The following is a 57,671-nucleotide window of genomic DNA, read 5'->3' on the forward strand; positions in this document are numbered from 1 at the left end:
TTATAGTCTACTTTATAGTATGTTAGATAGAGGAGGGAGGCATGTAATCCTATGATAGATGCAAAGATGAAGGAACGATTGTTTGCCACTTTATATGGTGGGATAGTTGGTGATTTGATGGGCGTACCTGTCGAGTTTAAAAAGCGGGGGACTTTTCATGTAGAGGATGTGATGGGTTATGGTACTTACAATCAACCACCGGGAACATGGTCAGATGATACTTCTTTAACGCTATGTTTAGTCGAAAACATAATTGAAAAAGGCGATACACGAAGCTTAATGGATAAGTTTGTACGATATATGGAGCAAGGCTATCTGACACCTTTTGGGGAAATGTTTGATATTGGCATCACTACTGCTGAAGCTGTGTCAAGTTATAAAAAGGGAGTTGTGCCTGAGCAATGTGGAAAAACGGGCGAGTTTGATAATGGTAACGGAACGCTGATGAGGATTGCACCTTTAGTGTTTGTATTAATTAATGAAGATGATTTTAAGAAAAGAAAAGCGTTGATCCAGCAATATACCATGATCACGCATAGTCATCCACGTTCAATAGTTGGGTCTATCATTTATATTGAGTTATTGTTAAGTTTATATAAAAGTAATTCACTTGAGCTTGCATTAAATGAGGTATATACCTTGTTGCAAAATAATTTACAGGATGAATTACATACAGAGTTAAATGCCTACAGTAGAATTTTTGAAGAGAACTTTTTACGTATCTCTGAAGACGAAATTAATTCAAGCGGTTATATTGTTCATTCACTGGAGGCAGCCATATGGAGTGTTGGTCATGCATCTACCTTCAAAGAAGCTATTTTAAAGGCAGTCAATTTAGGAGAAGATACTGATACAATAGCGGCAATAACGGGAGCTTTAGCAGGTATGTGTTATCAAATGGAGGGAATTCCAACTGATTGGTTGAACGCAATTGTAAAAAAACAAGAGATTGATGATTTAATCGAAGCTTTTTATAAGTTTTGTTTTGCATAGATATGAAAAATCTTCAAAGAGGAGGTGACAAAATGTCTCCTTTACATAATATTTTTACTGCCAATCCTCCCGCTAGTGAGCATGATATCCTGCTAATAGAACAGACCATGGCTATTCATCTTCCACAGGAATATAAAAATGTCCTGAAAGAGTCCAATGGTTTTTCACTTATGAATGGTGTTTTAATATATGGTACCGAGGAAATAATGGAGAGAAATGAGACTTGGGAAGTGAATGAATATGCAAAAGGCTATGTTGCCATAGGGGATGATGGAGGCGGAATGGTTTTTTTAATGGCGTTAGAGAAAGAAGCTTGTCAGGTTTTTGTTGTAGACGTTGGCGATATGAATCCGCAACATGCTATATTGGTCTCTTCCCATTTAAACAGGTGGCTACAAGAGGGTTAAAATTGATTGAAAAAGTAAAAAGTGTAGAAGCTTGTTCCTACTATTAGGAGCAAGCTTTTTCTATGTCAATCTATGGAAAAATAAGCAATTTCATTACATATTCTATTATATTATTGTATTTTTTAGAAAATTATGTTGAATTATAGGTGAATGGTGGTATAATCAATTTATAGTTACAAATATGGTTAATAATTCCTTTGCACAGAGGTTTTATTGGATAATAATAGTAACTAAAAAACTAATGAAATGGAGCGATTTTATGATTAACATGGTTCAATATTTAGAGCAAAATCCGTCGTTGGTAACATTGTTAAAAGAAAAGAAAGCTTCTCTTGTTGGTGTAACAGAACTTGAACAAAAGGCAATTTTGGATTCGTTTGATGAAGATGTACGATTAGAAAATGGTCTGTGGTACTAAGTTAATAAAAAATAAGTGGCTATGGCTTGCTATAAGTATATATTTAACATTAGGAGTTTACCTACTATATGTTACTTATAGCACGCCTTTTTTGGGTATCAAATTACAAGAAAAAAATGATCAGTGGTTCATAACAGATCCATACTATAAGGACTGGGCAGAAAAGCAAAAAATTTCTAATGGTGATATTATTCTATCGATTGATGATAAGAATATTAATGAATTGAATAATATTGCTTATAATCCTGTCATTAGGGTTGCGAAGAAATTAACCCTGTTGAAAAGTAATGGGGAGATCTTTCAAATCGATATTGCACCCTTTGACATTCCAGAACAACTATTTTATGTTTTAGTGCTGCCCGGCTGTTTTTATTTATTAAGTTTAATAATCTCAATTTACTTATATTACAAACAAATGAACTCAAAGTTAATTAATTTACTTATTTTATTTATACTCACTGTTTCATTAGCTTACGTAAGTATTGGGGCTTCTGGAAGATTAAATATAGTTGGTACGATTGTAAATCGAAGTAGTATGTTACTTTGTCTTGTAATACTAATACATTTTTTAAAAAATTACTTTTTATTTTTGAATTTAAAATGGAGTTATATTAAAAATATAAAAATAGTATATTTAATACCTTTGATTATTATTTTTCTTAGTATACTTAGTATTGTCTATCCATCTACAAATCCTTTATTTTCTAAAATTACTTTATGGTTATTTTTTATTTTATTAATTGTAATTCTTTATATTCTTGGGAGAGGTTATTTAATTTATAAAACCCCTCAATTTAAAATTTTTTTATTAAGCATTATTATTCCGTTCTTGCCATTTCTTTTTTTGTTTGCTGTTCCAGAAATATTCTTTCAAAAACATATACTCTCTGGTGATGTGTGTTCACTTTTCTTAATGCTCATTCCTTTAAGTTTCTTATTCACACAACTCACAGAACGTATATTTGATATGGAGTACTTTATATCGCGAATACGCTATTACTTTAATTTCTCATTTGCTTTTACCATTTGGCTTTTGGGAGGTTTGTATTTATTGACGGATTTATCGATTACACGTATGACGGAGCTATTCTTTTTTACGTTTCTCTCCTTAATGGCATTGTTTTACATTAAGGAGCGGGTTGATTATCGTAAGCGAAAGATTTTGTTTTCTACAAAAGGTGACTATATCCATCGCTTATATACTACCGTCGATAGTATAGGGAGAGTTGTGAAGATTGAGGATTTATTGGAGAAGTTTGTCCAGGAAGTTGTGCTCCAGCTTGAGATGGAGAGCGTTTATGTTCTCACCTATGATTTTCAAACACACCAAGTTACGTTAACGAACAAATCCAAAGAATACAATCAACATCAAATTGATGAAGTTTTGCTTGAGCGATTAGTATTAGGGGATATTAAAAAAACAGATCATTTCTATATAGCCTTTATTCATCAAGATGCAAATTATAAACGAATCCTTGTGGTGGATCATAATAAATCTATTTATTTGAAGGATGAGGAATTACTATGGCTGGAATTGTTGCTGTTATATTTAAATAACTTTATTGAAAATACTAAAATGGTCGAGGAACTCTTAGATCAGTTAAAGCATATGAAAGAGGCAGATAATCGTCAGCTGCCCTGGCTCAATAAATTACTTTGGCTTCGTTTTGAGGAGGAGAAGTATCAGTTAGCCCAAGAGCTTCATGATACGATTTTACAAGAGCAGCTTCATATTGCAAGAGAAATGGATGTCCTGATGCACATGAAGGATTCAAAAAATATACCAACTAAACTTGGAAAGCTCCATGAGCATATGATTACCTCCTTGAATGATTTACGAGGATACTGTGAAAATTTAAAGCCTCCTTTATTAGATACATTAGGCTTAAATGCTGCACTGGAGAAGCTGATTCAAAAAATTCAAAAACGGGCAAATTTTATATTGTTATATACTATTGATCGACTTTACTTAGAGGACGAGCGTTTAAATTTAATGATTTATCGATTGTTTCAAGAATTATTAAACAATGCATTAAAACATTCCTATGCCAATACAGTTACCATCTATTTACTAAGCACGGAAGAAGGCTTTGAAGTTTTGTATAGCGATGATGGGGTAGGGTGTAATTTAGATGACATTATACTGGCCGAATCCATGGGCATTCAAGGTATGCAAGAGAGGGTTCAGGCGTTTAATGGGAAATTCACATTAAACAGCAAAGTAGGGGAAGGGATGATGATTCGTATATGCGTAAGTGAAACTCAATATCCGTATCCTTATGCGTATAGTACGCTGAACCGACCCACTTATATGATTAGAGGATAATCAGATGAAGCAGAAAGCGCTATATGCATACATTTTTACCTTTTAATCTCTTCATAATTTTTATGAGTGTGGATTAGAAGGCTTTTGTTTTTTTCTACAACATGGGAGTCTAAATAATATCAAAATATTGTTATTGTAGAGATAAGAATACAGGAGAATATACACTTTTTTGAATTCTTTCCCCTGAATAAAGGAAATCAGGGAGATGTGGCCGATATAATTCAATAGAAGGATTGAGGAGGTCAACTGATTTGAATAAAAAATTATTTTTAACAGCAGCAGCAATACCCGTAGCACTTATTGTACCAACTGTTGCAAGTGCAGAGGAAATGGTAACGGTCACAGGGCAGAATATTGTGAATGAAACATTAACCGTTCATCAATTACCCAATAATGCCATAGTCAATGCCTACCAATGGTATTATCTAGAAAAGGTAGCTAGTGAAGATGGTTCAAAAACGTCCACGAATAAACCCATTGCAGGTGCTACTTCTGCTTCGTTAAAGGTGCCAGTAGAAGCAGCGGGTAAAACCATTTTTGTGGAAGCCACTACAACCGAGGGAAAAAAATATCAAAGTGAGCAAAGAACCATTAATCAATTGGATCTTGCGATTACAACGCCAACGTTAGAGGGCTTTTCGACTTCAGATTTTGTTGCACCTGGTGAAACGGTGAAAATAGCGGGTGTTACTGTAACGGATAAGGCAGGAGCGAAATTAACAAGTGGTCAAATTACATATAGTTATCAATGGTTTTATCACCTAGGCGAGGGTGAAAATTCCTTCACTATTATTGAGGGAGCTTCAGGTAGCACATATACCATACCGAAAGATGCGATAGATAAGGGAATCAAAGATATTATTGTAAAAGTCAAAGCTCAGGTAGGCGCTTCTTTTGTGGAATCTCCACGTTCTGAAGTGATCTCTATATCAAAAGAACCAACAGATACATTAACAAAGGACATTAGTAATCTATTAGTAAATGATAACAAATATAATGTTTCAGATTTAAAGTCGTTTGAGGAGAAAGTAAAGGCTTTAGAAAGTAAGTATCAAGCTTTGTCAGCCCCGGCTAAAGGGAATGTATCGAATTATGCTGTCCTTAAACGAGCACTTGAAGATGTGGACCTTATCAATAAATTAAATGAAAAAGTGGACAAGGTAGAGGGAGTTAACGACAAAGATTTGCCTAAATATATTAAAGAGATTGAAACGGCATACGATAAGTTCGACTTATTACAACGTAGCTTAGATGTCAATGATGTTTTATATACTAGCATTAAAAACCTTTTAAATGAGCCAAATGATCTTGAGGAAATAAAAGAAGTTAGAAGACTTAATCAGGCAATCGTTAATTTACTCTCTTATTCGAATGGCATTCCACAGTATGTTCCTTCTGATAAGGATTCCTTACAAGGGGTCGTGAATACGATTGAGGCAGATATTGCAAAATTATCCCAAAATTATCGTGGGGCTGTTCAAAACCTAACGATTCTAAATGAGGCCAAAGCTGATATTAAAAAGGTGGAGCAATTTATTAAATCATTTGATAAATTATCAACCAATAATACGCCAAATAAGCAGGTAACGGTTGCAAAGTCTATTCGTTCTACCTATGAAAAATTAACGTATAAACAATTAAAATTAGTACCAGACAAGTATGTACAGCTTTTAACGACAGCTGAAAGTGCGGAAGAAAGTCAAATTGCTACATTAAACAATGATATCGATAGCTATATTGGGGATGATATTTATCCAATAAATCCATCTGCTAGTTCTTGGCAAAGTCATGTCAACAATGTGGCACGTATGGTAAAAGAATATAAGAGTTTAACAAAAGCATCGGCAGCCAAAATAGAGGGGTATGACAGCCTTGTTACATTACAAAAGGATTTAAAAACGGCTGAAAAAGTGATTAAAGATATGGATGCTTATCAAAAGCTATCTGGCACAACCGGTGTAACTGAAAGCAAATTGAATTCTAGCTATACGAATACTTTAAAAGCTTTTAACAAGCTTACGACTTTACAGCAATCGCTTGTTTACAATGCAGACGATTTTTTACTGAATACCCCAAAAGGTTCTGTTGATGGGAAAGTACCTGATGATAAGGCTGCGGCTGAGGCACTGAAGGGTGATATTGCTAAATATGCGGATGTCACTAAATTTACATTTGATCAATTAGAAAAGGCTGTTGATGCTTCAGCACAATCCTATAAAAAATTGTCTTCGGCGGCAAGAAAATACGTAACTAATTACTATTTACTAACAGCTGCACAGAAGGACATTTCAGGTGTCAAATCCTTCTATAAAAAAATTCAAACTGCTAAAGAAGAAACGGATGCTGCTAAACAAGCTAAAAAAATAGAGTCTGTGCAAAAAGCGTATGCTAAATTACCTGCTAATCAACAACAATTAGCAAAAGAGCAATACGATGCACTGTTAAAGAATCAAATTATTGATGGAAATGCACCGAATATAAAGCAATTGAATGATGAAATAGCTACCATTGTGTCAAATGATCAATATTTAGTGTCTATTGATAAGATTAATACACTTTCTAAGCAATACAGTAGTCTAAGCTCAAGTGATAAAAAGCTGATAACGAATTATGATATTTTAAAAGCGGCAATCGCGGATGTAAAAAAAGTAGAATCCTTTATGAAGACATATGAAAAATCATTTAGTACTAATCCAAGCACTGTCATCAAGGCATTTGAAAAACTTACATCTAAGCAAGTGAGCCTTATCCATTCTGATATACGAAAATTGATTAGCGAAAAGCAACAAGGTCAACAACAAACGAATGAACATGCTTTGACTTTAATTGAATCGATTAATTCTCTCCTCGTCAATGGTGAGTATATAGCTGATCTAGAGGGTAAAGTAAAAGATATTCGTACTAAGTATGATGCCTTGAGCGCTAACGATAAAAAGATTGTCAAAAACTACTCGAAGCTTACACAAGCCGAAAGTGATTTGAAGAAGGTTGCTGACGTCCATGCATTATACAAAGCAGATGGCGATGAGGCGGCTATCAAAGCCTGGCAATCCGCTTATGGGAAACTTTCCAAAAAATTGGAATTACTTTATAAAAACATGTATCCACAGGATATAAAATGAGATAAGCCCCGAGAAATTCGGGGTTTTTCTGTATTGATTTTTTTATTTGTCTAGTAAATTGGTTGTCCGCTATACTATGAACAGAAGAGAAAAGAAATTTTTTACATAACTATTGTAGTTTCACAAAGAAGGTAGGAACAAAAGATGTATAAAATAGGTGTTGTAGGTCCCGTTAAATCCGTCAAAAGAATTATTGCTTTAGCCAGAGAGATTGAACAGGATATGGAATTTATTCCGTATATTTATGCGATAGCGACAGAGACAAAGCTTCTTGTGGAGACCTATGATCAAGATGTGGATTTCTGGCTGTTTTCTGGCTATATCCCCTATAAGATAGCGAGCCAAACAAAGGTTTCGCAGGATAAATTGGCTCATATCATTTTTTCGGAGGCGGCTATTTATAGAGGATTTTTAGAGCAATCCTATCGGCAAAAGAAGTTTATTGAAAATGTTAGCATCGATATTATACCTTCTCCCTCACAAATGGCTTCAGAGGGTCTAGCGGAGATCCAAAAAAATGTGAATAACATGTATTTAAAGGAATTTGATGTGGCGATTGATCCAAAAGAGTTGTTTGATTTCCACTATTCTCTTTGGCAGGAGGGAAAGATCGATTTTGCTATCACTTGCTATCCTTCCGTTGATGAGGAGCTGAAAGATCGAGGGGTTCCCTCCTATTGGGTATCTCCTACAAAAACAGAAATTTACCATACGGTTCAGCTGTTTACCGAAAAAATTAAAACGTCCTACTATAAAGAAACTCAAATTGGTGCAGTAATGCTTGAAATCAAGGATTTTGATTCCTTAAAGGAGCGCATGAAGCAAGGGTATCGCATCCAATATTTAGAGCTACGGACTAAGGAAAATCTACTTCAACTTTGTGAACAAATTGACGGTTCCCTCATTGAGGAGGGGAATGGAAAATATACGATTTTTAGTACAAGAGGAGCCATTGAAGGACAAATTAAATTTCTACAGGAAAAAATGATTCAATTATCAATAGAAATGGAAGCAAAAGTAACTGCAGGTATTGGGTTTGCACAGACAGTATTCAATGCAGAGCTACATGCTCATCGTGGGCTAAGGCAGACGAAGGAAAATGAGGCCATCGATATCGTTATGATTCAGGATGATGGTACGATTATTGAGTCGGTCGGAAATATGGAAGAGCTGTCTTATTCTTACCGAGCGGAAGATCCTGATATTTTAGAAAAGCTAAAAAAAGGTAATATTAGTATTAAAACATATATGAAAATCCATGCGCTTGTGCAGAAAATGCGCTGGAAGCATTTTACGACAAAGGATTTAGCGACACAGCTTCAAATGAGTGAGAGAAATGCACAGCGTATTGTTGCTGATTTATGTAGTGTAGATTTAGCAAGAATTTGTGGCGAAGAATTACAGCATACGCGTGGTAGACCAATAAAAATGTATCAGCTTGTCTAGAATCTAACAAAATGTTCCAAACCAATGTATGGTTTGGGACATTTTTTTTTTCTAAAATTTTTGGATCGATAAAACAAAGGTGAGTCCACAAGTTATGAGCTTTTTGAGGGAAGTCATTCTAGCTAGAAAAGCGATTATCTATTAGAAATTTTCAAAAAAATATTGTTTTTTTTGAGTACTTTGATTATTATACGAATATATAACGAAAATGTCGGTATATAAAAGGGGTTTTTAATTTTACTAGATTTGCAAGGGGGCAAGGATCTTAACGAACGATTGTAGCGGTGATGCAGTCACTGCCATAAAGAGAAGGTTTTTGATCATGGGAGGGATATAAATGACAACAAATGACGTAACGAAAAAATCTAGAAATGTTATCCTTGCACTATTATTTTTAGGCTGGTCTTTAGGAAATTTAGATCGCTATATTATGAACTACGCGGTCGTCTCCATTACAGGAGATTTGCAATTGGATGCATCTTCGACGGGTATCATTTTAAGCGCTTTCTTTTTAGGCTATGCCATTATGCAAATACCAGGAGGCTGGTTAGCTGATAAATTTGGCGCAAAACAAATCTTGCTGATGGCTGTCATCATGTGGTCCATTTTTACCGGATTAACGGCTATTGCCTGGTCTTTAACAGCGATGATTGTTATTCGTTTCTTATTCGGCATTGGAGAGGGTGGATTCCAGCCATCAAGCTCTAAGATTATTGCCACGATTTTCCCAAAAGAAGAAAGAGGAAGAGCGATGTCGATCATGCTGACTTCTGGTGGGATTGTTTCACTAATTGTACCGCTGTTAGCCGCTTATCTATTAGGAACGATTGGCTGGCGTATGATGTTTATCATTATCGGGGCTATTGGAGCGATTATTGCTTATTTATATTGGAAATACATTCAGCTCCCGAAAGCTGAAACAGCAGATGCTGCTGAGACAGGTAGTCCGGCAGTTAAGGTAAGCTTTAAAGAGCTATTGAAAACACCCCTCATGTGGAATTTGATTATTGCTTATTTCTGTATTTATGCGGTGAACTGGGGATTAGTATCGTGGATTCCAACATACCTTCAAAAAAATCGCGGACTAGATTTAATGTCCATAGGTTGGGCACAAACGATCCCTGCCATTACAACGATTATTGGGGTGTATGGTAGTGGATATATCATCGATAAGCTTCCAAAAGGAATGGAAAAGGTGTTAGGCTCTATTTCCTGTGCAGTCATCGGTCTTTTATTGTATTTAATGTTTACTGCGAAAACGGTGACATTATTTATTGGCTATCAAACAGTTGTTTCTATCTTTATTGCATTTGTCATTACGCTACTACCGGTAATTGTTCTAAAGAAATTGCCTTCGTCTATTACAGGCTCAGCTATGGGGATTGCAAATACAGGCGGACAGCTAGCGGGATTTGTTACGCCTATGGCTATTGGTTTTATGGTAGATGCCTTTAATGGTTCCTTTGATGCAGCCTTTTGGATGTTAATTGGATTCGCGCTCATTTGTATTGTGTCGCTTGTAACGCTAAACGACCAAAAAGGAGCATTATTGAAAGCAGAATGAATAAATTGGAGGGACAATAATGAGTTTTCAAGAAAAAATTTCTACTTTAATTGAGGCAAAGAAGAGAGAAAGTGTGGCCTTAAGCGATGCGATTTGGGCTGTACCGGAGCTTCATTTTCAAGAAAGACAATCGATGCAATATATGAAAGAGGCACTCGAAAAAGAGGGTTTTCAAACTGAGGTTGGCGTAGCGGGTCTTGATACTGCACTTGTTGGAACTTTTGGCTCAGGAAAGCCAGTCATTGCCTTTTTAGGGGAATATGATGCACTACCAGGCTTGAGCCAAAAAGGTGGTGTTACTACTCATGAGCCTCTAGAAAATGGGGGAAGTGGTCATGGCTGTGGCCATAATTTATTAGGAACTGGCGCATTTGCAGCAGCTGTTGCAGTAAAAGATTATTTAGAGCAACATCCACAATCTGCAACCATCCGTTTTTACGGTTGCCCTGCAGAAGAAAATGGATCTGGTAAAGCTTATATAGCGAAAGCTGGCTTATTCGATGATGTAGATATCGCCATTTCTTGGCATCCTGGTACTTTTTCAACTGTGATGACTTGTAGTTCTCTAGCAAACTATGCTGTTACATTTAAGTTTACAGGTAAAAGTGCACATGCTGCAGCTGCTCCTCATCTTGGAAGAAGTGCATTAGATGCCGTTGAGCTTATGAACGTTGGGGTAAACTATTTACGAGAGCATATCATTCCAGAAGCACGAGTGCATTACGCTATTACAAACTCTGGTGGAACATCTCCGAATGTTGTTCAACCATATGCTGAGGTTACCTATTTAGTGCGAGCACCTAAAAAGCAACAAGTGCAAGAAATCTATCAGCGCGTTGAAAATATTGCGAAGGGTGCAACGCTCATGACAGGCACTTCCCTAGAAATCGATTTTGAAGGTGCAGCTTCAAATTTAATAACGAATAAGACGCTTTATGATGTCATGTATCAACAAATACTTGAAATTGGCATGCCAGACTATACAATAGAAGATGAACAGTATGCTCAGGCTATTTTCAATACGTTTTCTCCTGACGTACAAGCTTCTTCATTAATTGGTCTACATAAAGGCGATGTTCACCAATTACAAGGAAAAGTTATTGCTGATCATATTCCTCGTATGCTCCCTGAATTTACCATGGGTGGCTCTACTGATGTGGGAGATGTTAGCTGGAATGTGCCAACTGTTCAATGTACGACAGTATGTATGGCATTAGGAACGCCACTGCATACATGGCAAGTTGTTTCTCAAGGCGTCATGCCAATCGCCCATAAAGGTATGCTACAAGCTGCTAAAATTATGGCGTGTACAGCGATTGAGTTATTGGCTAATCCAGTACTGATTGAGGAAGCTAAAAAGGAATGGCAAGAACGTCTTGATGGGGAGACGTATGAATCGTTAATTCCGGAGGGGACATTGCCTCCAAAGCTATAAAAGGATAGCAAAAATATGGATAGAGTCTTCATAGGAGAACTATGAAGACTCTGTTTTTGCACATTTTGAAAGGAGTCCACAGTAATGTCTACACAACCAAGTCACGATCAGCTTGTGGCACAATGGGTAACGCAGTTTCGCTCTGCCGCCAATGAAGGACAGTGCGCAAACTATATCCCTGCATTAGCTAAAAAAGACCCGAATCAATTAGCTATAGCTATTATTGGCACTGAAGGGCATGAAATTAAAGCCGGTGATACGACGGAACTATTTACGCTTCAAAGTGTTTCCAAAGTAATCACCTTTATATTGGCCTGTATGGATCGAGGATTGCCATATGTATTAGAACGGGTGGATGTGGAGCCGACAGGGGATACATTCAACTCCATTATTCGCTTAGAAAGTCATCAACCAGGAAAGCCTTTTAATCCAATGATTAATGCTGGGGCGATTACTGTATCCTCTATGATGATTGGCCATTCACCACAAGAGAAGATTGACAAAATCCTGCAATTTTTAGAGCAAATCATAGGTAAGCAATTAAGTATCAATGAGGAAGTGTTTCAATCAGAGTGGCAAACAGCTAACCGTAATCGAGCACTAGCCTACTATTTAATGGATTCTGGTTTCTTGGACTGCCCAGTAGAGGCGGCTCTTGAGGTGTACCTAAAGCAATGTGCGATTGAAGTTAATGTATCCGATTTAGCGATGATTGGTTTAGTTATCGCTAATGATGGCTATCATCCACTATTAAAGAAACAATTATTTCCTAAACAAGTGGCAAAATTAGCAAAGGCTTTAATGGTAACATGCGGTATGTACAATGCTTCAGGAAAATTTGCGGCATTTATTGGACTTCCTGCTAAAAGTGGTGTTTCTGGTGCCATTCTTACTGCTGTCCCAGGCCATGCAGGATTAGATTCACCATTCCCTGCTGGCTGTGGAATAGGTATTTATGGACCAGCCATCGATCCTATCGGGAATAGTGTCGCAGGTGTCCAATTACTGAAACATTTAGCGACAGAATGGGATATGACCATTTTTTAACGAGTAGAAGATGACTTCAGAGTGAGCTCTGAAGTCATCTTTTTTTCATTTTATATAGAATGAATAAGGCAATAAACCAAATAGGTGTAAGTAGAAGTGCTGTACGTGTTGCCTCAGAAATAAACATCACAATTAATAGAAAAGCAAAAAAAGCAAGCACTACGTAGTTGATAAAAGGTGTCAATGGTGCTTTGAAGCTTGAGGCCTCATGTAGGGCACGATTTTTCCGTTTATAGATGATGTGAGAAATGATGATAATACTCCACACCCATATGAAGCAAATCGCACTAATAGTTGTCACGATACTAAAGGCATTCTCTGGCATTAGCTTACTTAACAGTGCCCCTGCAGATACAACAATTGCAGAAATGACTAGTGCGTTACTTGGAACACTATTTTTATTGAGCTTAGCAAAAGCCGGTGATGCTTGTTTATTTTTACCAAGATTAAAGAGCATACGACTTGTTGAGAATAAACCACTATTACCAGCAGAAGCGGCTGAAGTTAGCACGACAAAATTAATAATACCTGCAGCAATTGGAATACCCGCTAACGTAAATACTTGGACAAATGGACTGCTTGCGGCAGACATTTCATACCATGGATTGATACATAGGATGACAAACAGTGCCCCTACATAAAAGAGTAAAATTCGAAATGGTATTTTATTAATAGCAGAAGGGATGTTTTTTTGTGGGTCTGCAGTCTCGGCTGCAGATACTCCTACTAATTCCACACCGACGAAAGCAAAAACAACCATCTGGAAGGCCATTAAAAAGCCATATACTCCATTTGGAAACAGGCCTCCGTGGACCCAAAGATTATCTACTGAAACCGTCCCAGAGCTTGTTTGAAAGCCTGTCACTAACATAATAAGACCCAGGATAATGAGCGCCACAATGGTAATCACTTTAATGATAGCAAACCAAAATTCTAACTCCCCAAATAGTTTGACCGTCAATAAATTCAGCAGTAGTAATAATACTAAACAACCAATAGCTGGAACCCATTGAGGGATATCAAACCAATATTGTGTATAAACCCCCACAGCGATAATATCTGCCATCGCCGTCATGATCCAACAGAACCAGTAGGTCCAGCCTGTTACATATCCTGCCCATGGCCCTATGTATTCGGAGGCAAAATCTGTAAATGATGTATATCCTGAATTCGATAATAATAGTTCGCCCAATGCACGCATAACAAAAAAGAGTGCCGTTCCGACAATTAAATAGGCAAGGATGATCGAAGGCCCTGCTAACGCAATAGCTTTCCCAGAGCCTAGAAATAAACCAGTTCCTATTGTCCCACCAATGGCAATAAGCTGCACATGGCGATTTTTTAATTCACGTTTTAATTGTTGCTGTTCCACGTTAATCCCCCCAAAGATGCTTAAAAAATGATGACTGGAAAAATAAAAAAGAGACTAGTTGTGACACTAGTCTCGGAAAAACGTCAGAATAACAAATACCATTTGATCACGGATGTTTCATCAAATCATCTTAACCTTCGTATGGCATCGCTTAAAAAAGCTGTTATTACTCCTCTGTCCTTTTGCCTGAGATAGTGAACCCTTCGGCGACGCAAATTGCGCTCTCTCCAGAACTGCTCCTGCTATAGTTTGATCCATAGCATTCATAGCTTATTAATTTTATAATTATATATTATTTTAAGATATTATATATCCTAGCAGTGCTTTTACAATTATTCAACTATAAATTTATATTATTTTCAGAAAAATAGAAGAATGTAGTGCATAAATAAAAATTACTAACGAAAATTAGTATTTTTGGACATACAAAGATTTCACTAGTTTGAGGAAACGGGTAAATACGAAAGGCTTATGTGAAGAATGGTGAAGGCCATTAAAGTAATCTCTAAATGATGATGGGACGATTGTTGGGAAGAGGAAGCGGATCATTTATTTTATGTAAAATGCAATAAATAGCCACTTAAAATTTTGCAATAGATATAATATAGTAGAAACTCTGAATTTTTTGTATAAAAAGAAGCCGTCTCCTAGTTCTTTGAGACGACTTTTTTAGGGAAATATTAATATTTTTTGGCTTTTATTTTACCTGTCCAAGTTTTGAATCCACCTTGAAGTTGGTAAATTTGGTTGTACCCACGTTTTTTAAGAAATAGTGCAGCACGTGAGCTACGGCCTGTATTTTGACAGTATAAATATACTGGTAAATCTGGGCGAATTTCTTTATAACGTTGACGTAATGTTGTGGAAGGAACGTTTCGTGCTCCAAGAATGTGACCAGCATCAAATTCTTTTTGTTCACGAACATCGATTAGTTGTGCTTTACGATAGCCTTCAATAAATTGTTCTTGTGTTAAGTTGGTTACAGCTTTTTTGAGTCTTAGTGCATTAATACCGATGTATGCAATTATGACTACTAAAACGACACCGATTGTGATAAGTATGTCCAAGATTTTCTTACCCCTTTCTATCTTCTTTATTATTATAAAAGATGCGCTAGCGATAGTCCAATGAGTTTGATAAAATTAACTAGATTGTGGCGAATTCGTCGATATCGTTTCAAAAGCAACAACTTGAACTGTAACGTAATCTTCGTTAAGGTTGAACCGCAGGTGGGGCCTGAGGTATTTTTATAAATTGTAGGAGATGAACATATGACAACTTGGTATTTTTTAAATTCAGGGAAATGTAGTCCTTCTTTTAATATGGCACTAGATGAAGCATTACTTGATTGGCATAGTGAGGGGTTAATTCCACCAGTCATTCGTTTTTATGAGTGGGAACCAGCAACATTATCAATCGGTTATTTTCAGCAGGCTAAAAAAGATATAAATTTAGATGCTGTACGTGAGCAAGGCTTAGGTTTTGTACGTCGACCAACTGGTGGACGAGCTGTGTTGCATGAGCATGAGCTTACATATAGTGTCATCGTAACAGAAAGCTATCCAAATATGCCAGAGTCAGTGACAGAGGCGTACCGTGTGCTAAGTGAGGGAATCTTGCAAGGTTTCCATAACCTAGGGATGGATGCCTATTTTAGTGTCCCTGATACAGAGGAGAAAAGAGCAGACTTAAAGAGTCCGAAAAGTGCTGTATGCTTTGATGCTCCAAGCTGGTATGAGCTAGTAGTCGAAGGGAAAAAAATAGCGGGAAGTGCGCAAACACGTCAAAAAGGTGTTATATTGCAGCATGGTGCCATTTTATTAGATTTAGATCAGGAGAAGTTATTATCGGTCTTTAATTTTTCGAGTGAAGAAGCGAAGGATCGTATGCGCAGAAAATTACCAGAAAAAGCAGTAGCGATTAACAGTCTTGTGGAAGAACCTGTGACAGTTGAACAATGTGTCACTGCTTTTCGAGATGGTTTTGCAAAATCGTTGCAAATTGAATTAAAACCATTTACACTTTCTGAGGAGCAGTTAGATTATGTCCGTGCATTAGAAGAAAAAAAATATGCATCTGATGAGTGGAACTTCAAAAAGTAAAAAATGGTATAAAAAAAATATTTTTTAGCGTTCAATCCTTGCTATTACAAGTAGTTCTGATTCTATTGAAAAAAGCAAGAGTTGAATTGAAAATCTATATATAGTATCTTTTTTAAAGACATATACACAATATGTAGTGTTTAACAACACATGATATTGTGTATTTATTTTGTAAGGGAGGCAAAACGATGGTACTCACAAATCATCAACCCGATGTAAACAATCAATTTGAACAGTTAAACAAAGATATCGAACAATTCCCGCAGGTACACCCTGTAACGCCTGATATGCATATCACGCACAAAGGTGTATCAAGACTTGTCATGATCGATCGCTACTCGTTTAAAGACACAGAAAAGAAAACACTGAAAGCCGGTGACTTTGTTGTTTTAACGGTAAAAGCTGATCCAAAATTCCCTGCACGTGGTTTAGGGACAATTCAAAAGCTGGACATGACTACAAAAACAGCAGATATTTTGATTGAGGAAGATTATCGTAGTGCTTTAGACGATCCAAAAGAGCAAGAAACGGGTGTGATTACGCGTTCAATTGACGTGCTAGAGAAGCCTCTTGAGATTTTTTATGAACAAATCGCTAAACGAAATGCAACAGGACTGGCGATTGTTGAAAAAACGCCAGAAAAACGCCAAGAATGGTTTGAAAAATTTTATGAGCAATTAGTGTCCTTAAAGTTCATTCCAGCAGGACGAGTAATATACGGAGCAGGATCTGAAACAGATGTAACATTCTTTAACTGTTACGTAATGCCTTTTGTCGCTGATTCACGTGAAGGTATTAGTGATCACCGTAAGCAAGTAATGGAAATTATGAGCCGTGGTGGTGGAGTAGGAACAAATGGTTCCACATTACGTCCACGCAACACACTGGCACGTGGTGTAAACGGTAAATCATCTGGTTCTGTTTCTTGGTTAGATGATATTGCTAAATTAACACATCTTGTAGAGCAAGGTGGCTCACGTCGTGGAGCACAAATGATTATGCTTGCCGATTGGCATCCAGATATTGTGGAGTTTATTATTTCGAAAATGCAAAACCCACGTATTCTGCGTTACCTAATTGAAAATACAACGGATGAAACAATCATTCGTCTAGCTAAAGAAAAATTAAACTTCAAGCCACTTTCTATGCAGGAAGAAGCTATGTATCAAGGCATTGTAAACTATAAAAGCATTGAAGGTTTAGGTGGATTTGATACAGCAATTATTCGTGAGGCTGAAAATAAATTACGTGATGGTGGCACATATACTGTTCATAACTCAGAGTTCTTAACGGGTGCAAACATCTCCGTAACATTAACAAAAGAATTTATGGAAGCTGTTGAAAACGATGCTGATTTCGAACTGCGTTTCCCAGCGGTTGAAGAATACTCGAAAGAAGAAATGCACGCTTACAACACAGAATGGCATAATGTAGGTGACGTTCGCGAATGGGAGAAAATGGGTTATAAAATCCGCACATATCGCACGATCAAAGCGAAAGAATTGTGGAATTTAATTAACGTATGTGCAACATACTCTGCAGAGCCAGGAATTTTCTTTATCGACAATGCGAATGATATGACGAATGCAAAGGCATATGGTCAAAGCGTTGTAGCAACTAATCCATGTGGGGAACAGCCACTTGCGCCATACTCAGTGTGTAACTTGGCAGCAGTAAACCTTGCACAATTTGCAAATAAAGACAACCAAACTGTAGATTACGAAGCACTACGTGAAACGGTTCGTGTAGGCGTTCGTATGCAGGATAATGTTATTGATGCAACACCATATTTCTTAGAAGAAAACCGTGTACAAGCACTAGGTGAGCGTCGTGTTGGTTTAGGCGTAATGGGCTTAGCTGATTTACTCATTTATTGTGAGAAAGAATACGGTTCTGAAGCAGGTAATGCTTTAGTCGATGAAATCTTTAAAACAATTGCTGAAACAGCGTATGAGGCGTCTACAGAGCTTGCTAAAGAGCGTGGAAGCTTCCCATTCTTAGTAGGTGCTACGGACGAAGAAACAGCTCGTTTACGTAAAGCTTTTACAGAAACAGGCTTTATGCAAAAAATGCCTGCTCACATCAAGGAGCAAATTTTAGAAACAGGTATCCGTAACTCGCATTTATTAACGGTTGCCCCAACTGGTTCAACAGGAACAATGGTAGGCGTAGCAACAGGTCTTGAGCCATACTTCTCCTTCACTTACTACCGTTCTGGTCGTCTAGGTAAGTTTATTGAAGTAAAAGCTGAAATTGTAAAAGAATATTTAGATCGTCATCCAGAGGCTAATGAGCAAGAGCTTCCAGAATGGTTTGTAACGGCAATGGAGCTAAAACCAGAGGCACATGCTGATGTACAATGTATTATTCAAAAGTGGATTGATTCATCGATCTCTAAAACAGTAAATGCACCAAAAGGCTATACTGTACAACAAGTTGAAAAAGTATACGAGCGACTATATAAAGGTGGCGCTAAAGGTGGTACGGTCTATGTGGATGGTAGCCGTGATTCACAGGTACTTACGCTAAAAGCTGAAGAAAATGATATGGATCAATTATCATTTGAAGAAGAATTAGTAGAAGAACATACAAAACGTCCAGTCGTATTAGTTGATACGATTCAAGCACTAGAGTCCACGACGGTAATTGGCTCGGACGTAGGAAATACATGTCCAGTATGTCGTAAAGGAACAGTCGAAGAAATGGGCGGCTGTAATACATGTACAAACTGTGGCGCACAGTTAAAATGCGGCCTGTAAAATCGTAGAAAATGCTATCTTGTAGCTTTAAATAAAGCCATGATGAAACACCCCTTAGATTATTTTAATCCAAAGGGGTGTTTTTATGTCTTAACGAACTTTGGTTGTAATGCTGGCATTGGCAAATCAATAAAGTTTGTAGTCCGATATTGAATATCAATAGTAAAAGGAAATTTTTTATTTCAAATAGAATATATATATTGAATTAGTAGATGGGGGATAAAAAATGAATAACTATCTTAACAGAATTTCTCAAGACTTAATAAATTAAAATTTGAATCACTATTGGTCAGGATTTCAATCGGTTGCTTACGCACTATATGATAAAAATTATGTTTATTTATTTAACCATCCTAGAATGAAAAGAAGTGAACAAAATCATTATCAGATTTTTAATTGGGATGAGCGATTTATAGGTTGTACACTTATTCTCTATAATGATTATCCAACAGCAATTGTAAATATGGATTTGTGTGAGAATTATGAAAGTTTATATTCTCTTCTTGTCCATGAACTGTTCCATGGTTTTCAGTATGTGAAAGGTGAAACGCGATTTGCAGATGAAATTTTAGGAATTACATATCCGTTATCAAAAGAAAATGTGGAATTACGAAATCAGGAAAGAATCAACCTTTTTAGTGCTGTGCTAGAAAACAATATTATTAAAAAGAAACTATATCTTAATACGTTCATTGCTCTTAGAGAAAAAAGGGCTAATAAGTTCCCTAATAATTTATTATATGAAAGCTTAATTGAAACAATTGAAGGACCCGCGTGGTATGTTGAACTCAAGGCTTTCGCAGAAAAAACTCCGATAGCTTACGAATCCGTTTTAAAAAAATATGGGCAAAACCTAAAGGACAAATATGAGTCCACATCTAATATACGGAAGAGTTGTTATAGTTCAGGTTTGTTTATGTGTTTGTTACTAGATGAGTTTTCACCAGGTTGGAAAGAAAGTTTTTGGGGGGAAGAGGAAACATTATACGATATAATTAAACAACTTTCGGATAATTTAGTAAAAATAAATCAGGTAGAAATAAGTTCTGAAACAGAAGAAGTAATTAATTTTGCTATAGAATGTAGAAAAACTACATTTGAAAGCTTTGAACAACAAAAAGGAATTCATTTATTTATTGAAGGTAAAATAGATGCTAAATCTTTTGACCCGATGAATATCGTCTCATTCGAATATAAATTTTTACATAAAAATTTTCTAAAAGTAAGAATTAACAATGAAGAATATCTTGTACAGCAACCTGTAATTGCCTATTGTAAAAATCGGCTTCAAAATATCATTAAATTACATCTGATCCTAAAGAATAATCCTATTGAAAATGCCGATTCACTTACAATTGATGGAATAGGAGTAATCAAGGGAATGTATCAGAAACACGAAAATGTTTTGTATCTATATGTAAATTAGGACCATTTCTTTGTTAACTAATAAAATAATCAATCTATCGTTAATACAGTTAGTAAAAATAGAAAAAAGCTGTCATTTTGATCAATCTTCTTCAAAATGACAGACTTTTAAATACGTATAATCAAGGGATATTAATAATCAACATTCATTGTAACTCAGCATTATTTCTTCAAAGAAGCGGATAGATATTTAATTTAACATGCAAATTTGAAGGAGTATACGCCAATATGTGGAATTAAAATAATGTCCGATCTATTGTAATAAAGTTTGACGACAAGACCTATTTTGTAAAGTACTTGCTAATGACTTGTTCATTTTAAGTCTTGTTTGTTAAGGGTTCTCAGACATCCACCTAGGGGAAAAAATGTTGAAAGGGGAGAAAGAAATGAGTGTAGTAATTTTTAATGGAGAGCGTTCTGAAGAAAGTGTTCAATTTGAAAAGTTGTTATTTTCCCAGAGTAATAAAATGAGTTTTTCTAGTGTTGAAAATGCTAAACAGTTCATCGAACAAAGAGCAACTGTGAATAATCAGCCCTATGTCATTGGAGAAGATGTTCAATTTTTAAGTGTTAAGGACGAACAAACTTTTGAGGATATGCAAGTTTTTACATTAAATGATCAAAAGTCCTCGAAACAAAAAGTGATTCTCTATATTCATGGTGGCGCTTGGACGAATCAACCGTTAAATTTACACTGGCTGTTCATGGATAAAATGGCGCAAGCATTACAGGCAAAAGTTATTGCTCCGATTTATCCAAAAGTACCTCATTTTAACCATAAGGATACGTACCAAAAAATGCTTCATCTATATAATAGAATTTTAGAGACGGTTGAAAGCTCCAGTCAATTAACTATTATAGGAGATTCTGCAGGAGGCAATATAGCACTTGGTTTGGCCCAGCTTTTAAAGCAAAACCATTTGCCGCAGCCGCAAGATATTATTTTACTCTCAGCTTGTGTTGACCTAAGTCTAGAAAATCCTCTTATCCCTGAATATGAAGAAAAGGACCCTATGCTTGCTAGTGAAGGAATGGGAGTCATCACAAACATATGGGCAGCTGATAAGGATTTAAAAGACCCATTGATTAGTCCAATTTATGGTGATTTTCAGGGTCTAGCGAGTATTACTCATTTTATTGGTACCCATGAAAGTTTATATCCAGATGCAGTAAAGTTTGATGAACAACTAAGCGAGCAAGGGATTGATATTACAACCTTTGTTTATCCTAAAATGAACCATGTGTTTGTTGTCATGCCCATCCCCGAAGCACTAGACGCTCAACAGAAAATTATAAACATTATTCATAGTAAAGTGTTGAGATAGAGTGTGGAGATTCCAAGTGTGTTTTGATTTTTCAAAACACGCTTTTTTTATTTACTGTTATAATAGACTGATTTTTACTCTAAACCCCTCACATCTCCATTGTTTAAACGAAAATTAAATTGTAAAGCTAGCTTGACATACCAAAAGATGTAAAGTAAACTTTACTTATTACTAAATGTACAGTTTGCTTTACATTTAATGAGGAGGCATTATGAAAAATAGAATTCGTGAATTGCGGAAATCGAAAAAGATTACGCAAGAGGATTTGTCTAAGGTAGTGGGTGTCTCACGACAATCCATTATTGCAATTGAATCGGGAAAATTCAATCCATCATTAGAGCTTGCTTACAATATTTCAAAAGCGTTCAACTGCACGATTGAGGAAGTTTTTATTTTCGAAGAGGAGGGAATGGCATAATGGAATTTTCTATAGGGGGAATTTTCGGACTATATGGCGGGATGATTTTTGGCATCCTTGGCTGGTGGTTCGGAAGGAAAAAAGCGAAGAAAAATAGAGGCTTAGATGAAGTACACGACCATATTTGGCAAAAGGCGAAATCTTATTCATGGTATTTGACGTTAGCAGCAATTTATATTTTCTTTTCTTTAATAGTGTTTGGGATTAAATTAAGCACTGCCATGGTTTTAGCTGTACTTTTATTCGTACACTTAGGGAGCTGGGCGATCATTGGGCTCATTTTGACTATTAACATGTACAGTCCAATACCTTTTAAGCCTTCTTATGTGAAGTTAGGTATAAGCATCAATGTCGCATCTATACTTATTTTTACCATTATCTCGATCATAACAAATAATTGGCTGTTTTTATTATTCAGTATTTTACCTAGTATGATGGGTATATTTACTGCACTTACAGTCAATAGGAAAGATTTTAAGTAAGTTTAGTTGTCCGTTTCATCCCTTTGGATAGGTTTATCTAGCTACGATTATAACATTTAAAAGAAAAATGCAAGGCTAGCATCTATATAAAAAAAGGCAGGTCCAACAACATACGTTGGGACTGCCTTTTACTTAATCATGATTTAATGTTGCTGCAATTTCTGGTTGTTGCTCTACTTGAAGTAGCATATTAAAGGATGCAATGGCAACTTCCACCTGATCATCCTTTGGTTCGCGAGTCGTTAGCAATTGAAGCCATAGACCAGGATAGCCAAGGAATCGTAATACAGGGATATTACGGCAAGCATTTGTCGCCTGTAATACTTCAAATGATATTCCTAGTACTACTGGAATTAATAAAATACGATCTAAAATACGTAGCCACAGCGGGTCAGTTGGCACAAAGAAATATAAGAACATGCCGACAAAGACTGTGAAAAGAATAAAGCTACTACCACAACGATAGTGTAGACGTGATTGTGCTTGGACGTTCTCAACTGTAATGTCTAAACCAGCTTCATAGCAGTTGATGACTTTATGCTCCGCTCCATGGTACTGAAATACTCGTTTGATTAGAGGCGTTAACGAGATAAAATATAAATATGTGAGCAGTAATAGTAGTTTAATACCGCTTTCTAGTAAAATTTGGCCTGTTTTTCCTTCAATCCATTTAGAGAAAAAATCAGCTATAAAAACTGGAATTAGTGTAAAGGCAAATTTTCCAAATAAAAAGGAAAGAATACCTACTACAGCAACGCCAAGTATCATTTGAAGTTTGGATCCTTCTTCTTTATTATCTTCTTCTTCACCAGGTACTACGTCATAACGATCCCCTGCAAATTGCATATGACGAGAACCTAAGCCTGCTGATTCAATCAGCGCGACAACGCCACGAACAAATGGGATTTTTTTAAGCTTTTGTAAAATAGGCTTTTGTACTTTTTTAAAATGATAATAATCAATGGAATCATCGTTACGACGAATGGCTGTAACTGTATGATCCTTTCCTCCGAACATCACACCTTCTAATTGTGCTTGTCCCCCGTATACAGGTGAATTGCTCAAGGCTAACACCACTCTCTTTATATATTTCAACTGTACCATTGTACTAAATTTAGTCAAAAACCTCTACAGTTACGCATAGTAAATTTTCTATATGGCTACACTAATCGTACATTTTAGGAAATGATTAGTGGGCAAAGGAGGAAATATTGTGAAAATAGGGACAATAACATCACTTGTAAATGCTCTTATTTTAGCCTTGTGCTTAAAAGGTTTGCATTATTTTAATCTTATTAAATGGCATCCAATTGGGTTTTATAAAAAATGGGGATGGTTTGAAGAAAGCTCTAAGTTATTTCACTGGACCTTCTTTATATTTCTTCTATTCATCATCGGATTGTTTGTATATATGACTATGCGCTATGTCTATGTCATTCCAGCAGTCTTTTCTTCGCTACTGCTAGGGCTTTTTGTGACGATTTTATTAGAGTGGATTGCATTAGATTTACCATTACAACTTTCTTCCTTTAAAAAGCTTTCGATTCCATTCATAGTTGTCGTGGTTTGCCTTTTACGCTTCTTGTTAGAAACAGCCAATTTTCATCAAAGGGAGCATACAGCGCAAAAAGGAAATTAGTTGCTGTATGCGCCGTGTATGATAAAATAAATGGCAAGTACATAGAAAGAGGCGAATAGAAGCGTGAAGTTATTATGTTTGAATGGACCTAACTTAAATCGACTTGGAAAAAGAGAGCCACATATTTATGGACATGAAACATTGGATGATGTTAAAGAAAATGTTCAAAATCTTGCGGCTTCTTTAGGTGCCACAGTTGAATTTCGTCAATCCAATCACGAAGGGGTACTTGTGGACTGGGTGCATGAAGCAGAAGACGAAAAGTATGATGGCATTATCTTTAATCCTGGTGCATATACCCATACAAGCATCGCGTTACATGATGCCATTGCAGGGATTACGGTGCCAGTAATCGAAGTACATATTTCCAATATCCATAAACGTGAGGCTTTCCGTCATCATTCCTATCTTGCTCCGGCCTGCCTTGGTCAAATTTGTGGACTAGGTACGAAAGGCTATGAACTGGCACTACGTACATTTATCGAGAGGGAGAATTGATTATGTTGAAATTACAAAAGCTACGTAAAGCACTTCAAGAACAAAACATCGATGGCATTTTAGTTACGAATGGGTATAACCGCCGCTATATGACTGGTTTTACAGGGACAGCGGGCGTAGCAATTGTGTCCCAAAATGATGCTGTGTTTATTACAGATTTCCGATATACAGAACAAGCTGCCGCACAAATTCAGGACTTCCGAATTGTTAAGCATGAAGCAACGATTATTGAAGAAATTGCTACACAAGTAAAGAATATGGGCATCAAATTACTGGGCTTTGAGAGAGATACTGTAAGCTATGGCACATATGAACTGTATAAATCGAACATTCAAGCTGATTTAGTGCCGATTTCTGGGCTAATTGAAAAAATTCGCTTGATTAAGACGGAACAAGAGATTAATATTATTAAGGCTGCGTGTGAAATTGCAGATCACGCATTTACACATATTTTAGGCTTCATCAAGCCTGGTAAAACAGAGCTTGAGGTTTCGAATGAATTAGAATTTTTCATGCGTAAACAAGGAGCGACTCAGTCTTCGTTTGACATAATTGTTGCGTCTGGTCTTCGTTCAGCATTACCACACGGCGTTGCAACGGATAAAGTGATTGAAAAAGGCGACTTTGTTACATTAGACTTTGGTGCGCTATACAATGGCTATATTTCGGATATTACACGTACTGTTGCTGTTGGAGAACCATCTGAAAAATTAGTAGATATGTACAATGCAGTCCTTGCTTCTCAGCTGTTAGCACTTGAAAAAGTGGGTCCTGGATTAACAGGTATTCAAGCGGATGCTATTGCACGTGACTACTTAAAAGAAAAAGGATATGGCGAAGCATTCGGTCATTCTTTAGGACATGGTATCGGTCTTGAAGTACATGAAGGCCCTGGCTTATCGATGCGTTCTGATGCAGTGCTAGAGCCAGGTATGGCCGTGACGATTGAACCAGGTGTTTATTTACCAGGTATCGGTGGTGTCCGTATTGAGGATGATATTTTAATCACTGAGACAGGGAATGAATTACTCACACATTCGTCAAAAGAACTCATTATTTTATAAACTTTGGAGGAACACAAATGATTTCAGTAAACGATTTCCGTACAGGTCTAACAATTGTTGTTGATGGCCAATTATATCGCGTGTTAGATTTCCAACACGTTAAACCAGGTAAAGGTGCTGCTTTCGTACGTTCTAAATTACGTAACCTACGTAACGGCTCAGTAAATGAAAAAACATTCCGTGCTGGTGAAAAAGTAGAAAAAGCACAAATCGATAATCGTAAAATGCAATATCTATATGCACAAGGTGACGACCATGTATTCATGGACCTAGAATCATACGAGCAAACTGAACTAGCTTCAGCAGCAATCGAGTATGAATTAAAATTCCTAAAAGAAAACATGGAAGTTCATATTCAATCTTACCAAGGTGAAATGCTAGGTGTTGAATTACCAAACACTGTTCAATTAGAAGTAACTGAAACAGAACCAGGCATTAAAGGCGACACAGCTTCAGGTGGTACTAAACCTGCTACTCTTCAAACAGGTCTTATTGTACAAGTACCATTCTTCGTAAACCAAGGTGATGTACTAATCATTAACACTGAAGAAGGCTCTTACGTTTCTCGTGCTTAATTATTAATGATAATCAACCTACTCTTTTTTATTGAAAGAGTAGGTTTTTATTTTTTTCTTATACATTTCTTGTGAAACAATCGGGACATTGTGATAATGGATAGAGAAACAGTCTCTTTTTTTCTTGTCTCCCTCCAAGTTTCTATCATCAGATAGATGGTCATTATTGGGAGAAATGTCTACAATAATCGTAAGGAGTGAGAGTTATGCTACAAACAATACTAGATAGTCAACATCCAATCATTCAAGCACCCATGGCAGGTGTAACATCACCTAAATTCGTGGCAGCTTGTACAGAGGCAGGATTATTAGGCTCTATAGGTGCAGGTTACTTAGATGGTGAACAGACAAAGCAATTTATTCAGGAAGTGAAGAAGCTAACGACAAAACCTTTTGCGGTCAATCTTTTCGTACAAGAGGAGCCGCAAATTGATATCGAGGTTTTACAAAAGGCCCGCATGGCACTCCAACCTTTTTATGATGAGCTTGGACTATCGCCTGTACAAAGCGTTGTATCCAAGGAAGTTTTTGCAGGACAAGTACAAGCGGTTATTGAGGAGAATGTGAAGATCTGCTCCTTTACATTCGGTATTCCTTCAGCGGAGGTGCTCCAACAGTTAAAGGAACACGGGGTATATACAATTGGTACAGCTACTACATTAGAGGAAGCTCAGCTAGTTGAGCAGGCTGGCATGGACGCGGTGGTCCTACAAGGTGGAGAAGCTGGTGGTCATCGAGGTTCCTTTACAGCACCACTCCAATTAATCCCTTTATATGACCTACTGCAGCAGGTAGCGGGGAACATAGCTATTCCTATTATCGCAGCGGGTGGCCTCGTAACGAAGGAGGATATTCAGAAGGCTTTAGAGAGCGGTGCACAGGCAGTGCAAGTGGGGACGGTTTTACTGGTGGCAGAAGAATGCGAAATTTCTCCGCTTTATAAAAATGCGGTATTGGCATCAAAAGAACAGGAAACGACCATTACGCTCGCATTTACGGGTAAACCTGCTAGGGGCTTAGCAAATGATTTTACTAACCGTATGAAGGATGCGACAGTTGCACCTTATCCGTTGCAAAATTATTTAACGACAACCATTCGTAAGGAAAGTGCTGAACAGGGCAATGCGGAGTATTTATCGATGTGGATGGGTGAAAATAGCCATCTTGTACAGCACACTGGTACGGTCAAAAGTATTGTAGATAAATGGCTATAAAATTTTTAGATAGAAGATCTCTATACAGCTGTATAGAGGTCTTTTTTTTTGTAGAGCGACATATATTGCTGTACACGAGGGGGCGTAGGAATGGAATTACAAGACGTATTAAGAGTTGCTGGAGTGGGACTAGTAGTTGCGCTTCTTCATGTTTTCTTCGATCAAACAGGGAAGAAGGAATTTTCATTTTTCCTATTTTTCATTGCCTACTTATATATGACAGCAGAATTACTCCGATTTTTACGTCTATTTTTTAACGAAATACTCACATTCTTTCAATGGCTGACATCATCCGGGTAGGGTAAATGGAAATTGTTATCGTTGCTGTTGTCATGCTGCTTTTATTATTGCTGATAAAAGAAGTCATACAGCCACTCCACGCGCTAATAAGTGTGATGTTTTCGTTTTTGCTTTTTGGCATGCTGTTCTCGACACTTTTATTGCCCTTCGTCAAGCAACTTTTAGAAACGCTTGCGTTTTTGCCTTATGCAAAGGCTATTTTAATTAGTGCAAGTATGTTCTATGTTGGGCAATGGGTGTCATTGCTGCTTGTAGAACATAACTATAAAGTGCTCGGGAACATTGTTTTTGCAGCAGTAAAGATTGTTATTTTATTGTATTGGTTCAAAGAATTTTTGGCTGTTTTACAGGAGGTGTCGGCCATTTTACAAAGGCTAAACTAAGGAGCGAAGCCATTGCAGGAGCAAATACTATCGTTTTTAATCGACCCATTCTTTCTCTTGCTCAAGATGACACTGTTGCTTTGTAGTTATGTCATCATTATTTTAATCATCAACATGATATTACCAGAATTTGAAAAAGGGACAAGAATCCTTTTTTTTCTAATTGTGTTAGCTACGATAGGACCAGTTGTTGTTAAATCTTTTACATTAATTGATGAAATTGCACAAGGACTAGCCCATTTATTTACGGCGTTTTATCCTATTTTGACTTCAAGCTTTATGTTATCTAGTAGTATTACAGCCATTGCATCCTGGCAACCTTTTTTACTGTTTTTTGTACAAGTTCTCACAATTATTAGTAGTAAGTGGCTTATTCCAGGTGTTTTGTTAGCCATTGTTTTTGATGTATGTAGTGTGATTGTCAAGGAAATATCTTTTACACGGATCGCGGATTTGATTCGCTTTACCATTATGAGTATCGTTTCTGCCTCTGTTATTTGCTACGTCCTATTGATGACTGCAGGAGGAGTGGCAGCGTTTAGCGTTAATGCAGCTGTAGCTGAGCCAGTCAAAAAATTAATTGAAGAAAATATTCCGGTGGTTGGTTCGTTTATAGTTGATAGCTTTTCGATGTTTCAGCATATGACACAATTCACATCCTCCCTTACTAGTATTAGTGCCTTCATTGCTGTTATTACCGTATCGTTTATTCCAACAGTTCAACTTGTTGTCAGTGCCTATTCTTTAAAAATGCTTGCTGCTATTTTAGAACCAATTGCCTTTGATGATATTTGTAGACTACTAGATCAAATAAGTAAATCCCTATTTACCTTATGTGCTGTATCATTTTTGATTGCCTTTTCATTTATGTTCTCTTGTTTTTTCCTCATTGTGTTCGTACAAGTTATGGCAGGGGGGAGATAGATTGATTCTTTTATTGGCATTGCTCTTTGTTTGTCAGATATTTGTGTTTCTAACGGATGATAAGGAAATAATTTCACTTACAAAATTGGTCATCACGTTAGTATTTTTGCAATTGCTATTAAAGATTCCATTTATCAATTCATAGGAAGAAACAAGCGTACATACACTTGAAAAAGAGAAGATGAAAGGAGGCAATGTACAAGTGATGTGGAAAAGACACGAAAAAAAACAACGTCATTAATGGTTTTAATACTGGTAGCTGCCTCCGTTGGTATTTTCATCATTTTGCCTATGTATCAAACGAATTCACCGAACGACAAAGGTTCACCGCTCACTAATGAAGAAAAACTTGAGCAAACACTGAAAGCAATGCAAGGTGTTGGGGAGGTTAAAGTCTATTTTTATTATGGAGAGATGACAGATGATCAAGATGCCAATAAACTATTCAGCCAATATTTTCGAGGGACTGAGCAAGGCGCGAAAAACGTAACAGGAATGCTAGTTGTTTCAGAAGGTGCATCCGATATCTTTGTGAAAAATGAAATTCGTGCAGTCGTCAGTCAAGTGATGCAGTTGCCGATTCATCGAATTATTATTGTTCCAATGGAAAATAAGGAGGAAAAGTAAATGCGCGTACGTAGAAGAACAGTTTGGTTTATGACATTATTAAGTTTAGTAGCAGTCATTTCAGTGTATTATTTGGTTGATCCAGCAAAACAGTTCAATGGACTTACTATTTTTACGGATGATACATTACAACAAACAGCTGTAAGTGGCGTTACAGATCAAAAAGCAACGAATGATGTGACACAAGAAGTTTCTTCGCCGAGTCATTTATTTGAAGAAATGCGTATGCAAGTTAGTGATGAGAGAAGTCAACTTCGTGAGCAGTTAACACAAAAAATTGCTTCAGAAGAATCTTCCGCTGACGAAAAAAATGAGGCATTCAATGAAATGGATGGTCTTATTAAACGAGAATCAGCAGAAGCGATGCTTGAAATGCTCATTAAATCATTAGGTTATTCTGATGCATTTGTTCGTGCTGAAGGAGAAAAAGTGTCTGTTACAGTCATGGCTGAAGAATTATCAAAGTCCCAAGCAAATGAAATTATATACTTAGTAAGAACAGAAATGGAAGGCGCAAATGATGTACAAGTAAAGTTCAGCGCGAATAATTATTAAAAGTATAGAAAATAATAAATTTTTAGTTTATTTATAGAGCGTTGTTATATATCAGCGTTATGAAAAGGCTTTCGCTTAGTAAAGGAAAGCCTTTTATTTTGTTCATATTTACTTAATTTTCATTTAACTGTTTCAAATTGATTCGAAAAAATATAAAATAGTTATTGTAGTAGATTTTATTTCATAAGGAGAGTTAGAAATGTTCAAAATTCAAGAAATTCGCGAAATTATTAAATTAGTAGATTCTTCTTCAATTGACGAGTTTGTGTATGAGGTAGATGGCGCAAAAGTTAAGTTAAAAAAGAATAATATTGTTGTTACAGAAACTGTAGCACCTAAAAAAGAAGTAGTAGCACCTGTTGTACAACAGTCTGCACCAGCAGAAGCTCCAGTAGCAGCGTCAGCTAAAGTGGAAGAAGCACCAGCTACAGCGGCACCAGCGATTAACGACCCATCGCTACATAAAATTGTATCTCCAATGGTCGGTACTTTCTATCAATCACCAAACCCAGATTCACCAGCTTACGTAAAAGCAGGCGACAAAGTAGGGAACGAAACAATTGTATGTATCGTAGAAGCAATGAAATTATTCAACGAAATTGAAGCAGAAGTGCAAGGGGAAATCGTTGAAGTACTTGTGAAAGATGGCGAATTAGTAGAATACGGCCAACCATTATTCCTTGTAAAAGCTGAGTAAGGAGTGCAAATCCATGAAAAAAGTTTTAATTGCAAACCGCGGCGAAATCGCTGTGCGTATCATTCGTGCTTGTAAAGAGTTAGGCATTCAGTCAGTTGCTGTGTACTCTGAAGCAGATGCAGACGCATTACATGTGAAATTAGCAGACGAAGCCTACTGTATTGGACCGAAGCTATCGAAAGATTCTTATCTTAGCTTCCCAGCTCTACTTAGTGTAGCTGAAAAAACAGGTGCTGACGGTATTCACCCAGGCTATGGCTTTGTGTCGGAAAACGCTGATTTTGCAGAAGCTTGTGAAAACGCTGGCATTAAATTTATCGGTCCATCATCTGATTCCATTAAAATTATGGGTATCAAGGACGTAGCACGTACAACAATGGAAGCAGCAGGAGTTCCGCTTGTTCCTGGTACTGGTATTGTGCCAGATATCGAAACAGGTAAAGAATGGGCTGCTAAAATTGGCTATCCTGTGATCATCAAAGCAACTGCTGGTGGTGGCGGTAAAGGCATTCGTGTAGCACGTACAGAAGAAGATCTTGTCAAAGGTATTGATATTACGCAAAAAGAGGCTGCTGCTGCATTCGGTAACCCTGGCGTGTATTTAGAGAAATTCATCGAGTACTTCCGTCACTGTGAAATCCAAATTTTAGCGGATGGCTATGGTAACGTCGTGCATTTAGGCGAGCGTGACTGTACTGTTCAACGTCGTATGCAGAAGTTAGTAGAGGAAGCTCCATCTCCAGCTCTTTCTTCTGAACGCCGTGCTGAAATGGGTGCAGCTGCCGTAAAAGCAGCCCAAGCCTGTGACTATGAAGGTGCTGGAACAATTGAGTTCATTTATGACTATCAAGAGGACAAGTTCTACTTTATGGAAATGAATACTCGTATTCAAGTAGAGCACCCAGTAACAGAAATGATTTCTGGTGTAGATCTTGTACAACAACAATTAAAAATTGCATCTGGTGAAAAACTACCTTTCACTCAAGATGATATTCAATTAAATGGATGGGCTATTGAATGCCGTATAAATGCAGAAAATGCCTATAAAAACTTCATGCCTTCAGCAGGAACTGTTGATACGTATGTAACGCCAGGTGGCTATGGTGTACGTATTGATTCTGCTGTTTATGCGGGTTATACAATTCCACCATACTATGATTCAATGGTGGCAAAACTGATTGTTCATGCTAATACACGTGAAGAGGCGATTGCGAAAATGAATCGCGCGCTAAGTGAATTTGAAGTATCTGGTCCTGGAATCAATACAACCATTCCATTCCACCAAGCACTCATGAACAATGACGTGTTCAAATCAGCACAATTCAATACGAAGTTCCTTGAAGAGAATGATGTATTGGGGACAAGCAAGTAATTGATTTGTGGGTTTAGGGAATCGAATAGGGAATAGAACACCTATCAAAGTTCGCAATTTTATTACCTTCTAACTTTTATTAGTTAGGAGGTTTTTTATGTCCAAAAATAAACAGAGAACAGGGATATATGATTTGAATTACATTACAGGGAGTATACAGCTTTCAAACTTTAATGGGGCATTTCAACAGGATGACATAGAGCTAATTGCACCTCCGAAAATGCTAGTGGACGTAACTGAGGTGAAAAAGGGCATCAAAGTCGTTAATGCACTACTAATCGTAAAAGAACAAATGCGGTTATGGAAGGGTAAGTAATGTGAAAAAAGCGGGTACATTAAAACCAAATTGATCAAGTTAGCTATTTGGAAATGTAGTAGCACTGCGATCCCTGCAAACCGTAATGAATTGTGTAAATCCTTAATTCTTAACTATCTTTAATAAAATAGATTATAATTATTCATACCTGAAGGGGCTACTAAAGATTACGTCATTTACACTCAAATATAGAACAGATCAAGATAGAGGGATAATTAGATGAATTATTATATTGTAATGCAAGGGCACACCTATTTAGAAGAGAAAGAAGCGGGCATTATTTGGTCACCGCAAAAAGATAAATCTGGTAAAGTACCACACTCATGGAATCGGATGAAAGAGATATTAAAAGGGGATTGTATATTTCATTATGTACGTGGAGAGTTAGTTGCTATTAGTATCGCACAGTCAAATTATTATGAAGCTTCAAAACCAGGAGAGATGCAAAGTTATTCACAATGGGAAGATGCAGGTTATTTAGTAGATTTAAAATATCATGAGTTAGATATACCGCTAAATATAAAGGCATGTTTTGATGTGATTTTACCGCTTCTACCCATAAAGTATTCTCCTTTCCAGCAAGATGGAAATGGCAATCAAGGTTATTTATACCCATGTAATGAAACGCTCGCAATTAAATTATTAGAATTGACTAGTGACTTAAATATCTATGAAGAAAATCAGGAGCAATTAGAGTTTGCAATTGGTTCTGTTGTAAGTAGAGAAAGTAATAAACTTGTACCAATCCTAGCTGAGACAGAAGCGGAAGCAAAAGTGAAAATTCGTAAAGGTCAGCAGAGATATAAAGAGGCGTTAGCTCCTTTATGGAATCATCAATGTGCATTGTGTGGCATAGATTTACCTGCAATGCTAAGAGCAAGTCATTCAAAGCCTTGGAAGGATAGCGCACATGAAGAAAGATTGGATGCTTATAACGGTTTATTGTTATGCTGTAATCATGATGCATTATATGACAAAGGCTATATTGCATTTGATGGGACAGGTAAGATTCATATCTCTGAACGGATTGATGAGGAGGATTATGTGAAGTACGGTATTCATCCTAAAATGCGCGTGAATCGCCATGAAGAAAATAAAAAGTATTTTAAATGGCATAAGAAGCATGTATTTGTATAGTAGTAATCATCAGAGAAGCTGGATTAATATGCTTCTCTTTTTGTATGTTACTAGACTAGATTTTACAAGCCTTTTTAAAAGTAATTTAAAGTAAAATTATGAAAAAAGATTGTAATAGAAGAGCGTTCTGAAATTGTTCTATTCTTAGATATATCGTTAAAGCTTGAGGGAGTAGGCATTGACAGGATTTTTAACGTTACTAGTCTTTTGTAAAACAACCATTCCACCAAGCACTCATGAACTTGATAAAATTTTAATTATTAAATAGGCCGAAAAAATCAGTTGTTATCGTAAAAGTTATTATAAAAGCAATTAAGATAATCCATGTTTCAAAATTTCGATAAACGACAAATGAATCGTTGTTATTCATATAAACTGTACTAATAAAAAATAGACTTATAAAAAATATTCGTACTGACCAATCAAGTTTTTTATGTCTTTCATTAAGATGATTATAGAAAACCATTTTTTTCTCTCGACACCTAACAATTTTCTAATTACAAATCCCAAAATACTAATTACTAACACTAACACAATTTAAAAATAGTAATAATGTTCCTTTTCATTCTTAATCAATTTATTCACCTCTCAAATCTGCTTTTTCTTAACTAGCTAAAACTTTATTCATAATAGAGAGCATATCATAGTAAATTATTAGTTGGTATAAAAATGGAAAATGTAAACTTTATAAATTAACTGATATAGCAGTGTGAATTAATAAATGTTGAGGAGCAATAATGATCATTTCATGAAGCTTCTTTATAAATTAAAACGGCTTTCGACAGCCAAACCTTCCTTTTTATAGTATAATAAATGTAAGTACAGCATTTGTTTGTGATGTGTAAGGGAAAGGATGATATTTGTATGGCAGAGAAAGTAGGACAATCTTTCGTACAACCAACACCTTCTGGAAAAGAAGAGCTTGGAAAAATTGAAGTAGCGGCAGAGGTTATCGAGGTTGTGGCAGGGATCGCAGTAAATGAGGTCGAAGGCATTGCTGCAACACGTGGTAATATTGCGACAGGTGTCGTGGAACGTTTCGGTAAAAAGGTACACAATAAAGGGATTAAATCAGGTGTAACAGAAACGGGTGAAATCGCTATTGATGTATTTTGCTCTGTGAAATATGGATATGCCATTCCTAAGGTAGCGAAGGAAGTACAAACACAGATACGCCAAGCTATTTTTAATATGACAGCACTCGAAACTGCAGAAGTAAATGTGCATATTACAGCGATTCATTTCGAAAAAGAAGAAACTGTAGTACATGAATAAAACTAAAAGGATTGCCCGTAGATGACATTTATCTGTGGGCAATCCTTTTTTAATTTGGAAATTCATTCATAATATGGTATCGCTGTTCGTTTATAATTCAATATGCTTTGGTTTTCTCCAGAATAACGCAAGGATGACACCAATCACTAAAACAATTGTGGCAAAGTAATATGGATAGTTCAAGTTAATATCGAACAATATCCCGCCTAAAATAGGACCGAAAATATTACCAAGGCTTGTAAACATAGAGTTCATACCACCCACAAACCCTTGCTCATTGCCGGCAATTTTAGATAAATAGGAAGTGACTGCTGGACGAATTAAATCAAAACCAACAAAAATAAAGAATGTGACAAATAAAATGGCAAAATAATGATTCACGATAGTCATAGCAAAAGTTAAGACCGCTGAAAGGATCAGCGAATAGCGAATGACATTAATTTCTCCCATTTTCTTTGTCAGCCAATCAAAAAGTAATAATTGTGCCAATGCACCTACAATCCCACTACCTGTAATAATAATGGCGATATCTGATGGCGTAAAGGCGAATTTATGGTCGACGAATAAACTAAATAATGATTCGAATGCAGCTAAGCCGAATGATAGGACGAAAATAAGAATAAATGGAATGAAATAAAGCGGGCTAAATACTCGCTTGGCACTCCCTAAAATTGATGTTGGTGTATCTTCCTTATCTCCAGCACGTGTTGGTTCTTTTAGTAATACCAATGAAAAGATTGCTGCTACAAGGCCAAGGATACCTGCCGCATAGAAAGGAACACGTGTACCATATTCGGCTAAAAACCCTCCGATTCCAGGACCAATTATAAAGCCTGTACTAATTGCAGCACTCATATAGCCAAGAGCTTTCGGGCGTTGAGATAGTGTTGTAATATCGGCAATATAAGCAGTGACGGCTGGCATAATGAAGGCCGCACTCACGCCACCTAACATTCGAGAAATAAAGAGGACTTCAATGGAACGCCCCAATCCAAATAAAAACTCAGAAAGTCCAAAAATAAAAAGCCCTGCAACAATCATGACTTTGCGGCCAATATTATCGACTAACTTACCAGCAATGGGTGACACGATCAGTTGCGTAATAGCAAAGGCTGCAACCATATAACCAACGACAGAGCCTGAAATATGAAGCTCATTCATGATGGTTGGTAAAACAGGGATGACTAAACCAATACCTAAAAAGGCAATGAATAGATTCGATAGTAAAATTGCTAATGTTATATTTTGCTTCTTGCTCATAATGTTCTCCTTTTATTCGTTCACGATACATGAAATTGACATTCTACTAGAATATTTCCATGTAATACGATAAACCCTATAGTAACTATAGGGTCAAAAGATTTGTTTTCAATTTGATGATTTTTTATCAGTTTGGAAATTAATGTGGAGAGTTATACATAACCGGAAAGCGTATCTTTATTGTTTTTTCCGAATCTTTAATTCAACAATGAATTTCTTTTCATGTACTAAAGTAAGGGTTGCAGGCATATACAGTTCATAAACTTGAGATTCAAAAGTTTCTGACTGAGCCATGACATAATTCCTTAATTTTTCATAAAAAGAAAAGTAGGTATCCGGGTGGTAGATAAATGCAATACAGACAAATGTACCCGCAGGTATAATTGTTTGCTCAATATTTGACGATAGCTTCGAAAATATTCGCTCTGTTAATAGCGGGGTGAAAATGGCATCATAAATAATTGCATTCACATCTTCATAGGGAGCGAGCGGATATATGCAACCATAGCGACTATTTAATACACTGCCTTCCTTCTCAATAATTTTTGTAAGTGTTGCGTAATATGTATTGGTACTAGAAGTTGGAGTTAATTCGCTAGTTGTCACTTGTAGAATGGGCATTGCTTCCTCTACCTGTATATACACCTCACCAAAGAAGGGGATATCAATTTGTTCTTGTAATTGCTTTTTGGTTTTTAATAACGTGTTTTTAACTTCATTCAAGCGTGAAATTTTATTATCAATTCTTAGCTCCTGTTGAGCAAAAAAGTCAAGTAGTTCTTCAGACGTTAATTTGAGCGCTTTTTTTATATCCTCTAGCGAAATGCCAATATATTTAAGTGATTTAATGATATCTAAATAGAAAATTTGACTATCTTTATAATAGCGATAATTGGTATAAGTATCGGTATATGCGGGCTTAAATAAACCGATCTGATCATAATAGCGTAAAGTTTGAACGGATAGATTGGACAGCTTGGCAACCTCACCGATTGTATAATAATGTTCCTTCATAATGGCCTCCACTAGTAGTAGCTAAAGAAGTTTCGGATGGCATCAAAGCGAATTTTATGCTTGCACTCTTCGCAATAAAATAGGTGAGCTTTACGTTCTTTCATTTGTTTATATTGTACTTCACCTTCTTGGAGCTGGAATGGTTTTTTACAGCTTGTGCAAATAGCTTCATATTGCATTGTGAACACCTCTGAAGATTCTTTCAATTTTCTTTATTATAACATTTTGTGAATTAAACAATCATTTTGGAATGCTCAACACGAATTGTTAGATGCGCAAAAAGTTTCTTGAAAAAGGTTTCAGATTATTGAAAACTTGCTTGAAATCGTGTTTCTCGGGCGATTTTATGCTATTATAAACCTTAATGCCACTTAAGAAGGAGAGCTTTACATGAAACGACATGAAGCACGCGAAAAAGCGTTGCAAGTTTTGTTTCAGCTAGACAATACAGATTTAACAGTTGAAGAAGCAATGGGTCATATTAAAGGCCAACCGACAAATGCCTTCTACGAAAAAATTGTTACTGGAACAGCTGAACATTTGGAGGAAATTGATGCTACCTTAGAACAGCATCTTGAAAAGTGGTCACTTGCCCGTTTACCCAAAATTGAGAGAACTGTTTTACGCCTAGCTGTATACGAGCTGTTATACATGCCAGAAACACCAAAAAGAGTAGTACTAAACGAAGCAATCGAGTTATGTAAAACATTTGGCGATGATAGTTCATCTAAATTCGTCAATGGTGTACTTTCTAAATTTACAGAACAAGAATAATGTGTTGAATTGGAAGGAGTAACGAAGGTTTATGTCAAGTGCAATTATTAATGGTAAAGAGATTGGTCAAGAAATTCGTAATGCTGTAGCAGAGCGTGTAATTCGTTTAAAAGAACAAGGGTTAACACCTGGTTTAGCGGTTGTGTTAGTTGGGGACAACCAAGCTTCAGCTACATATGTGAGAAATAAACAAAAATCTTGTGAAGCAATTGGTATGTATTCGGAACTGATTAAATTGCCAGAAGAAACGACGCAAGAGGAATTATTAACACAAATTCAACAATTAAATCAACGTGAAGATATTCACGGTATTTTAGTACAATTACCACTTCCAAAACATATTGATGAGGATAAAGTCATCGCGACAATTGCTGTCGAGAAGGATGTTGATGGCTTCTCACCTATCAGTGTTGGGAAAATGATGCTTGGCCAAGAAACGTTTTTACCTTGTACTCCTTTTGGCGTAATGAAGCTTCTTGAGTATTCAGGAATTGAAATTGCAGGAAAACATGCTGTAATTGTAGGACGTAGTCATATTGTTGGTAAGCCAATGGGGCAACTACTATTGCAAAAAGATGCTACGGTTACGTATACACATTCCAAAACGCCAGATTTACCTTCATTTACAAAACAAGCGGATATATTAATTGCTGCTGTTGGACGTGCAAACTTTATTACAAAAGAGCATGTGAAAGAAGGGGCTGTTGTAATTGATGTTGGCATTAATCGTGATGACAACAATAAATTATGCGGCGACGTAAACTTTGCTGAAGTAGATGGTTTAGCGTCTCATATCACACCTGTACCAGGCGGTGTTGGACCGATGACCATCACAATGTTACTATTCAACACTGTACAAGCAGCTGAAAATAAGCTTGCTAATTAAATAGCCTTTTCAAGGAGTCATCTCAATATCGTGTTGAGATGACTTTTTTTTATGGATCGATTCCAGAACTTTTATGCTAATTTTGACGTCTAATGTAACGTTTGGGACATACATACTTAGTAGGAGGTTTTTATGGAAAATATCGATATTGTGTTAATTGTGAAGCATATCATTATTGGCCTTGTCCAAGGGTTTACAGAACCAATTCCCGTATCGTCAAGTGGACATGTGATGATTGCCAGCGAAATTCTAGGGCTTGGTGAACAAGGGTTTACGTTCGCCATTCTAACCAATACAGCGTCGTTACTTGCTATTGTTTATATTTATCGTGAGGATATAGTGCGATTGATTTCCCATTTCTTCTTGTACTTGAAAACACGTGAGAAGCGCTACAATGCTGATTTTCGTTTTGCCTTGTATATCATTATAGGTTCTATTCCGGCGGGCGTTTTAGGAGTATTATTAAGTGATGTTATTGCTGACAATGTGAGTATGACGATAATTGCGCTCATGTTGTTTGTTACGGGTGCGGCATTATGGTTGATTCGTAATATGCGTGGGAAGAAAAAAGATGCAGATTTAAGTGCGAAGGATGCCATTATTGTTGGGTTAGGGCAAGCAGTCGCTCTCACACCAGGTATTAGCCGATCAGGTGCCACGATTATTTCAGCTATTGCAGTAGGTATGAGGCAGGATACAGCTTTACGTTTCTCCTTTATGCTTTATATTCCAGTAAGCTTAGGTGGGGTCGTATTAGGAATAACTGATTTTTTAGATGAGCCTAATAAAGGTGCGTTGGCGATTCCTTATGCAGCGACTTTTCTAGCTACACTTATTATGACGTACTTTGCCATGCGTTGGTTTATGGGCATTATGAAAAGTGGTAAACTTAGCTATTTTACGTACTACTGTTTTATTGTAGGAACACTATTATTATTATTTTATTAAAATGTAAAGTCTCATAACAATTGTTGTTATGGGACCTTGTTTTGTTATTCATTGAATAGTCAATTTCTATTAGTTAGAACGTGTATGAATATGTTATAGTTGTTTTTTGATAGATAAAAGACAGGCATTTTTTCTAGCGAAACTGCATTTAAACGCGTCAACACCAGTAAAAAATGTTATGATAGGTGTAGTTTTTGTGAAAAACTTGATCTTAGTAAAGGAGCCGAAAACATGTCCTCTGCTTCTTATTTAACTGTAAAAGCATTAACAAAATATATTAAACGAAAATTCGATGCGGACCCTCACCTACGCGAAGTGTATGTGAAAGGTGAACTATCAAATGTAAAAATTCATCAATCTGGCCATATTTACTTTACATTAAAGGATGATGGGGCAAGAATTGCTGCCACCATGTTTAAAACAGCTGCCACGAAATTAGCATTTGAACCAAAAGAAGGTATGCAAGTATTTATCCGTGGTGATGTAAACGTTTACGAAGGCTACGGGACTTATCAGCTATATGTCCAAGAAATGCAACCGGATGGTATAGGTAGTCTATTTGTTGCCTTTAATCAATTAAAAGAGCAATTACAAAAAGAAGGGCTTTTTAAATTAGAATGGAAACAATCGATCCCAAAATTTCCTGAAAAAATTGGTGTGCTAACATCAACAACAGGAGCAGCGATTCGAGATATTTGTACGACTTTAAAGAGACGTTACCCTCTAGCTGAAATTCTGATTTACCCTACTCTCGTACAAGGAGCACAGGCGGCACCAAATATTGTGCAAAATATTCAACGTGCCAATCAAGATGCAACTTGTCAAGTGTTGATTGTCGGACGAGGGGGAGGCTCTATCGAGGACTTATGGGCATTCAATGAAGAAATAGTGGCGAGAGCTATTTTTGATAGTCGAATCCCTATTATTAGCGCAGTTGGTCATGAAACAGATACGACAATTGCCGATTATGTTTCTGATTTACGTGCACCTACACCAACAGCGGCCGCTGAGATGGCAGTACCAGATCAAGCGGAGCTATTCCAACGGGTACTTTCGCAAAAATCTCAAATTCATCAAGTGGTTAGGTCGCAACTTATGGCTGAACGACAACGTCTTAATAAGCTCCAACAGTCTTATCCACTGTCAATGCCAGAAAGACTTTATCGACCGTTCACTGAAAGATTGGCACAGCTCGAGTCAGGATTGCAAACAGCTATGCAGGTAGATTTGATGAAGAAGAGTGCTCAGCTTCAGCAATTACATAGTACGGTGGCACAACATTCACCAAAAAAAGCACTTGCTTTCCATCAACGGGAACTAGAAGCGCGCATGCAACAATTAACACGTGCTACAACCTATTATGTAGCGAAGCAGCAACAACAATTTGAGGCAACCATTCGAACATTAGAAGCATTAAATCCACTTTCCATTTTAACAAGAGGATTTACAGTCGCTTATAAAGATCAACATATGATCAAATCGTCCACTGACCTGCAGAAGCAGGATCTTCTGACATTGACTTTCCATGATGGGAAAGTTGTGGCTGAAGTGAAGGATATGTTGCCAAAGAATGAGGGGGAATCGTTGTGACAGAAAAACAACAAACTTTCGCAGAAGCTATGACGGCATTGGAAGAAATAGTTCGCCAGCTAGAACAAGGCGATGTGCCATTGGAAAATGCGATTGATTTATACAAGCAAGGAATGGAGCTATCAAAGTTTTGCCATAGTAAGCTGCAGCATGCTGAAGAGCAGCTAGTATCTATTGTCCAAGAGACAGGTGAAACAACAGCATTTGATCCACTAAAGGGAGAGAATTAGGAAATGAATGAGCCATTAAAGTACTTTATCGAAAGCAACATACCACAAATCGAAGAAACTATGTTTGCACTTGTTTCAAAAATTGATGCTCCAGTAGATTTAAAGGACTCCATGCTATATTCATTAAAGGCAGGCGGTAAACGTATACGACCACTTTTTGTATTAGCTGTCCTTGAGTTTTATCAAAAAAATTTACAGGATGGTTTAATTGTAGGGGCTGTCATTGAAATCATTCATACGTATTCGTTAATCCATGATGACTTACCAAGCATGGATAATGATGATTTTAGAAGAGGAAAGCCAACAAACCACAAAGTTTATGGAGAAGCACTTGCAACACTGGCGGGAGACGCATTAAACACATTGGCGTTTGGTATTTTAGCGCGCATGGATTTAACGGCTGAAAAGCGAATTGAGCTTGTTCAGTTGTTAAGCGTTGCCGCAGGTGCTGAGGGCATGGTTGGTGGTCAAGTACTGGATATGGAAGGTGAGCAGCGTCAGCTTGATTTAACTGAACTGGAACAAGTCCATGTTAATAAAACCGGTGCTTTATTAAGATTTAGTATTGAAGCGGGAGCCGTATTAGCAGACGCATCTAAACAAGACCGTGCTACATTGAAGGAATATGCCCATCACATTGGCCTAGCTTTCCAAATTCAAGACGATATTTTAGATATCGAAGGAACAACAGAGGAACTAGGAAAAACGGCTGGGAAAGATGTAGCTAGTGATAAGAGTACTTACCCAGCACTTTTAAAGCTAAATGGAGCGAAAGAAAAGCTTGCGGAGCATTATCAACATGCTATTAATGCACTCGATCAATTACCAATAGATGCTAGCTTATTACGAGACTTTGCGGCATATATTGTTCATCGTAAAAACTAAGAGAAAATCAAGGCATTGAAGGAAAAGAATATGCTAGAATAGGTGGGAACGTTTACAAATTGTAAACAATGAAGTGCTCGTACTTTTAGCATATTGATAACACTGCTATAATAGTGAAAACGAATGCGGTGAATATTTTATTGAAAAGGTGTGTGAGAAAGGTGGATTTAAATAAAATAACTAGTCCATCCTTTTTAAAAAACTTAAATAAGAAGGAGCTTGAGCAGGTAGCGCAAGAAATTCGTACCTTCTTAATCGAAAAATGTTCTGTCACAGGGGGACATATCGGGCCGAATTTAGGAGTAGTCGAGCTTACGATAATGTTGCATAAAATGTTTGACAGTCCAAAAGATAAGTTTTTGTGGGATGTTGGCCACCAAGCTTACGTGCATAAAATTTTAACAGGTCGTGCGAGTCAATTTGACACACTTCGTCAGTTCAAAGGGCTTTGTGGTTTTCCAAAGCGCGTGGAGAGTGAACATGATGAATGGGAAACTGGTCATAGCTCGACTTCCTTATCAGCAGCCATGGGTATGGCAGCAGCACGTGATATAAAAAAAGAACATAACTATGTAATTCCTATTATTGGGGATGGCGCTTTAACTGGCGGTATGGCGCTTGAAGCGTTAAATCATATCGGTCATGCCAAAACGAATATGATTGTCATCCTAAATGATAATGAGATGTCCATTGCTCCAAATGTTGGTGCGCTTCACAGTGTTTTAGGTCGTTTGCGTACTGCCAAGGAGTATTCAAAAGCCAAAGAAGAGCTAGAATCACTTATTAATAAAATTCCGGTATTAGGTGGAAAGCTTGCTTCTACTGCGGAACGACTTAAGGATAGCTTAAAATATTTAGTGGTGTCAGGTGTCTTTTTTGAGGAGTTAGGCTTTAAATATCTTGGTCCTATTGATGGTCATGATTTTGAAGCATTGGAAATGACATTATCCCATGCAAAAAAAGTGAAAGGGCCAGTCCTTGTTCACGTAATTACGAAAAAAGGAAAGGGCTATAAACCCGCTGAAGACGATACGATCGGAAATTGGCATGGAACAGGTCCTTATAAAATTGAAAATGGTGCCTTTGTTAAGTCAGAGACTAAAGGCCCAGCATGGAGTAGTTTAATTGCAGAAACTGTTCGTAAAATTGCTCATGAAGATGAGCGAATCGTGACGATCACACCTGCTATGCCTGTCGGGTCAAAATTACAAGGTATACAACAAGATTTTCCAAATCGTTTCTTCGATGTGGGGATTGCCGAGCAACATGCAGCAACAATGGCAGCAGGTTTAGCTACACAAAATATGAAGCCGTTTTTAGCCATTTATTCAACATTCCTACAGCGTGCTTATGACCAAGTGTTGCATGATATTGCGCGTCCTAATTTAAATGTCTTTATCGGTATTGATCGTGCTGGTTTAGTTGGAGCAGATGGTGAAACGCATCAGGGTGTATTTGATATCGCTTTCCTTCGCCATATTCCAAATATGACGATTATGATGCCTAAAGATGAGAATGAAGGGCAACATATGGTTAAAACAGCTATTGAGTACGATGGTGGTCCAATTGCACTACGGTACCCACGTGGTAATGGGATTGGCGTCCCGCTAGATGATGAGCTTGTAGCATTACCAATCGGTAGCTGGGAAGTTTTACGAGAAGGAAAAGACGCTTCCATTTTGACATTTGGCACAACGATTTCGATGGCCATGCAAGCAGCGGATATGTTAGCGCAGCAAGGTGTTGATATCGAGGTGGTCAATGCACGCTTTATCAAACCGATGGATGAGGATATGCTTCACCGAATTTTATCTAATCATAAACCGATATTAACGATTGAAGAAGCTGTCTTACAAGGCGGTTTTGGTAGCGGAGTATTAGAATTTGCTCACGACCATGGCTATCTCAATGCAATTGTTGATCGAATGGGTATTCCGGATCAATATATCGAACATGGTAACGTTGATCAGCTGCTTGAAGAAATTCATATGACAGCAGAGGATGCGGTAGCACGTATGCAAGTATTACTTCAACAAAAACAGCAAGTAGGTTTAAATAAATAATGACAAAACAACCAAAAGAACGAGTGGATATTTTACTTGTAGAGCGTGGATTATGTGAAACAAGAGAAAAAGCAAAACGTTCCATTATGGCCGGACTTGTTTTTTCAAATGAAATACGTATCGATAAAGCAGGAGAAAAAATTGCTATCGATGCCCCTCTACAAGTAAAAGGCTCCGATTTAAAATATGTTAGTCGTGGTGGTCTGAAGCTAGAAAAGGCCCTACAAATTTTTGATATGTCTGTAGAAGGGAAGCTAATGCTTGACATTGGCTCCTCTACAGGTGGATTTACAGATTGTGCATTGCAACATGGCGCAAGACACTGCTATGCATTGGATGTTGGTTCCAATCAATTAGCATGGAAAATTCGATCGGATGAACGTGTTACCGTCATGGAAAAAACTAATTTCCGTTATACTACGGCAGCAGATTTATCTGAAGGATTACCTGATTTTGCTACAATAGATGTTAGTTTTATTTCTTTATCATTAATTTTACCGGTGTTAAAAACAGTATTGCTACCAGGTGGCGATGTCATGGCATTGGTTAAACCACAGTTTGAAGCGGGAAAAGATAAAGTTGGAAAAAAAGGTATCGTTCGTGATAAAAAAGTCCATCTCGAAGTATTAGAAAAAACAGCGGCAATGGCCACAGAAATTGGATTTGTTGTGAAGGATGCTTCTTATTCCCCGATAACAGGTGGGGAAGGAAATATTGAATTTTTATTCCATTTAGTGAATCCTATTGGAGAAGAAGACATTCCTGCATATACAGCTTTTAATGCACTCGTTGAAGAAGCGCATAATTCTTTAAAATAACACGTGCTCGCTTATAGAGCCGTGTTTTTTCTTGTGCTTTTTTGTTGAAAATGGTAGTGTGATTATACACATATTTAATTATTTATTAGAGGTGGCTACGATGAATAAAGGACAACGACATATACGGATTCGGGATATTATTGCTAATCATGAAATTGAAACACAAGATGATTTAGTCGATTTCCTAAAAGATGCAGGCTATAATGTGACACAAGCTACAGTATCACGAGATATCAAAGAACTACATTTGGTGAAAGTACCATTACAGGACGGTCGCTATAAGTATAGCTTGCCCGCTGATCAACGATTTAACCCAGTGCAAAAATTACATCGGGCATTAGCGGATGCCTTTATAAGCATTGATGGAGCATCACACTTTTTAGTGATGAAAGCTCTTCCGGGTAATGCGAATGCCATTGCATCCTTACTAGACCATTTAGATTGGCCAGAAATTTTAGGTACAATTTCTGGAGATGATACCATTTTAATTATTTGTCGAAATGAAAATGAGCGGGAAAATACAAAGAATCGCTTACTAGACATGCTGTAAAAAATGGGGAAATGGATTCAGAGGTGACAATTAGTGTTAAGAGAGCTTAGTATTCGAAACTTTGCTATCATTGAGGATTTGACTGTGAGTTTTTCAGGAGGTTTGACCGTACTTACTGGGGAAACTGGTGCTGGTAAATCAATTATTATTGATGCGGTTCATTTACTTGCTGGTGGACGGGGAAATACTGAATTTATTCGTCATGGGGCAAGAAAAGCTGAATTAGGTGGCTTATTCCAACTTTCGAATTCCACGCATCCTGTGCTGAAAAAATTAGAAGAAGCGGGCATTGAAATTGAAGAAGATACAGTTATTTTACGTCGTGATTTAAACGATTCAGGTAAAAGTATTTGCCGTGTAAATGGTAAACTTGTGCCATTATCAGTACTGAGAGAAATTGGTGCGAGTCTCATTGATATTCATGGCCAACATGAAAACCAAGAGCTGATGGATGAAAAACAACATATCAATTTACTCGACCAGTTTGCAGAAGAGCAGCTGTTGCCTATTCAAAAAACATATAGCGAACAATATGAAGAATATCGATTGCTGAAAAAGGACTTAGCCTCGATTTCCATTGATGAACAACTGATGGCACAACGTATTGATTTGTATCAATTCCAAATAAAAGAGCTAGAAGAAGCCAATTTAAGGCTAGGTGAGGAAGATGAGCTACTTGATGAACGCCGTCGTCTCATGAATTACAATAAAATTTTTGAACGTTCTAGTGCTGCCTATGAGGCCATTCAGGGAGAATCAAAAGGTCTGGATTGGATTGGTAATGCAATGGGTGCCTTAGACGATGCAGCAACAGTGGACGAGCAATTCAAAGAAGCTTCTGAGGCAGTGACAACGGCATTTTATGCACTACAAGATGCGGCTTATCAGGTCAAAAATGTATTAGATGAATTGGAGTTTGATCCAGCGCGTTTAAATGAGGTAGAACAACGATTAGCACTATTCCAAAATTTAAAACGCAAATATGGTTCGACAATGGAGGATATCTTAGCGTATTTCGAAAAAATAAAAACAGAGTTAAATGAACTGCTAAATCGCGATGAAATTTTGCAGGTGAAAGAACGAAGAGTGCTCGAAATGGAGTCGGTGCTTAATGAGCTTGCTTCAGAACTTTCAACTGTGCGTAAAGCTGCTGCCCAACAGTTAAGTGAAGCCATTATGGCAGAGTTACGTGAATTACATATGGAAAAAGCTAAATTTATTGTCAATTTTGAAGAATTACCATATTTCGATGCGAATGGAAAAGATCAAATTATTTTCTATATTTCTACCAATGTTGGAGAACCGCCAAAGTCCTTACCGAAAATTGCTTCGGGAGGAGAATTATCACGAATGATGCTGGCACTGAAAACCATTTTCTCTTCTTCTAATGGTATCACATCCATCATTTTTGATGAAGTAGACACAGGAGTTAGTGGAAGAGTGGCACAGGCCATTGCAGAAAAAATTGCAGCGGTATCCATTAATTCACAAGTATTATGTATTTCACACTTACCTCAAGTTGCTGCGATGGCTGATCATCATTACTTTATTAAGAAAGAAGTCGAGCATGATCGAACATTTACTTCTTTATCAGAAATTGATCAAAAGGCACGGATTGAAGAAGTCAGCCGGATGATGTCTGGAACAGAAATTACTGCTTTAACGCTACAGCATGCAACGGAGCTACTAACAATGGCAGAAGAGCGAAAAAAACAAATGCGTTAACCATATTCCAGAAACAGTTGAACCTGTTTCTGGTTTTTTTCTTTTTGCACAAATATTTACCGCTTATAAGAACGCCACAACAACACATAGTAAAAAGACAAAAATGAAAAGGAGGTGTCGTATGAATCGTCGTTGGCGTCAATTAGTCATTTTACCTATGCTCATCTTTTTGTTAGTGATGCCTATACAAGCTTTAGCCGCCAAAAAGCTTATACCCATGGGTGAAGCCATTGGAATCCAACTTCAATTATCACATGTGTTCGTAGCGCATGATGTACTGTTAGCTTCCAATCAGTGGATGAAAGGTGGCGCAGTGATTGAAAAAATTAATGATATACCTGTAAAATCGCTGGCAGATGCCAAACAAGCTATGGCTAAAGAAGGCCAACAGAAATGGACGATCAATAATGACGGAAAACAAGTAACACTCGAATTACAAAATCAAGAAGCAGAGCATATCATATCCTTCTTAAAAGATGAAACAGATGGAGTAGGAACACTGACTTATATTGATCCAGAGACAAAAAACTATGGTGCACTAGGTCATCAAATTGTCGATTCAACCCTACAAGAGGCCCCTGTATTTAGAGCTGGCTCCATATTTTTAGCTTCAATTCAACAAATCCGTAAAAGTACGCCTGGCCAACCAGGTTATAAAATTTCCTCCATTGAAAAACATCAGGAACGTCTGGGCAGTATAGATAAAAATACTGTTTATGGAATTTTTGGCCGTTGGGAAGAAGGCTATCCACAAAGATTACCCAAAGCGATTGAAATTATGCATGAAAAAGATATAAAAACAGGGAAAGCGGAAATTTATACAGCTATTGAAGGCCGAAAAGTCGAAACTTTTTCCATTGAAATAACAAAGGTTGAAAATGAACGACTTGAATTTATAGTTTCTGACGAAAAGCTCATTGAAAAAACTGGTGGAATTTTGCAAGGAATGAGTGGCAGTCCTATCATTCAAGACGGTCGATTTGTCGGTGCTGTAACACATATGTTTGTGGAGGAACCGAAAAAGGGAGCAGCTCTAACAGTAGCCGAAATGTTAAGAAAGTCTTCTTAAATATAGGGATGGCATTTGGTAAAAATCCGCATTTTCCGCAGGCAGAACAGGTGCCGCTGGAGACTTGCGGATTTTTATCTTTATGTTATAAACACCTTGAATTCAACAAGTATTTCTAATAATAACCTAAAGGAGCCATGATATTTAAAAAAACTGTAGTTTTATCTTATTTTTTTATCTAAAATAGGTAATAAGAGCGTTTCGACAGTTTGCCAATATTTAGCGCAACTTGTCGATATAAAAAGAAAGTATCGGACTACATACTCATTTTTGGAAATGAAAAAGGTTTTTAAACAAAAATGTCGAAAATTCCACAGTGTGCCAAAAACGGCATTTAGGGGTTAGGTTAACGCTTTGGAGTGTTCAAAGCAAGTCCAGAAGGAGGAATTGAAATGACAAAGGTAAAAGTGGCGATTGCAGATGATAATCGTGAGTTATTAAAAACAATGGAGCAATATTTCCAGGGACATGCCGAAATAGAAATTATTGCGACGGCTTCAAATGGGAAAATTTGTCTACAAATGCTTGAGGAATTTACACCTGATGTTTTACTTCTAGATATAATCATGCCTCATCTTGATGGTTTAGCTGTTCTAGAATCGATGTATCAAAATGAGAAAATGTCATCAGTCCAAGTAATTATGTTAACTGCTTTTGGCCAAGAAGATGTCATGAAGCAGGCTGTAGATCTAGGGGCATCCTATTTCATGCTAAAGCCATTTGAATTTGACCAATTAGTGCAAAAGATTTTACATTGTGCTGGACAGAAGGCGACACTTCCTAAAAAGACAAGCGTTTTACAACCTACCGTCCCTCAAAAATTAAATCAACATCAATTAGACAGCACGATTACAGCTATCATTAAAGAGATCGGTGTGCCTGCACATATTAAAGGGTATTCTTATTTGCGTGAAGCCATTCAAATGGTATTTGAGGATATTGAATTATTAGGATCTGTGACAAAGATTTTATATCCGGAAATCGCGAAGAAATTCAATACAACACCATCACGCGTTGAACGTGCTATTCGTCATGCTATCGAAGTCGCATGGAATCGTGGCAATTATGAATCCATTTCATCGATGTTTGGCTATACGGTCCATCACTTGAAATCCAAGCCGACAAATAGTGAATTCATTGCCATGATTGCAGACAAAATCCGCATCGACATGATGGCTAGCTAAACGTATAATTTTTAGCAATAAACGATAGAAAAACTGATATAGCAATTATACCTCGAGTTTTTATAACGCCATTTTTAGACAGTGTGACCACTGTTTAGAAAGGCGTATTTTTTTATATCATTAACCCCTTTCAAAATTTGGTTTGATGGTAATCTAATCTTATAAAGGTTGATACTTTTGTAATAGCGTTTTTGGATTTCTATGTAAGTATAAATAAGGGGATACATATGAAAAAAGTGTTAAGTTCATTGTTTTTTGTATTAATTTTGTCTATTCTTTCATTTAGTGGTTCAGAAGTGAATGTAGCAGAAAAGATTTCAAATCGTGCAGAATCAATTGTAGAAATTGGAAATCTTTTAGGGTTGGATGGTACTCAAAGAGTAACGCAATTTAAAGATGTCCCTAAAAATCACTATGCAAGTGGTTATATTCAATCAGCAGTCGACAAAGGACTTCGCATAGAAGAAATAATTAGAAGCAGGTGATCAAAATGAAAAGTGTCAACTTTCAATTAGATGGAATGGACTCAATAGAAATTACACAACTAGAGGAACATTTATTTGAAGTCCGACTCGTATTAGACGGTAAAATAAGTATGCAATATATGAGCAAGGAGGAATTGGGACAACTTGGTTCGACCTTTCAAATTGGAAATATAAAGAGTTATCTTGAATAAAGAGCCTTAATATCTGATATTTTTATAGTTCCAAAGACCCTTTAATATTTAAATTTTATGACAATCCTATCCTATAATATATATAGAGGGAATACGATTCGTTCAAATTATCCTAATAGAATAACCTTGTATTTAAGGGTAATTTTATTAAAAAAATTAAATAATAAACATTTTTTTAGTATTATACACCTATTTATATATATTGGAAATAAAATATAGTTGGATGTTTTAATGATTAAGTAGTACTATTTTCTTTCTCGTTAGTGACAATGGTCTCTAAACAAATGTAAGTGGATTGTATATACTTACATATAGAGGGAAGGAGGAGGTAGCTTGATTCTAGTTCGAAATGAAAACTTCGAAATTTCTGAAGAGAATGGCAAGGTATTTATGCTTACTTTTAGTGCCGGATTCCCATTAAAAGAATTTGATAGCATCCTACGTAGTCATCCGCGACTTAAATTATCTAATTTTTCAATTTTAAAAAATGTGCTGTCAACTCAAAACACAAGTCCAGTAGAAATTGGTCGCTGGCTTCCAAATATAGAAGCTGAAATTGCCCGTGATAAAATGTCAGCCTCTATTTTTATCTATGAAACAAACGAATATATGGCAAATCATAAAGAAAAGCTAACACAGCAAGTACAAGAAACACTTGCTGAAAATGAAATTGTGCATGGAATATTAGATTTTGATATTTCGAAGGCTGAACCAGGAAAAGCATTTTTGATTGCACAGGGGCAACCACCAATAGCTGGCACGGATGCACAAATTACATACTTACCTAAACCGGAGAGAAAACCGGTCATTCGTGATGATGGAAAAGCGGATTACTTTGATATGAATTTTATCTCAGAAATTTCAGAAGGCTCATGGCTAGGTGAAAAGATTCCTGCTACATTAGGTAAACCAGGGAAAAATGTGCTAGGTGAGGTAGTGGCTGCTGCACCAGGACGGGATTTTCCTATCCGATACGATACAAAATCAGCATATGAAGTGGAAGAGGACGGGAAAATTGTGATCCGCTCGAAAATTGCTGGTGTTCTAGATGATGTAAAAGGTATGATTGGTGTAAACAGACACCTACCTATTAACGGTGATGTGGGCGTTGAAACAGGAAATCTAGAATTTAATGGTTCTCTTAGTATTAAAGGAACAGTAACAAATGGCTATACGGTAATTGCAACTGGCGATATTTCCATTGATGGTGCTGAAGGTGTAAGCGGTGCCAAACTAATTAAATCTATTGAAGGCGATGTTTATATTCGCGGAGGCATTTTTGGTCTGGGCTCAACAGTTGTGGAAGCGGGCGGCAATATTTTTGTCAAACATGTCAATGAAGCAAATTTATTTGCGGCGGATAGTATCCATATAGGCTTCTATGCATTAGGGTCACAACTTTCCGCTCATTCTGTTTTTGTGGACGAACGAAAAGGTAAAATTATTGGAGGACGTGCTGTAGCTAAAAATACGATTGTCACTGCCATTTCAGGTAACAGATTGGAACGTCGAACGGATTTGATTATTGAAAGTGTTAATAAACAAGAAAATAATTCGATGATGCAGGAAAAAGCTGTTCAGCTTAAAGAGTTACAATCAGAAATTGCAGCCCATGAGGCCAAAATGAAAAGCTTATTACCATTCCTCAACCAAATGTCTAAAGAACAAACAGCATCCTTTGAAGAGACAAAGCAAGCTTTAACAAAGTTAAAGGCAGAAGCTGTTACCTTAGATCGTGAAATTAAACTGATAATGGACGAAATGCGTCATATTGGAAAAGAAGAGATTGTTGTAACAAAGGAAGCGCATCCGGGGACGTATATTCAAATTGGTAAAAAATCATCTTTATTAAGCAAAATGACCAATGGGAAATTTCTGCTAGAGTTTGGTGAGTTAAATGTCTAATTTGTCCTATATTCCAGTGTTTGCACATCGAGGGGCTTCGGCCTATGCGCTTGAAAATACCTTTAAAGCTTTCGAAAAGGCATTGGAGCTTGGGGCTGATGGCATTGAGTTAGACATCCAGTTTTCAAAAGAGGGATGTCCAATCGTGTACCATGATCCACAATTGTCAAGATTAGTAGGTATCAATAAACTGGTGAGTGATTGTACGATGGAAGAGTTATTACGCTTTAAACTCGGAAAGCCTTGGAGGCGTCTTTTTTCATCGGCTAAAATGCCAGCATTTGATGCAGTTTTAGCATGGGCTAAAACAAATAAGCTCCCTTTAAATATTGAATTAAAATCAACCATTCTAGACAATCAAAGTGGACTAAAAGATTTTCTTCAAGGGCTCTCATTACCAACAGGGAGCCACTTCTCATCATTCCATTATGAATTACTGGAAATTGTGAAAAAACAAAGGCCTGAATATGAAACGGCGCTAATAGCCACGAAAAAATTAAAATGGGATTTGTTAGCTGATTATAAAGCGGCTGATACTGTTCATATGCATAAAAGATACTACAAGCCAAGATATTTAGAAGCTTGCGTTACAAGCGGCAAAGCCTGTCGTTTTTATGCAATTGATGGTAATGAACCGTTTTTAACGAATCCACACCATGCTGTTTTAGGTTGGATTACGGATTACCCTGATAAAGTCATTACTACACAGCAGCGAATATAAAAATAGCTATCCAGTAAGTCCGTGTGACTTATTTGGATAGCTGTTTTTATTTTTTTTGGAAGCGAGGTGCTACTTTTCCATTTTTGCGGTCACGATGTAGTAAAAATCCTGCGAAAAAGCCGAAGCCTATCACAAAGAAAATAACACCCACTACAAATTGTAGCCATAAAAATGGGAAAGGCGAAAGAAGCTTTCCAAATAATGTATCACGCATAAATTTAATGCCGCCTGCAGCCATAAGACCTGGAATAAGCATTACAATAAATGCAGCTAAACGGGCCATGTATACCCCTCCTTATTCCTATGATTAATTGTACCTGTGGATGGGGGAATGTCAAGAAAGGGTATCATCAATATAATATTTATTCCGCAAAGCTAGGCGGGATATAAAATGGTTTTTGTTACTGAATGTTTAGAAAATTCTTACTTAAATAAGAATGTGTAATAATAGTTGCGAAATTGTGAATTTGTCAGTATTGTAAAAATAAGTGGAGCAATATTATCCATTACTAAACAATTTTTTTCTTCCTGTATAAGGGTCTAAACACCTACTGGAAAATGGGGCTCAGTATTTTGCTGAGAAGAGGACAACAAGGGAAAGAATTGTTAGATAAAACTTGATTGGGACGGGCATTTGGGGATGCACTTTCCAAAGCAAAGGGGCGAGTTTCATGGAAATCTTCAAGTATATGGAAAAGTATGATTATGAACAATTGGTATTTTGCCAAGATGAAGCATCAGGGTTAAAAGCGGTTATCGCTATCCATGATACAACACTTGGACCAGCATTAGGCGGGGCACGTATGTGGACATATGCTTCAGAGGAAAATGCGGTTGAAGACGCATTGCGCTTAGCACGAGGCATGACCTACAAAAATGCGGCAGCTGGTTTAAACCTTGGCGGTGGAAAAACGGTCATTATCGGTGACCCATTTAAAGATAAAAACGAAGAAATGTTCCGTGCATTAGGTCGTTTCATCCAAGGCTTAAATGGCCGTTATATTACTGCAGAAGACGTAGGTACAACGGTAACAGATATGGATTTAATCCATGAGGAAACAGATTATGTAACAGGAATTTCACCTGCATTCGGTTCATCAGGGAACCCATCTCCAGTAACGGCGTATGGAGTTTACCGTGGTATGAAAGCGGCTGCAAAAGAAGCATTTGGTTCAGAATCATTAGAGGGATTAAAAATTTCTGTACAAGGTCTAGGAAATGTAGCTTACAAGCTTTGCGAGTATTTACATAATGAAGGGGCAAAACTTGTTGTAACAGATATCAATCAGGCAGCAATTGATCGAGTTGTAAATGATTTTGACGCAATTGCAGTAGCTCCAGATGAAATCTACGCGCAAGACGTTGATATTTTCTCACCTTGTGCTTTAGGTGCTATATTAAATGATGAAACAATTCCACAACTAAAAGCAAAAGTAATTGCTGGATCTGCTAATAACCAGTTAAAAGATTCACGTCATGGTGATTACCTACATGAATTAGGTATTGTCTATGCACCAGATTATGTCATTAATGCTGGTGGAGTTATTAACGTTGCGGATGAATTATATGGTTATAATCGTGAACGTGCTTTGAAACGCGTTGACGGTATTTATGATAGTATTGAAAAGATCTTTGCTATTTCAAAACGAGATGGCATTCCAACATATGTGGCAGCGAATCGTTTAGCTGAAGAACGCATTGCGCGTGTGGCAAAATCTCGCAGCCAATTCTTAAAAAATGAAAAAAATATTTTACACGGTCGCTAATATACAAGGTTTGAAAATTTGGAGAAGTCGCATTGTCGACTTCTTCTAATTTTACCAACAAATAAGAGCATCGTTGTAGTAAAGCTAAAGTTCTTCTTAAGCAAGAATAGACCGTAAAAATTGATAGGGTGATTGTTTAATAGATAGAATACTTTAGCACTTTTCTCAAAAGGGGGAATAAACATGGCTCAAAATTATGATGTTGTCATTTTAGGTGGAGGTACAGGCGGTTATGTTGCGGCCATTCGAGCAGCGCAACTAGGCTTGAAAACAGCTATTGTAGAGCGGGAGCGTTTAGGCGGAACATGCTTGCATAAAGGTTGTATTCCAAGTAAAGCCTTACTTCGAAGTGCAGAAGTATATCGAATGGCTAATAAAACGGCTAGTGAATATGGTGTCGATATTGAAGGTGTAACACTGCAATTTGACAAAGTTCAAGCTAGGAAACAAGCAATCGTTGAGCAATTAAGCCAAGGTGTGAATACACTGATGAAAAAAGGTAAAATAGATGTTTATCATGGTACAGGACGAATTTTAGGTCCATCTATTTTCTCACCAATGCCAGGAACGATCTCAGTAGAAATGTCTAATGGGGAAGAAAATGAAATGCTTGTACCGACGAATGTTGTCATTGCAACTGGCTCAAAGCCACGAGGTATGGCCGGATTAACAGTTGATGGTCAATATGTGATGAATTCAGATCATGCGTTGGAGCTTGATAATTTACCGAAATCATTGTTAATTGTTGGCGGTGGTGTCATTGGTATTGAGTGGGCATCTATGCTTTGCGATTTTGGCGTATATGTAACAGTGGTAGAGTACGGACCAACTATCTTACCTGCAGAGGATGCAGATATCGTCAAAGAAGTAACAAAGCAGCTTGAAAAGCGGGGAGTTCGCATTGTGACAAATGCCCGTTTAGATGCAGATACATTCAAAATAGAAAATGATAACGTTTTCATTTCTGCCAAAGTGAATGAACAGGAAGAAATCTTTGAGGCAGATAAACTATTACTTTGCGTAGGACGTGAAGCCAATACACAAGATATTGGTTTGGAAAATACAGAAATCGAAGTGGAAAATGGCTTCATTAAAGTGAATGATTCTTATCAAACGAAGGAATCACATATGTATGCCATTGGGGATGTGATTGGTGGCTTACAGTTAGCGCATGTTGCTTCTCATGAAGGTCTGTCAGCGATTGAGCATATAGCGACAGGTAAAACAGAGCATTTAGATGATCTGAACGTACCGAAATGCGTTTATTCATATCCTGAGGTTGCTAGCATTGGTTTAACAGAAGTTGCTGCCAAAGAGAGAGGCTTTTCATTAAAGATCGGTAAATTCCCGTTCAAGGCAATTGGTAAGGCATTGGTAAATGGAGAAGCTGAAGGTTTTGTAAAAATTATTGCTGATGAAGAAACAGATGATATTTTGGGTATTCATATGGTAGGGCCGCACGTGACAGATTTAATTGGAGAAGCATCTTTAGCTAAATTATTGGATGCAACGCCATGGGAAATTAGTAAGGCAATTCATCCACATCCTTCATTAAATGAGGTATTAGTGGAAGCTGCTTTAGCAGTTGATGGTCGTGCTATCCATTTTTAAATTTTTCTGAATTTCATAACTAACGTATCCAAATGTGGGGATATAGGATAAGATAGTTATTTCTCTATAATACGAAAGGGGTGTTCGTATGCAAGATGTTCAAATCAAACATGAAGATTTAGGTTTGTCAAATGAAGATGTACTTGCTATGTTCGAAACAATGTTAATGGCCAGAAGATTAGATGAGCGTATGTGGTTATTAAACCGTTCTGGTAAAATTCCGTTTGTTATTTCTTGTCAAGGTCAGGAGGCAGCACAAGTTGGGGCAGCCTTTGCGCTAAATAAAGATAAAGATTATATTGCACCGTATTATCGTGATATGGGTGTTGTTTTACACTTTGGTATGACACCAAAAGAGTTGATGTTGTCTGCATTTGCAAAAGCGGAAGATCCGAACTCTGGTGGACGTCAAATGCCAGGGCATTTTGGTCAAAAGAAAAATCGTATATTAACAGGATCTTCGCCTGTAACTACGCAGGTGCCTCATGCAGTTGGCGTTGCACTTGCTGGACGTCTACAAAAAGAGGATTTTGTATCTTTCGTGACACTTGGTGAAGGTTCTTCTAACCAAGGGGATTTCCATGAAGGGGCAAACTTCGCAGGTGTTCATAAATTACCAGTTATTATCATGGTAGAAAACAATCAATATGCGATCTCTGTACCAGTTGAACGTCAGTTAGGCTGTGCGAAGGTTTCTGATCGTGGAATTGGCTACGGTATGCCAGGTGTGACGGTTGATGGGAAATGCCCATTACAAGTTTACAAAGTGGTGAAAGAAG

57 protein-coding genes and 1 riboswitch (1 of these 58 running past the window's edge) are annotated in these 57,671 nt (G+C 37.1%); of the genes, 49 read left to right on the forward strand and 8 right to left on the reverse strand.

The features are described from left to right. Positions 1–51 precede the first annotated feature (51 nt). The 9 genes from B3D94_RS10325 (at position 52) to B3D94_RS10365 (ending at position 12,758) form a co-directional block, all read left to right on the forward strand. A complete protein-coding gene (locus B3D94_RS10325; RefSeq protein ID WP_069481948.1) occupies positions 52–993 on the forward strand; it encodes an ADP-ribosylglycohydrolase family protein in 942 nt (313 codons plus the stop codon). Between the two features lie 32 nt (positions 994–1,025). Continuing rightward, positions 1,026–1,400 (forward strand): SMI1/KNR4 family protein, encoded by a 375-nt coding sequence (locus B3D94_RS10330; RefSeq protein ID WP_069481947.1) that lies wholly within the window; start codon positions 1,026–1,028, stop codon positions 1,398–1,400. Positions 1,401–1,659: 259 nt separating this feature from the next. Continuing rightward, on the forward strand, positions 1,660–1,818 hold the full coding sequence (gene comX, locus B3D94_RS10335; protein WP_069483386.1) for a competence pheromone ComX: 159 nt from the start codon (positions 1,660–1,662) through the stop codon (positions 1,816–1,818). A 1,051-nt stretch (positions 1,819–2,869) separates the two neighbouring features. Beyond that, positions 2,870–4,144, forward strand: a complete 1,275-nt coding sequence (locus B3D94_RS22935) for a sensor histidine kinase (RefSeq protein WP_349679796.1) — start codon at positions 2,870–2,872, stop codon at positions 4,142–4,144. Positions 4,145–4,395: 251 nt separating this feature from the next. Continuing rightward, positions 4,396–7,266, forward strand: coding sequence for a hypothetical protein (locus B3D94_RS10345; protein ID WP_069481945.1), 2,871 nt, complete (start codon positions 4,396–4,398; stop codon positions 7,264–7,266). Positions 7,267–7,410: 144 nt separating this feature from the next. Continuing rightward, positions 7,411–8,712, forward strand: a complete 1,302-nt coding sequence (locus tag B3D94_RS10350) for a hypothetical protein (protein WP_291757259.1) — start codon at positions 7,411–7,413, stop codon at positions 8,710–8,712. Positions 8,713–9,049: 337 nt separating this feature from the next. Then, entirely contained in the window at positions 9,050–10,276 is a 1,227-nt protein-coding gene (locus B3D94_RS10355) for an MFS transporter (protein ID WP_291757260.1), read from the forward strand. A 19-nt stretch (positions 10,277–10,295) separates the two neighbouring features. Next, a complete protein-coding gene (locus B3D94_RS10360) occupies positions 10,296–11,711 on the forward strand; it encodes a M20 family metallopeptidase (RefSeq protein WP_291757261.1) in 1,416 nt (471 codons plus the stop codon). A gap of 84 nt (positions 11,712–11,795) precedes the next feature. Next, positions 11,796–12,758: a glutaminase gene (locus B3D94_RS10365; RefSeq protein ID WP_069481941.1), complete on the forward strand. Its 963-nt coding sequence runs from the start codon at positions 11,796–11,798 to the stop codon at positions 12,756–12,758. A gap of 34 nt (positions 12,759–12,792) precedes the next feature. On the opposite strand, the gene B3D94_RS10370 is transcribed toward B3D94_RS10365, so the two are convergent. Both B3D94_RS10370 and B3D94_RS10375 read right to left on the reverse strand, forming a co-directional pair. Beyond that, positions 12,793–14,130, reverse strand: coding sequence for an amino acid permease (locus B3D94_RS10370; protein ID WP_193832542.1), 1,338 nt, complete (start codon positions 14,128–14,130; stop codon positions 12,793–12,795). Between the two features lie 164 nt (positions 14,131–14,294). Continuing rightward, positions 14,295–14,371: riboswitch (glycine riboswitch) on the reverse strand. A 439-nt stretch (positions 14,372–14,810) separates the two neighbouring features. Then, entirely contained in the window at positions 14,811–15,197 is a 387-nt protein-coding gene (locus B3D94_RS10375; RefSeq protein WP_036122960.1) for a rhodanese-like domain-containing protein, read from the reverse strand. Between the two features lie 204 nt (positions 15,198–15,401). On the opposite strand from B3D94_RS10375, the gene B3D94_RS10380 reads away from it, so the two are divergent. The 6 genes from B3D94_RS10380 to B3D94_RS10405 all read left to right on the forward strand — a co-directional run bounded on the left by B3D94_RS10380 (position 15,402) and on the right by B3D94_RS10405 (position 22,641). Continuing rightward, complete coding sequence (locus B3D94_RS10380) at positions 15,402–16,232, forward strand: lipoate--protein ligase family protein (protein ID WP_291757262.1); 831 nt, start codon at positions 15,402–15,404, stop codon at positions 16,230–16,232. A gap of 188 nt (positions 16,233–16,420) precedes the next feature. Beyond that, positions 16,421–18,991: a vitamin B12-dependent ribonucleotide reductase gene (locus tag B3D94_RS10385; RefSeq protein WP_258268978.1), complete on the forward strand. Its 2,571-nt coding sequence runs from the start codon at positions 16,421–16,423 to the stop codon at positions 18,989–18,991. A gap of 274 nt (positions 18,992–19,265) precedes the next feature. Then, positions 19,266–20,417: a hypothetical protein gene (locus tag B3D94_RS10390; protein WP_291757263.1), complete on the forward strand. Its 1,152-nt coding sequence runs from the start codon at positions 19,266–19,268 to the stop codon at positions 20,415–20,417. Between the two features lie 385 nt (positions 20,418–20,802). Continuing rightward, complete coding sequence (locus B3D94_RS10395; RefSeq protein ID WP_291757264.1) at positions 20,803–21,741, forward strand: alpha/beta hydrolase fold domain-containing protein; 939 nt, start codon at positions 20,803–20,805, stop codon at positions 21,739–21,741. 211 nt (positions 21,742–21,952) lie between these two features. Next, entirely contained in the window at positions 21,953–22,159 is a 207-nt protein-coding gene (locus B3D94_RS10400) for a helix-turn-helix transcriptional regulator (RefSeq protein ID WP_008181842.1), read from the forward strand. Further along, complete coding sequence (locus B3D94_RS10405; RefSeq protein ID WP_258268982.1) at positions 22,159–22,641, forward strand: hypothetical protein; 483 nt, start codon at positions 22,159–22,161, stop codon at positions 22,639–22,641. The genes B3D94_RS10400 and B3D94_RS10405 overlap by 1 nt, the downstream gene beginning before the upstream one ends. 132 nt (positions 22,642–22,773) lie before the next feature. Here the strand turns inward: B3D94_RS10405 and B3D94_RS10410 are convergent, their stop codons facing one another. Further along, positions 22,774–23,745, reverse strand: a complete 972-nt coding sequence (locus tag B3D94_RS10410; RefSeq protein ID WP_069481935.1) for a DUF1385 domain-containing protein — start codon at positions 23,743–23,745, stop codon at positions 22,774–22,776. A 109-nt stretch (positions 23,746–23,854) separates the two neighbouring features. Between B3D94_RS10410 and B3D94_RS10415 the strand changes: the two genes are divergently transcribed. The 14 genes from B3D94_RS10415 to B3D94_RS10480 all read left to right on the forward strand — a co-directional run bounded on the left by B3D94_RS10415 (position 23,855) and on the right by B3D94_RS10480 (position 33,942). Further along, on the forward strand, positions 23,855–24,280 hold the full coding sequence (locus B3D94_RS10415; protein ID WP_069481934.1) for a hypothetical protein: 426 nt from the start codon (positions 23,855–23,857) through the stop codon (positions 24,278–24,280). A 63-nt stretch (positions 24,281–24,343) separates the two neighbouring features. Beyond that, positions 24,344–24,778 carry a type II 3-dehydroquinate dehydratase gene (gene aroQ, locus B3D94_RS10420; protein ID WP_031417397.1) on the forward strand — a complete coding sequence of 145 codons (435 nt, stop codon included), beginning with the start codon at positions 24,344–24,346 and terminating at the stop codon, positions 24,776–24,778. Between the two features lie 2 nt (positions 24,779–24,780). Continuing rightward, positions 24,781–25,842, forward strand: coding sequence for a M24 family metallopeptidase (locus B3D94_RS10425; RefSeq protein ID WP_008179857.1), 1,062 nt, complete (start codon positions 24,781–24,783; stop codon positions 25,840–25,842). 17 nt (positions 25,843–25,859) lie between these two features. Beyond that, positions 25,860–26,417 carry an elongation factor P gene (gene efp, locus B3D94_RS10430; protein WP_008179859.1) on the forward strand — a complete coding sequence of 186 codons (558 nt, stop codon included), beginning with the start codon at positions 25,860–25,862 and terminating at the stop codon, positions 26,415–26,417. A gap of 206 nt (positions 26,418–26,623) precedes the next feature. Then, positions 26,624–27,631 (forward strand): NAD(P)H-dependent flavin oxidoreductase, encoded by a 1,008-nt coding sequence (locus B3D94_RS10435; protein ID WP_069481931.1) that lies wholly within the window; start codon positions 26,624–26,626, stop codon positions 27,629–27,631. A 90-nt stretch (positions 27,632–27,721) separates the two neighbouring features. Then, positions 27,722–27,931: a hypothetical protein gene (locus B3D94_RS10440; protein WP_012295089.1), complete on the forward strand. Its 210-nt coding sequence runs from the start codon at positions 27,722–27,724 to the stop codon at positions 27,929–27,931. 5 nt (positions 27,932–27,936) lie between these two features. Continuing rightward, entirely contained in the window at positions 27,937–28,314 is a 378-nt protein-coding gene (locus B3D94_RS10445; protein ID WP_054612968.1) for a hypothetical protein, read from the forward strand. A 12-nt stretch (positions 28,315–28,326) separates the two neighbouring features. Beyond that, positions 28,327–29,238 carry a stage III sporulation protein AE gene (locus B3D94_RS10450; RefSeq protein WP_025116078.1) on the forward strand — a complete coding sequence of 304 codons (912 nt, stop codon included), beginning with the start codon at positions 28,327–28,329 and terminating at the stop codon, positions 29,236–29,238. A gap of 207 nt (positions 29,239–29,445) precedes the next feature. Further along, positions 29,446–29,865, forward strand: a complete 420-nt coding sequence (locus B3D94_RS10455) for a hypothetical protein (protein WP_069481930.1) — start codon at positions 29,446–29,448, stop codon at positions 29,863–29,865. After that, the gene (locus B3D94_RS10460) at positions 29,866–30,420 is read left to right on the forward strand and encodes a SpoIIIAH-like family protein (protein ID WP_008179871.1); all 555 of its coding nucleotides are present in this window, start codon (positions 29,866–29,868) and stop codon (positions 30,418–30,420) included. Positions 30,421–30,619: 199 nt separating this feature from the next. Continuing rightward, a complete protein-coding gene (accB, locus tag B3D94_RS10465) occupies positions 30,620–31,117 on the forward strand; it encodes an acetyl-CoA carboxylase biotin carboxyl carrier protein (protein ID WP_193832536.1) in 498 nt (165 codons plus the stop codon). 13 nt (positions 31,118–31,130) lie between these two features. After that, on the forward strand, positions 31,131–32,489 hold the full coding sequence (accC, locus tag B3D94_RS10470) for an acetyl-CoA carboxylase biotin carboxylase subunit (RefSeq protein WP_012295083.1): 1,359 nt from the start codon (positions 31,131–31,133) through the stop codon (positions 32,487–32,489). Between the two features lie 97 nt (positions 32,490–32,586). Continuing rightward, a complete protein-coding gene (locus B3D94_RS10475) occupies positions 32,587–32,805 on the forward strand; it encodes a hypothetical protein (RefSeq protein ID WP_291757265.1) in 219 nt (72 codons plus the stop codon). 219 nt (positions 32,806–33,024) lie between these two features. Beyond that, positions 33,025–33,942: an HNH endonuclease gene (locus tag B3D94_RS10480; protein ID WP_291757266.1), complete on the forward strand. Its 918-nt coding sequence runs from the start codon at positions 33,025–33,027 to the stop codon at positions 33,940–33,942. A 253-nt stretch (positions 33,943–34,195) separates the two neighbouring features. On the opposite strand, the gene B3D94_RS23020 is transcribed toward B3D94_RS10480, so the two are convergent. Then, a complete protein-coding gene (locus B3D94_RS23020) occupies positions 34,196–34,408 on the reverse strand; it encodes a hypothetical protein (protein WP_414673986.1) in 213 nt (70 codons plus the stop codon). 398 nt (positions 34,409–34,806) lie between these two features. Here B3D94_RS23020 and B3D94_RS10485 point away from each other — a divergent pair, with 398 nt between their 5' ends. Further along, complete coding sequence (locus B3D94_RS10485; protein ID WP_036126940.1) at positions 34,807–35,217, forward strand: Asp23/Gls24 family envelope stress response protein; 411 nt, start codon at positions 34,807–34,809, stop codon at positions 35,215–35,217. A gap of 90 nt (positions 35,218–35,307) precedes the next feature. On the opposite strand, the gene B3D94_RS10490 is transcribed toward B3D94_RS10485, so the two are convergent. The 3 genes from B3D94_RS10490 to B3D94_RS10500 all read right to left on the reverse strand — a co-directional run bounded on the left by B3D94_RS10490 (position 35,308) and on the right by B3D94_RS10500 (position 37,670). Next, the gene (locus B3D94_RS10490; protein WP_069481928.1) at positions 35,308–36,477 is read right to left on the reverse strand and encodes an MFS transporter; all 1,170 of its coding nucleotides are present in this window, start codon (positions 36,475–36,477) and stop codon (positions 35,308–35,310) included. Positions 36,478–36,654: 177 nt separating this feature from the next. Continuing rightward, on the reverse strand, positions 36,655–37,491 hold the full coding sequence (locus B3D94_RS10495; RefSeq protein WP_069481927.1) for a MerR family transcriptional regulator: 837 nt from the start codon (positions 37,489–37,491) through the stop codon (positions 36,655–36,657). Positions 37,492–37,502: 11 nt separating this feature from the next. Continuing rightward, positions 37,503–37,670: a DUF2197 domain-containing protein gene (locus B3D94_RS10500; RefSeq protein WP_291757267.1), complete on the reverse strand. Its 168-nt coding sequence runs from the start codon at positions 37,668–37,670 to the stop codon at positions 37,503–37,505. A gap of 211 nt (positions 37,671–37,881) precedes the next feature. On the opposite strand from B3D94_RS10500, the gene nusB reads away from it, so the two are divergent. From nusB to B3D94_RS10580, 16 genes are all read left to right on the forward strand, one after another. Further along, positions 37,882–38,265 carry a transcription antitermination factor NusB gene (gene nusB, locus B3D94_RS10505; RefSeq protein WP_008179889.1) on the forward strand — a complete coding sequence of 128 codons (384 nt, stop codon included), beginning with the start codon at positions 37,882–37,884 and terminating at the stop codon, positions 38,263–38,265. A gap of 31 nt (positions 38,266–38,296) precedes the next feature. Further along, positions 38,297–39,151 carry a bifunctional methylenetetrahydrofolate dehydrogenase/methenyltetrahydrofolate cyclohydrolase FolD gene (gene folD, locus B3D94_RS10510; protein ID WP_291757268.1) on the forward strand — a complete coding sequence of 285 codons (855 nt, stop codon included), beginning with the start codon at positions 38,297–38,299 and terminating at the stop codon, positions 39,149–39,151. 132 nt (positions 39,152–39,283) lie between these two features. Next, a complete protein-coding gene (locus B3D94_RS10515; protein WP_069481925.1) occupies positions 39,284–40,099 on the forward strand; it encodes an undecaprenyl-diphosphate phosphatase in 816 nt (271 codons plus the stop codon). Positions 40,100–40,330: 231 nt separating this feature from the next. Continuing rightward, positions 40,331–41,689, forward strand: a complete 1,359-nt coding sequence (gene xseA, locus B3D94_RS10520; protein ID WP_291757269.1) for an exodeoxyribonuclease VII large subunit — start codon at positions 40,331–40,333, stop codon at positions 41,687–41,689. After that, a complete protein-coding gene (xseB, locus tag B3D94_RS10525) occupies positions 41,686–41,919 on the forward strand; it encodes an exodeoxyribonuclease VII small subunit (RefSeq protein WP_008179899.1) in 234 nt (77 codons plus the stop codon). Before xseA ends, xseB begins: the two co-directional genes overlap by 4 nt. A 3-nt stretch (positions 41,920–41,922) precedes the next feature. Then, positions 41,923–42,804, forward strand: coding sequence for a polyprenyl synthetase family protein (locus B3D94_RS10530; protein WP_291757270.1), 882 nt, complete (start codon positions 41,923–41,925; stop codon positions 42,802–42,804). 161 nt (positions 42,805–42,965) lie between these two features. Continuing rightward, positions 42,966–44,867 carry a 1-deoxy-D-xylulose-5-phosphate synthase gene (dxs, locus tag B3D94_RS10535; RefSeq protein WP_069481922.1) on the forward strand — a complete coding sequence of 634 codons (1,902 nt, stop codon included), beginning with the start codon at positions 42,966–42,968 and terminating at the stop codon, positions 44,865–44,867. After that, a complete protein-coding gene (locus B3D94_RS10540; protein ID WP_193832527.1) occupies positions 44,867–45,685 on the forward strand; it encodes a TlyA family RNA methyltransferase in 819 nt (272 codons plus the stop codon). Before dxs ends, B3D94_RS10540 begins: the two co-directional genes overlap by 1 nt. Before the next feature lie 100 nt (positions 45,686–45,785). Beyond that, complete coding sequence (gene ahrC / locus B3D94_RS10545) at positions 45,786–46,235, forward strand: transcriptional regulator AhrC/ArgR (protein WP_008179906.1); 450 nt, start codon at positions 45,786–45,788, stop codon at positions 46,233–46,235. Between the two features lie 33 nt (positions 46,236–46,268). After that, on the forward strand, positions 46,269–47,960 hold the full coding sequence (recN, locus tag B3D94_RS10550) for a DNA repair protein RecN (protein WP_193832526.1): 1,692 nt from the start codon (positions 46,269–46,271) through the stop codon (positions 47,958–47,960). Positions 47,961–48,081: 121 nt separating this feature from the next. Then, positions 48,082–49,029, forward strand: a complete 948-nt coding sequence (locus B3D94_RS10555) for a SpoIVB peptidase S55 domain-containing protein (protein ID WP_008179909.1) — start codon at positions 48,082–48,084, stop codon at positions 49,027–49,029. Between the two features lie 392 nt (positions 49,030–49,421). Continuing rightward, on the forward strand, positions 49,422–50,213 hold the full coding sequence (spo0A, locus tag B3D94_RS10560) for a sporulation transcription factor Spo0A (RefSeq protein WP_069481919.1): 792 nt from the start codon (positions 49,422–49,424) through the stop codon (positions 50,211–50,213). A 227-nt stretch (positions 50,214–50,440) separates the two neighbouring features. Next, complete coding sequence (locus B3D94_RS10565; protein ID WP_291757271.1) at positions 50,441–50,698, forward strand: hypothetical protein; 258 nt, start codon at positions 50,441–50,443, stop codon at positions 50,696–50,698. Between the two features lie 5 nt (positions 50,699–50,703). Next, positions 50,704–50,889 carry a hypothetical protein gene (locus B3D94_RS10570; protein ID WP_069481917.1) on the forward strand — a complete coding sequence of 62 codons (186 nt, stop codon included), beginning with the start codon at positions 50,704–50,706 and terminating at the stop codon, positions 50,887–50,889. Positions 50,890–51,222: 333 nt separating this feature from the next. Next, positions 51,223–52,794, forward strand: coding sequence for a DUF342 domain-containing protein (locus B3D94_RS10575; protein ID WP_291757272.1), 1,572 nt, complete (start codon positions 51,223–51,225; stop codon positions 52,792–52,794). Continuing rightward, positions 52,787–53,515 carry a glycerophosphodiester phosphodiesterase gene (locus B3D94_RS10580; RefSeq protein ID WP_291757273.1) on the forward strand — a complete coding sequence of 243 codons (729 nt, stop codon included), beginning with the start codon at positions 52,787–52,789 and terminating at the stop codon, positions 53,513–53,515. The genes B3D94_RS10575 and B3D94_RS10580 overlap by 8 nt, the downstream gene beginning before the upstream one ends. A gap of 46 nt (positions 53,516–53,561) precedes the next feature. Here the strand turns inward: B3D94_RS10580 and B3D94_RS10585 are convergent, their stop codons facing one another. After that, a complete protein-coding gene (locus tag B3D94_RS10585) occupies positions 53,562–53,798 on the reverse strand; it encodes a DUF2627 family protein (RefSeq protein WP_008179922.1) in 237 nt (78 codons plus the stop codon). Between the two features lie 388 nt (positions 53,799–54,186). Here B3D94_RS10585 and B3D94_RS10590 point away from each other — a divergent pair, with 388 nt between their 5' ends. The 3 genes from B3D94_RS10590 to B3D94_RS10600 all read left to right on the forward strand — a co-directional run. Then, positions 54,187–55,281 (forward strand): Leu/Phe/Val dehydrogenase, encoded by a 1,095-nt coding sequence (locus B3D94_RS10590; protein ID WP_008179924.1) that lies wholly within the window; start codon positions 54,187–54,189, stop codon positions 55,279–55,281. A 183-nt stretch (positions 55,282–55,464) separates the two neighbouring features. After that, entirely contained in the window at positions 55,465–56,892 is a 1,428-nt protein-coding gene (lpdA, locus tag B3D94_RS10595) for a dihydrolipoyl dehydrogenase (protein WP_291757274.1), read from the forward strand. Between the two features lie 88 nt (positions 56,893–56,980). Beyond that, positions 56,981–57,671 carry the 5' portion of a thiamine pyrophosphate-dependent dehydrogenase E1 component subunit alpha gene (locus B3D94_RS10600; RefSeq protein ID WP_069481913.1) on the forward strand. Its footprint extends 326 nt past the window's final position, so 691 of the gene's 1,017 nt are visible here — the first part of the coding sequence; it begins with the start codon at positions 56,981–56,983; its stop codon lies off the right edge, out of view.

Origin of the sequence: Lysinibacillus sp. UBA5990, from assembly GCF_002429815.1 — a bacterium.
GTDB lineage: Bacteria > Bacillota > Bacilli > Bacillales_A > Planococcaceae > Lysinibacillus > Lysinibacillus fusiformis.

Excerpts from the sequence above, each read along its gene's own strand:
- B3D94_RS10325 (WP_069481948.1), top strand. The coding sequence starts at position 52 with ATGATAGATGCAAAGATGAAGGAACGATTGTTTGCCACTTTATATGGT.
- B3D94_RS10330 (WP_069481947.1), top strand. The coding sequence starts at position 1,026 with ATGTCTCCTTTACATAATATTTTTACTGCCAATCCTCCCGCTAGTGAG.
- comX (WP_069483386.1), top strand. The coding sequence starts at position 1,660 with ATGATTAACATGGTTCAATATTTAGAGCAAAATCCGTCGTTGGTAACA.
- B3D94_RS10350 (WP_291757259.1), top strand. The coding sequence starts at position 7,411 with ATGTATAAAATAGGTGTTGTAGGTCCCGTTAAATCCGTCAAAAGAATT.
- B3D94_RS10355 (WP_291757260.1), top strand. The coding sequence starts at position 9,050 with ATGACAACAAATGACGTAACGAAAAAATCTAGAAATGTTATCCTTGCA.
- B3D94_RS10360 (WP_291757261.1), top strand. The coding sequence starts at position 10,296 with ATGAGTTTTCAAGAAAAAATTTCTACTTTAATTGAGGCAAAGAAGAGA.
- B3D94_RS10365 (WP_069481941.1), top strand. The coding sequence starts at position 11,796 with ATGTCTACACAACCAAGTCACGATCAGCTTGTGGCACAATGGGTAACG.
- B3D94_RS10380 (WP_291757262.1), top strand. The coding sequence starts at position 15,402 with ATGACAACTTGGTATTTTTTAAATTCAGGGAAATGTAGTCCTTCTTTT.
- B3D94_RS10385 (WP_258268978.1), top strand. The coding sequence starts at position 16,421 with ATGGTACTCACAAATCATCAACCCGATGTAAACAATCAATTTGAACAG.
- B3D94_RS10395 (WP_291757264.1), top strand. The coding sequence starts at position 20,803 with ATGAGTGTAGTAATTTTTAATGGAGAGCGTTCTGAAGAAAGTGTTCAA.
- B3D94_RS10400 (WP_008181842.1), top strand. The coding sequence starts at position 21,953 with ATGAAAAATAGAATTCGTGAATTGCGGAAATCGAAAAAGATTACGCAA.
- B3D94_RS10405 (WP_258268982.1), top strand. The coding sequence starts at position 22,159 with ATGGAATTTTCTATAGGGGGAATTTTCGGACTATATGGCGGGATGATT.
- B3D94_RS10410 (WP_069481935.1), bottom strand. The coding sequence starts at position 23,745 with ATGGTACAGTTGAAATATATAAAGAGAGTGGTGTTAGCCTTGAGCAAT.
- B3D94_RS10425 (WP_008179857.1), top strand. The coding sequence starts at position 24,781 with ATGTTGAAATTACAAAAGCTACGTAAAGCACTTCAAGAACAAAACATC.
- efp (WP_008179859.1), top strand. The coding sequence starts at position 25,860 with ATGATTTCAGTAAACGATTTCCGTACAGGTCTAACAATTGTTGTTGAT.
- B3D94_RS10435 (WP_069481931.1), top strand. The coding sequence starts at position 26,624 with ATGCTACAAACAATACTAGATAGTCAACATCCAATCATTCAAGCACCC.
- B3D94_RS10440 (WP_012295089.1), top strand. The coding sequence starts at position 27,722 with ATGGAATTACAAGACGTATTAAGAGTTGCTGGAGTGGGACTAGTAGTT.
- B3D94_RS10445 (WP_054612968.1), top strand. The coding sequence starts at position 27,937 with ATGGAAATTGTTATCGTTGCTGTTGTCATGCTGCTTTTATTATTGCTG.
- B3D94_RS10460 (WP_008179871.1), top strand. The coding sequence starts at position 29,866 with ATGCGCGTACGTAGAAGAACAGTTTGGTTTATGACATTATTAAGTTTA.
- accB (WP_193832536.1), top strand. The coding sequence starts at position 30,620 with ATGTTCAAAATTCAAGAAATTCGCGAAATTATTAAATTAGTAGATTCT.
- accC (WP_012295083.1), top strand. The coding sequence starts at position 31,131 with ATGAAAAAAGTTTTAATTGCAAACCGCGGCGAAATCGCTGTGCGTATC.
- B3D94_RS10475 (WP_291757265.1), top strand. The coding sequence starts at position 32,587 with ATGTCCAAAAATAAACAGAGAACAGGGATATATGATTTGAATTACATT.
- B3D94_RS10480 (WP_291757266.1), top strand. The coding sequence starts at position 33,025 with ATGAATTATTATATTGTAATGCAAGGGCACACCTATTTAGAAGAGAAA.
- B3D94_RS23020 (WP_414673986.1), bottom strand. The coding sequence starts at position 34,408 with ATGGTTTTCTATAATCATCTTAATGAAAGACATAAAAAACTTGATTGG.
- B3D94_RS10485 (WP_036126940.1), top strand. The coding sequence starts at position 34,807 with ATGGCAGAGAAAGTAGGACAATCTTTCGTACAACCAACACCTTCTGGA.
- B3D94_RS10490 (WP_069481928.1), bottom strand. The coding sequence starts at position 36,477 with ATGAGCAAGAAGCAAAATATAACATTAGCAATTTTACTATCGAATCTA.
- B3D94_RS10495 (WP_069481927.1), bottom strand. The coding sequence starts at position 37,491 with ATGAAGGAACATTATTATACAATCGGTGAGGTTGCCAAGCTGTCCAAT.
- B3D94_RS10500 (WP_291757267.1), bottom strand. The coding sequence starts at position 37,670 with ATGCAATATGAAGCTATTTGCACAAGCTGTAAAAAACCATTCCAGCTC.
- nusB (WP_008179889.1), top strand. The coding sequence starts at position 37,882 with ATGAAACGACATGAAGCACGCGAAAAAGCGTTGCAAGTTTTGTTTCAG.
- folD (WP_291757268.1), top strand. The coding sequence starts at position 38,297 with ATGTCAAGTGCAATTATTAATGGTAAAGAGATTGGTCAAGAAATTCGT.
- B3D94_RS10515 (WP_069481925.1), top strand. The coding sequence starts at position 39,284 with ATGGAAAATATCGATATTGTGTTAATTGTGAAGCATATCATTATTGGC.
- xseA (WP_291757269.1), top strand. The coding sequence starts at position 40,331 with ATGTCCTCTGCTTCTTATTTAACTGTAAAAGCATTAACAAAATATATT.
- B3D94_RS10530 (WP_291757270.1), top strand. The coding sequence starts at position 41,923 with ATGAATGAGCCATTAAAGTACTTTATCGAAAGCAACATACCACAAATC.
- B3D94_RS10540 (WP_193832527.1), top strand. The coding sequence starts at position 44,867 with ATGACAAAACAACCAAAAGAACGAGTGGATATTTTACTTGTAGAGCGT.
- ahrC (WP_008179906.1), top strand. The coding sequence starts at position 45,786 with ATGAATAAAGGACAACGACATATACGGATTCGGGATATTATTGCTAAT.
- B3D94_RS10555 (WP_008179909.1), top strand. The coding sequence starts at position 48,082 with ATGAATCGTCGTTGGCGTCAATTAGTCATTTTACCTATGCTCATCTTT.
- spo0A (WP_069481919.1), top strand. The coding sequence starts at position 49,422 with ATGACAAAGGTAAAAGTGGCGATTGCAGATGATAATCGTGAGTTATTA.
- B3D94_RS10565 (WP_291757271.1), top strand. The coding sequence starts at position 50,441 with ATGAAAAAAGTGTTAAGTTCATTGTTTTTTGTATTAATTTTGTCTATT.
- B3D94_RS10570 (WP_069481917.1), top strand. The coding sequence starts at position 50,704 with ATGAAAAGTGTCAACTTTCAATTAGATGGAATGGACTCAATAGAAATT.
- B3D94_RS10580 (WP_291757273.1), top strand. The coding sequence starts at position 52,787 with ATGTCTAATTTGTCCTATATTCCAGTGTTTGCACATCGAGGGGCTTCG.
- B3D94_RS10585 (WP_008179922.1), bottom strand. The coding sequence starts at position 53,798 with ATGGCCCGTTTAGCTGCATTTATTGTAATGCTTATTCCAGGTCTTATG.
- B3D94_RS10590 (WP_008179924.1), top strand. The coding sequence starts at position 54,187 with ATGGAAATCTTCAAGTATATGGAAAAGTATGATTATGAACAATTGGTA.
- lpdA (WP_291757274.1), top strand. The coding sequence starts at position 55,465 with ATGGCTCAAAATTATGATGTTGTCATTTTAGGTGGAGGTACAGGCGGT.